The organism is Chryseobacterium sp. HNCC26DJ238, from assembly GCF_057180465.1.
Genome location: NZ_JBXUGI010000013.1, coordinates 1 through 57671 on the forward strand (window position 1 = coordinate 1; position 57671 = coordinate 57671).

At 35.7% G+C, this 57671-nt stretch carries 54 protein-coding genes, 3 tRNA genes and 1 pseudogene (1 of these 58 running past the window's edge); 45 read left to right on the forward strand and 13 right to left on the reverse strand.

Annotation, left to right across the window (positions count from 1 at the left end; translation table 11 throughout):
• Positions 1-4: 4 nt before the first annotated feature.
• From porW to AC2A07_RS12970, 4 genes are all read right to left on the reverse strand, one after another.
• Positions 5-2614, reverse strand: a complete 2610-nt coding sequence (porW, locus tag AC2A07_RS12955; protein ID WP_484050767.1) for a type IX secretion system periplasmic lipoprotein PorW/SprE — start codon at positions 2612-2614, stop codon at positions 5-7.
• A gap of 87 nt (positions 2615-2701) precedes the next feature.
• Positions 2702-3256 (reverse strand): Maf family protein, encoded by a 555-nt coding sequence (locus AC2A07_RS12960; RefSeq protein WP_484050768.1) that lies wholly within the window; start codon positions 3254-3256, stop codon positions 2702-2704.
• A 9-nt stretch (positions 3257-3265) separates the two neighbouring features.
• Positions 3266-3784: a KdsC family phosphatase gene (locus AC2A07_RS12965; protein ID WP_314494514.1), complete on the reverse strand. Its 519-nt coding sequence runs from the start codon at positions 3782-3784 to the stop codon at positions 3266-3268.
• Entirely contained in the window at positions 3774-4523 is a 750-nt protein-coding gene (locus AC2A07_RS12970; RefSeq protein ID WP_484050769.1) for a Rossmann-like and DUF2520 domain-containing protein, read from the reverse strand. The genes AC2A07_RS12965 and AC2A07_RS12970 overlap by 11 nt, the downstream gene beginning before the upstream one ends.
• 286 nt (positions 4524-4809) lie before the next feature.
• On the opposite strand from AC2A07_RS12970, the gene AC2A07_RS12975 reads away from it, so the two are divergent.
• The 5 genes from AC2A07_RS12975 (at position 4810) to AC2A07_RS12995 (ending at position 8908) form a co-directional block, all read left to right on the forward strand.
• Entirely contained in the window at positions 4810-5361 is a 552-nt protein-coding gene (locus tag AC2A07_RS12975; protein WP_484050770.1) for an RNA polymerase sigma factor, read from the forward strand.
• A 3-nt stretch (positions 5362-5364) separates the two neighbouring features.
• A complete protein-coding gene (locus AC2A07_RS12980; protein ID WP_484050771.1) occupies positions 5365-6105 on the forward strand; it encodes a hypothetical protein in 741 nt (246 codons plus the stop codon).
• A gap of 6 nt (positions 6106-6111) precedes the next feature.
• The gene (locus AC2A07_RS12985; RefSeq protein ID WP_314494520.1) at positions 6112-6624 is read left to right on the forward strand and encodes a hypothetical protein; all 513 of its coding nucleotides are present in this window, start codon (positions 6112-6114) and stop codon (positions 6622-6624) included.
• A gap of 121 nt (positions 6625-6745) precedes the next feature.
• Positions 6746-7777, forward strand: coding sequence for a hypothetical protein (locus AC2A07_RS12990; RefSeq protein ID WP_484050772.1), 1032 nt, complete (start codon positions 6746-6748; stop codon positions 7775-7777).
• A 132-nt stretch (positions 7778-7909) separates the two neighbouring features.
• Positions 7910-8908 carry a hypothetical protein gene (locus AC2A07_RS12995; protein ID WP_484050773.1) on the forward strand — a complete coding sequence of 333 codons (999 nt, stop codon included), beginning with the start codon at positions 7910-7912 and terminating at the stop codon, positions 8906-8908.
• 157 nt (positions 8909-9065) lie between these two features.
• On the opposite strand, the gene AC2A07_RS13000 is transcribed toward AC2A07_RS12995, so the two are convergent.
• Entirely contained in the window at positions 9066-11354 is a 2289-nt protein-coding gene (locus AC2A07_RS13000; protein WP_484050774.1) for a GH92 family glycosyl hydrolase, read from the reverse strand.
• A gap of 444 nt (positions 11355-11798) precedes the next feature.
• On the opposite strand from AC2A07_RS13000, the gene lepA reads away from it, so the two are divergent.
• Entirely contained in the window at positions 11799-13595 is a 1797-nt protein-coding gene (gene lepA, locus AC2A07_RS13005; protein ID WP_314494526.1) for a translation elongation factor 4, read from the forward strand.
• A 315-nt stretch (positions 13596-13910) separates the two neighbouring features.
• Here the strand turns inward: lepA and AC2A07_RS13010 are convergent, their stop codons facing one another.
• Positions 13911-14549 carry a DUF1579 domain-containing protein gene (locus AC2A07_RS13010; RefSeq protein WP_484050775.1) on the reverse strand — a complete coding sequence of 213 codons (639 nt, stop codon included), beginning with the start codon at positions 14547-14549 and terminating at the stop codon, positions 13911-13913.
• Positions 14550-14672: 123 nt separating this feature from the next.
• Between AC2A07_RS13010 and AC2A07_RS13015 the strand changes: the two genes are divergently transcribed.
• From AC2A07_RS13015 to AC2A07_RS13065, 11 genes are all read left to right on the forward strand, one after another.
• The gene (locus AC2A07_RS13015) at positions 14673-15368 is read left to right on the forward strand and encodes an NUDIX hydrolase (protein WP_484050776.1); all 696 of its coding nucleotides are present in this window, start codon (positions 14673-14675) and stop codon (positions 15366-15368) included.
• Between the two features lie 427 nt (positions 15369-15795).
• The gene (locus AC2A07_RS13020; RefSeq protein ID WP_484050777.1) at positions 15796-16767 is read left to right on the forward strand and encodes an SPFH domain-containing protein; all 972 of its coding nucleotides are present in this window, start codon (positions 15796-15798) and stop codon (positions 16765-16767) included.
• Positions 16768-16826: 59 nt separating this feature from the next.
• On the forward strand, positions 16827-17735 hold the full coding sequence (locus tag AC2A07_RS13025) for an NAD(+)/NADH kinase (protein WP_484050778.1): 909 nt from the start codon (positions 16827-16829) through the stop codon (positions 17733-17735).
• Between the two features lie 9 nt (positions 17736-17744).
• Positions 17745-18164 carry an ADP-ribosylation/crystallin J1 gene (locus AC2A07_RS13030; RefSeq protein WP_484050779.1) on the forward strand — a complete coding sequence of 140 codons (420 nt, stop codon included), beginning with the start codon at positions 17745-17747 and terminating at the stop codon, positions 18162-18164.
• The gene (locus AC2A07_RS13035; protein WP_484050780.1) at positions 18154-18801 is read left to right on the forward strand and encodes a DUF4291 domain-containing protein; all 648 of its coding nucleotides are present in this window, start codon (positions 18154-18156) and stop codon (positions 18799-18801) included. The genes AC2A07_RS13030 and AC2A07_RS13035 overlap by 11 nt, the downstream gene beginning before the upstream one ends.
• Complete coding sequence (locus tag AC2A07_RS13040; RefSeq protein ID WP_484050781.1) at positions 18785-19306, forward strand: O-acetyl-ADP-ribose deacetylase; 522 nt, start codon at positions 18785-18787, stop codon at positions 19304-19306. The genes AC2A07_RS13035 and AC2A07_RS13040 overlap by 17 nt, the downstream gene beginning before the upstream one ends.
• Positions 19307-19410: 104 nt before the next feature.
• Positions 19411-20097: a Sir2 family NAD-dependent protein deacetylase gene (locus AC2A07_RS13045; RefSeq protein ID WP_484050782.1), complete on the forward strand. Its 687-nt coding sequence runs from the start codon at positions 19411-19413 to the stop codon at positions 20095-20097.
• Positions 20098-20131: 34 nt separating this feature from the next.
• Positions 20132-21004: an ADP-ribosylglycohydrolase family protein gene (locus AC2A07_RS13050; RefSeq protein ID WP_484050783.1), complete on the forward strand. Its 873-nt coding sequence runs from the start codon at positions 20132-20134 to the stop codon at positions 21002-21004.
• A gap of 32 nt (positions 21005-21036) precedes the next feature.
• Positions 21037-21579: an RNA 2'-phosphotransferase gene (locus tag AC2A07_RS13055; protein WP_484050784.1), complete on the forward strand. Its 543-nt coding sequence runs from the start codon at positions 21037-21039 to the stop codon at positions 21577-21579.
• 122 nt (positions 21580-21701) lie between these two features.
• Positions 21702-21899 (forward strand): hypothetical protein, encoded by a 198-nt coding sequence (locus AC2A07_RS13060; protein WP_484050785.1) that lies wholly within the window; start codon positions 21702-21704, stop codon positions 21897-21899.
• A 564-nt stretch (positions 21900-22463) separates the two neighbouring features.
• Positions 22464-24188 (forward strand): M14 family metallopeptidase, encoded by a 1725-nt coding sequence (locus tag AC2A07_RS13065; protein ID WP_484050786.1) that lies wholly within the window; start codon positions 22464-22466, stop codon positions 24186-24188.
• Between the two features lie 66 nt (positions 24189-24254).
• Here AC2A07_RS13065 and AC2A07_RS13070 read toward each other — a convergent pair whose 3' ends face one another.
• On the reverse strand, positions 24255-25139 hold the full coding sequence (locus AC2A07_RS13070; protein ID WP_314494568.1) for a cupin-like domain-containing protein: 885 nt from the start codon (positions 25137-25139) through the stop codon (positions 24255-24257).
• 481 nt (positions 25140-25620) lie between these two features.
• On the opposite strand from AC2A07_RS13070, the gene AC2A07_RS13075 reads away from it, so the two are divergent.
• Positions 25621-28311, forward strand: coding sequence for a hypothetical protein (locus AC2A07_RS13075; protein ID WP_484050787.1), 2691 nt, complete (start codon positions 25621-25623; stop codon positions 28309-28311).
• 48 nt (positions 28312-28359) lie between these two features.
• Here AC2A07_RS13075 and AC2A07_RS13080 read toward each other — a convergent pair whose 3' ends face one another.
• Positions 28360-28857, reverse strand: a complete 498-nt coding sequence (locus AC2A07_RS13080) for a DinB family protein (protein ID WP_484050788.1) — start codon at positions 28855-28857, stop codon at positions 28360-28362.
• A gap of 123 nt (positions 28858-28980) precedes the next feature.
• Here AC2A07_RS13080 and AC2A07_RS13085 point away from each other — a divergent pair, with 123 nt between their 5' ends.
• The 6 genes from AC2A07_RS13085 to AC2A07_RS13110 all read left to right on the forward strand — a co-directional run bounded on the left by AC2A07_RS13085 (position 28981) and on the right by AC2A07_RS13110 (position 36460).
• Positions 28981-29898, forward strand: a complete 918-nt coding sequence (locus AC2A07_RS13085) for a GLPGLI family protein (protein WP_484050789.1) — start codon at positions 28981-28983, stop codon at positions 29896-29898.
• Between the two features lie 204 nt (positions 29899-30102).
• The gene (locus tag AC2A07_RS13090) at positions 30103-30357 is read left to right on the forward strand and encodes a FeoA domain-containing protein (protein WP_314494578.1); all 255 of its coding nucleotides are present in this window, start codon (positions 30103-30105) and stop codon (positions 30355-30357) included.
• Positions 30357-32390 (forward strand): ferrous iron transport protein B, encoded by a 2034-nt coding sequence (gene feoB / locus AC2A07_RS13095; protein WP_484050790.1) that lies wholly within the window; start codon positions 30357-30359, stop codon positions 32388-32390. The genes AC2A07_RS13090 and feoB overlap by 1 nt, the downstream gene beginning before the upstream one ends.
• 231 nt (positions 32391-32621) lie before the next feature.
• On the forward strand, positions 32622-33461 hold the full coding sequence (gene dinD, locus AC2A07_RS13100; RefSeq protein WP_484050791.1) for a DNA damage-inducible protein D: 840 nt from the start codon (positions 32622-32624) through the stop codon (positions 33459-33461).
• Position 33462: 1 nt separating this feature from the next.
• Complete coding sequence (gene glmM, locus AC2A07_RS13105; RefSeq protein ID WP_484050792.1) at positions 33463-34845, forward strand: phosphoglucosamine mutase; 1383 nt, start codon at positions 33463-33465, stop codon at positions 34843-34845.
• 235 nt (positions 34846-35080) lie between these two features.
• Entirely contained in the window at positions 35081-36460 is a 1380-nt protein-coding gene (locus tag AC2A07_RS13110) for a tetratricopeptide repeat protein (protein ID WP_484050793.1), read from the forward strand.
• A 146-nt stretch (positions 36461-36606) separates the two neighbouring features.
• On the opposite strand, the gene AC2A07_RS13115 is transcribed toward AC2A07_RS13110, so the two are convergent.
• From AC2A07_RS13115 to AC2A07_RS13125, 3 genes are read right to left on the reverse strand one after another with little or no spacing between them, the layout of a single operon-like run.
• On the reverse strand, positions 36607-37491 hold the full coding sequence (locus tag AC2A07_RS13115) for a DMT family transporter (protein ID WP_484050794.1): 885 nt from the start codon (positions 37489-37491) through the stop codon (positions 36607-36609).
• Positions 37481-38131 carry a leucyl/phenylalanyl-tRNA--protein transferase gene (aat, locus tag AC2A07_RS13120; protein ID WP_484050795.1) on the reverse strand — a complete coding sequence of 217 codons (651 nt, stop codon included), beginning with the start codon at positions 38129-38131 and terminating at the stop codon, positions 37481-37483. The genes AC2A07_RS13115 and aat overlap by 11 nt, the downstream gene beginning before the upstream one ends.
• Before the next feature lie 54 nt (positions 38132-38185).
• Positions 38186-38569 (reverse strand): DUF3127 domain-containing protein, encoded by a 384-nt coding sequence (locus AC2A07_RS13125; RefSeq protein ID WP_484050796.1) that lies wholly within the window; start codon positions 38567-38569, stop codon positions 38186-38188.
• Between the two features lie 176 nt (positions 38570-38745).
• On the opposite strand from AC2A07_RS13125, the gene AC2A07_RS13130 reads away from it, so the two are divergent.
• The 4 genes from AC2A07_RS13130 to AC2A07_RS13145 all read left to right on the forward strand — a co-directional run bounded on the left by AC2A07_RS13130 (position 38746) and on the right by AC2A07_RS13145 (position 40091).
• Positions 38746-38827, forward strand: a tRNA-Leu gene (locus tag AC2A07_RS13130).
• An 8-nt stretch (positions 38828-38835) separates the two neighbouring features.
• Positions 38836-38911: transfer RNA gene (locus tag AC2A07_RS13135), tRNA-Gly, on the forward strand.
• 6 nt (positions 38912-38917) lie between these two features.
• A tRNA-Leu gene (locus AC2A07_RS13140) sits at positions 38918-39001 on the forward strand.
• A 733-nt stretch (positions 39002-39734) separates the two neighbouring features.
• Positions 39735-40091: a hypothetical protein gene (locus AC2A07_RS13145; RefSeq protein ID WP_484050797.1), complete on the forward strand. Its 357-nt coding sequence runs from the start codon at positions 39735-39737 to the stop codon at positions 40089-40091.
• 598 nt (positions 40092-40689) lie between these two features.
• Here the strand turns inward: AC2A07_RS13145 and AC2A07_RS13150 are convergent.
• Positions 40690-40980 (reverse strand): helix-turn-helix transcriptional regulator, encoded by a 291-nt coding sequence (locus AC2A07_RS13150; protein ID WP_484050798.1) that lies wholly within the window; start codon positions 40978-40980, stop codon positions 40690-40692.
• A gap of 149 nt (positions 40981-41129) precedes the next feature.
• On the opposite strand from AC2A07_RS13150, the gene AC2A07_RS13155 reads away from it, so the two are divergent.
• From AC2A07_RS13155 to AC2A07_RS13205, 11 genes are all read left to right on the forward strand, one after another.
• Complete coding sequence (locus tag AC2A07_RS13155) at positions 41130-41342, forward strand: bacteriocin-like protein (protein ID WP_484050882.1); 213 nt, start codon at positions 41130-41132, stop codon at positions 41340-41342.
• Between the two features lie 368 nt (positions 41343-41710).
• A complete protein-coding gene (locus AC2A07_RS13160) occupies positions 41711-42559 on the forward strand; it encodes a GLPGLI family protein (RefSeq protein WP_484050799.1) in 849 nt (282 codons plus the stop codon).
• Positions 42560-42737: 178 nt separating this feature from the next.
• On the forward strand, positions 42738-42896 hold the full coding sequence (locus tag AC2A07_RS13165; RefSeq protein WP_314494639.1) for a hypothetical protein: 159 nt from the start codon (positions 42738-42740) through the stop codon (positions 42894-42896).
• A 147-nt stretch (positions 42897-43043) separates the two neighbouring features.
• Positions 43044-43304: a cysteine peptidase family C39 domain-containing protein gene (locus AC2A07_RS13170; protein ID WP_484050800.1), complete on the forward strand. Its 261-nt coding sequence runs from the start codon at positions 43044-43046 to the stop codon at positions 43302-43304.
• A gap of 141 nt (positions 43305-43445) precedes the next feature.
• Entirely contained in the window at positions 43446-43859 is a 414-nt protein-coding gene (locus AC2A07_RS13175) for an ABC transporter transmembrane domain-containing protein (RefSeq protein WP_484050883.1), read from the forward strand.
• Between the two features lie 5 nt (positions 43860-43864).
• Positions 43865-44014: a hypothetical protein gene (locus tag AC2A07_RS13180; RefSeq protein WP_484050801.1), complete on the forward strand. Its 150-nt coding sequence runs from the start codon at positions 43865-43867 to the stop codon at positions 44012-44014.
• Between the two features lie 1175 nt (positions 44015-45189).
• On the forward strand, positions 45190-48951 hold the full coding sequence (locus AC2A07_RS13185) for a hypothetical protein (protein WP_484050802.1): 3762 nt from the start codon (positions 45190-45192) through the stop codon (positions 48949-48951).
• Positions 48952-49044: 93 nt separating this feature from the next.
• Positions 49045-51483 carry a hypothetical protein gene (locus tag AC2A07_RS13190; protein ID WP_484050803.1) on the forward strand — a complete coding sequence of 813 codons (2439 nt, stop codon included), beginning with the start codon at positions 49045-49047 and terminating at the stop codon, positions 51481-51483.
• 2 nt (positions 51484-51485) lie between these two features.
• A complete protein-coding gene (locus AC2A07_RS13195) occupies positions 51486-51710 on the forward strand; it encodes a hypothetical protein (protein WP_314494652.1) in 225 nt (74 codons plus the stop codon).
• A 73-nt stretch (positions 51711-51783) separates the two neighbouring features.
• Positions 51784-51951 carry a hypothetical protein gene (locus AC2A07_RS13200; RefSeq protein WP_484050804.1) on the forward strand — a complete coding sequence of 56 codons (168 nt, stop codon included), beginning with the start codon at positions 51784-51786 and terminating at the stop codon, positions 51949-51951.
• A 48-nt stretch (positions 51952-51999) separates the two neighbouring features.
• Positions 52000-52413 carry a hypothetical protein gene (locus tag AC2A07_RS13205; RefSeq protein WP_484050805.1) on the forward strand — a complete coding sequence of 138 codons (414 nt, stop codon included), beginning with the start codon at positions 52000-52002 and terminating at the stop codon, positions 52411-52413.
• Positions 52414-52875: 462 nt separating this feature from the next.
• Here the strand turns inward: AC2A07_RS13205 and AC2A07_RS13210 are convergent.
• A pseudogene (locus AC2A07_RS13210) lies at positions 52876-53282 on the reverse strand (XRE family transcriptional regulator).
• A gap of 298 nt (positions 53283-53580) precedes the next feature.
• On the opposite strand from AC2A07_RS13210, the gene AC2A07_RS13215 reads away from it, so the two are divergent.
• The 6 genes from AC2A07_RS13215 to AC2A07_RS13240 form a co-directional block, all read left to right on the forward strand.
• A complete protein-coding gene (locus AC2A07_RS13215) occupies positions 53581-54123 on the forward strand; it encodes a hypothetical protein (protein ID WP_484050806.1) in 543 nt (180 codons plus the stop codon).
• Positions 54124-54136: 13 nt separating this feature from the next.
• The gene (locus AC2A07_RS13220) at positions 54137-54790 is read left to right on the forward strand and encodes a hypothetical protein (RefSeq protein WP_484050807.1); all 654 of its coding nucleotides are present in this window, start codon (positions 54137-54139) and stop codon (positions 54788-54790) included.
• Positions 54791-54793: 3 nt separating this feature from the next.
• On the forward strand, positions 54794-55564 hold the full coding sequence (locus AC2A07_RS13225) for a sensor histidine kinase (RefSeq protein WP_484050808.1): 771 nt from the start codon (positions 54794-54796) through the stop codon (positions 55562-55564).
• The gene (locus tag AC2A07_RS13230; RefSeq protein ID WP_314494670.1) at positions 55561-56205 is read left to right on the forward strand and encodes a response regulator; all 645 of its coding nucleotides are present in this window, start codon (positions 55561-55563) and stop codon (positions 56203-56205) included. Before AC2A07_RS13225 ends, AC2A07_RS13230 begins: the two co-directional genes overlap by 4 nt.
• Before the next feature lie 236 nt (positions 56206-56441).
• The gene (locus tag AC2A07_RS13235; RefSeq protein WP_484050809.1) at positions 56442-57287 is read left to right on the forward strand and encodes a caspase family protein; all 846 of its coding nucleotides are present in this window, start codon (positions 56442-56444) and stop codon (positions 57285-57287) included.
• A gap of 68 nt (positions 57288-57355) precedes the next feature.
• Positions 57356-57671: the 5' end (the start) of a trypsin-like serine peptidase gene (locus AC2A07_RS13240; protein ID WP_484050810.1), read on the forward strand. The gene runs 692 nt beyond the window's last position; 316 of the gene's 1008 nt are visible here — the first part of the coding sequence; its start codon is at positions 57356-57358; the stop codon falls past the right edge of the window.

The following is a 57671-nucleotide window of genomic DNA, read 5'->3' on the forward strand; positions in this document are numbered from 1 at the left end:
CTGTTTATTGCTTTTGTGCCGGAACTGATGTTGTCGGTTGTATCTGCTGAGTATTGTTATTCATCCCCGGTTTTTTCGGAATACCGCTCTGAATGGCATTATTGACCGGCTGAGAACTGTTCATCATCGGATTATTCTGATTTCCTGGAGCTGTGATATTCTGTGACTGTTGCTGCATATTATTTTGCATTGGCTGTCCAAAATTAGCTGGATTCTGAGGAGCATTTGTAGGGCTTTGCGAAACAATATTTCCTTTGTTATCCGTTGACTGAAATGCAATTTCACTTTTCATGTAATTAAGCATTTCCTTTGCTTTTTCACCTTCAGGCGTTTTTCCGTAATTGAGAACAATCTGTTCCAACTGTAAAATCATTACCTCTTTCCCACTCGATTTTCCTGCATTGAAAGCGTTGAGAAGATAAAGTTTCGGAACCAGCGCATCTTTTGGATTTTTTTTGATAGACTGATCCAGTAAATTCTGACTTTCTGTAAATTTCTCAGATTCAAATAAAGCATACGCCGTTTTATAATTATTTTCCATCTCGGGAGATGACTTTACAAAAGTATTATTTTTTGGGTTTCTGGCAAACTCTGCATATGAACTGTAAGGATAGTCCGTCAGTAGGATTTGTTTTGCCCTTGCAGAAGCCTGAGGGTTTTTTGCATGATTCATTGCAAATATTTCATATAATGCCTGCAGCATCACTTTTTCTTCCGGTTTTACATCCACGAGATCATACAGGGTCTTTGTGGCTAAAGGAGTATTCGTAAAATAATTCTGATACATTATCCCCAGACCTAAAGAGGCTGTATCCCTGTCTTTTTTCAGCTGTGATAACTTTCCTGCATCATTCGGAATCTGTTCAATATAATAAGCTGGTTCAAAACGTCTTGGATTGGGTGCAGTTCCCACACCCAAAGCTTCGTTCTTCATATCTTCAATCGATGCCATTTTTTTAGAGTAACGCCAGTTATCTACAAGTGCTCTGTCTCCCCAGACCTGTTTAAAGGTAGACGTCCCTTTGCTTACAGTTCCGGTATTTCCATAATAAAATCCTTTCGTTACAGTTCCGAAATCTTCAAAAGAATTTGAACTGTTGGCAAAAAGTGAATTGGCATTGTAATCACCGGTATCGAATCCTTTGCTTCTTTCTTCACGGCGTCTTTCCAGTTCCTCTTTGGCTTCTTTAGCTTTAAGTTTTTCTATATGCTTTGCAAAATAATCAGTTTTCTGAGGTTCAGACATCCTTGCAATAGCAAGAATACTGTCATTTTTTCTGATCAGGTAATAGTTTTTAGAAATTTTCTTGATATTCTGAGACTGATCTTTTAAAAGAACCTTGGAAGGTTCATAGGTCATCACCGCCAATGCAGAGTCGTAATAAGCACCTACTCCTATATAATCATTTTTATCTAAGTATCTTCTCCCTATCTCATAATAGGTCAAACCACGCACCTGCGGATCTGAAACCTTCTCTAAAAGAGATTTTCTGAAAAACTCCTGACCTTCATCAGGTTTTCCCGCTTTGTTGGCCATCAAACCCAGAGCATAGTAAAATTCGTTTTTTCTTGAACCGTAGGTTCCTTTTTTACTGATGTCTTCCAGATATTTTCTTGCACCGGCATAGTCACCGTTTCCGTTGAATGTTTTTGCAATTTCTATCTGGGATTTCACTTCAAACTCAAAATCATTGGCATATTTATAAGCTGCTGCGAAGCTTTCACGGGCCGGTTCATTTCTTCCTAATTCTGATAAAACCTGACCTCTTAGAAATGCGATTCTGCTTTTGAGCTTTCTGTCACCGTTAAGTTCAAAAGCACGGTCTAATTCTTTTACCGCCTCCTCTTTTTTTCCTGCATCCAGAAGAGATTCTGAATGATAAATACTTAAAAGCTTTTCATAGTTTTTACTGATTCCGTCACTTTTCAGCTTGTTGAAAATCTGATCAGATTTATAATAGTCCTTAAGCTGAGCGTAGGCCAAACCTTCATAAACTTTTGCTAAAGGAAGCCTTTTATCTTCCTTCATGTGGGTGTAAACGTAGTTGAGTGCATCTAGTGCCTGACGTGATTTCCCCTGATAAATACGGGACTGTATAAGAATGATGTAAGCATCGAAAATGGCTTTATTCTGCTCTTCACCCTTTCTGATCACCGAATATTTTCCAATCGCTTTTAATGCTTTTGCCTCTGCAATTTCCAGTGAGGTTGCTCCTTTGGTTTCCTGTTGGTTAGGATCCTGAGGCATTCCCGGTATTTTCCCGGGAATATTCGGAAGCATTCCCGGTGCGCTTCTTCCATTAGACGCAGGCTGTCTGTTGACCTCTGCCATTTTCATTGAATTTTCCGCAAACGCTGAAGACTGGCCGAGATCACTCCCGATTGGCTGTTCTTCATACGTTAAAATCGGGATGTGTGGCGCATAAAAATTATCTTTATGAGCTTTGTCTCTGTCTGTAAATTCACTGTTCAATGCGTCTTTTGCATTAAAAAGTGTATTGTAATATGTTGTAAATCCTTTTAAAAACTTTGATCGGGCTTCCGGTTTCTTCACTTTGGTGCCACAGGAAACAACGAGGATCGCCATTAAAAGGAATATAATTTTCTTTTTCATTATTTTATATAACTCGCTAATCTGCTTTTTATTATCAAAGCAGTTTCATGATTCTGTAAAAATAATAAAATTTTAGCGGTAAATTATTTATATTTCTCTTAAAATTTTGTAAACCAAATGGGTAGGTAACCCCATAATGGTGTAAAAACTGCCGTTCATTTTTTTTATTTTTGACATTCCGAGCCATTCCTGGATGCCATAACTTCCTGCTTTGTCGAAAGGCTTATAGTTTTTTACATAAAAATCGATTTCCTCTTCTGAAATTTCATCAAATTCAACATCAGCAACATCGGTTTCTGTAATGGTTTTATTCAGGTTTTTGAACGTGATTCCGGTGTAAACCTGATGTGTTTTACCCGAAAGTGTCCGCAGCATCTTTTTTGCATTATTTTCATCTTTTGGTTTGCCCAGGATTTGGTTTTCAATGGCAACAACGGTATCTGCTGTAAGCAAAACTTCATCAGTTAATAATTCCCGGAAAGCACTGGCTTTCAGTTCAGATAAATATGCAGCAGCCTTTTCAATTTCAATATTTTCCGGTAAGATTTCTTCACAGTCAATTTTTACGACTTCAAAATCAAAACCTAAGCTGCTGAGCAATTCTTTTCTGCGCGGAGATTGGGAGGCTAAAAGTATTTTCATTGTTATGTGTTAAACAGATTGGGTATTGTCATCATGCCATTTTCCCTGAACCTTCATGACCTGTTCGATCACATCGCGTACGGCTCCGCTCCCACCCTGCTTTTCTGAAATATAGTCTGCAATATCTTTTATTTCAGGAACCGCATTTTCAGGACAGGTTGAAATCGCTGAATGTTGCATCATGTGAAGATCCGGTAAGTCATCACCCATCGTCAGGATATCTTCGTTTTTAAGATTGTATTTCTTTTTAAAATCTTCATAGTCCACCATTTTATCGTGGGACTTTGCGTAGTAATCCTCAATTCCAAGATAATTGATTCGGTGTCTGACCATTTCATCATTTCCACCTGTAATTACTCCGATTAAATAATTGTTTTTCAAAGCTTTGACCACTGCATAACCATCCAGCACATTCATTACTCTGCTCATATTTCCACCCGGCATCAGATAAACACTTCCGTCTGTGAAAACCCCGTCTACATCAAATACAAAGGCTTTGATATCTTTTAATTTCTCCTTATAACTCATACATTTTTTTAATAGAATGGTTCATTGTTTTATAAATTTCAAGACTTTCATCTTTTAAAAGCTTTTCATGTAATTCAAGAATTCTGGTATCATTTCTTACCGCCGGTCCTGTTTGTGCTGATTTAGGATCAATCTCATGAATTTTCTTAACCGTTTCATCAATTAGCGGTAAAAAGTATTCAAATGGAATTTCTTGGTCATCCGAGATCTCTTTTGCCTTTGAAAAAAGGTGATTCACAAAATTACAGGCAAAAACAGCGGTCAGATGAATATATTTTCTTTTCTCATAAGTACTCTCCATCACATTGTCTGAAATCTGGGCAGCCAGATCATAGAGTAATTTCTGATCTGCTTCATTTTCTGCTTCAATGAAGAACGGGATTTGAGAATAATCCAGTTTTTTGGATTTTGAAAAAGTCTGTAAAGGATAAAAGCTTGATTTTCTGTAATTTCCCATCAGAATTTCTTTGGGTAGGGAACCGGAAGTATGGGCAACTATGCAGTCCCTTTCAGGAATCAGACGTGAAACATCCTGCACTGACTGATCGCTGACACAGAGTATATATAGATCTGCATCTTCAAGCTGATCAGTGGAAAAAGGAATGTTTAATTCTTCAGATATTTTCTCCAAATTTTCTTTATTTCTCCCAAATATCTGAGTCAAAGAAATATTATTCTGAATAAAAGCTGTTGCGAGATGATACGCTACATTTCCGGAACCTATAATTACAATTTGCATAAAACAAAGATAATATTTTTGAAAAGGAAAGTCTATATATCAATCTAGAAGTATATTTAAATTCAGAATTGATATTTACTGACGCTAATTACACAAAGGATCTTCTGCTAAGCAGCAAAATGAAAATTCCTATTCTGTTTAAATACATTTCAATAATATACATCAGAGTTATGTTTGTGTGCCAAAAGCCAATCCAAAAACTGAATTATTAAACATTTGGACTCAAAATTGAATAAGTAATTTAACTTTTAAATACTTTTGTAATCCAAAACAATGAAAGCATCTTATGAAGATTAAAGACGCAGAGATTATTGCACTTATGCAAAACCCACGAACCCAGGAGAAAGGAGTTCGCGTCATGATGGATGCTTATCAGAGTAGATTGTATTGGCACATCAGAAGAATTATTGTTGACGGGGATCTTGCTCAGGACACTTTGCAGGAGACTTTTATCAAAGCATATCAGAATTTTCATCAGTTCAAGAATGACAGTCAGTTATATACATGGCTGTACAGAATAGCTACCAATGAAGCTCTGCAGCAGATCAATAAACTGAAGAGGATGCAGAAAACAGATGAGGATCCTGAATATTATATGCAGAATCTTGTTGCTGACAATACAGACAGTGATGCGGAAGAAATACAGATCTTTTTGCAGAGAGCCATACAAAGCCTGCCTGAAAAGCAGAAACTGGTGTTTATGATGCGGTATTATGATGATTTACCTTACGAAGAAATATCTAAAATTGTAGATATGTCCGTAGGAACTCTGAAAACAAATTATCACTATGCCAAGCAGAAAATAGAAGAATTTATCAAAGAAAATTACGAAAGATAATTTTTGACCTACAACGACATGAAAGATTTTGATCTGGAAAAATTAGAACGGAAAAATATTTACAAAGTTCCTGAGAATATGTTTGAAGATATTCAGCAAAAGGTGTTGAGTGATATGGATGGTTTTGATCTGGAAAAATTAGAACGCAAAAATATTTACAAAATTCCTGAAAATATGTTCGAAAATATTCAGGAAAAGGTGTTAAGCGGTATGAATAGTTTTGATCTGGAAAAATTAGAACGTAAAAATATCTACAAAATCCCTGTAAGGATGTTTGAAAATATACAGGATAATGTATTAAAAGAAATAATAGCGGATAAAAAAGCTCCTGTTTTTAAACTGAACTGGGGATATGCAGCAGCAGCTTCGCTGGCATTGATTTTCGGGTCTGCGTTTCTGTATAATTCTGCTTCAGATCCTTCTGAAGATCAGGAAGTATCAGGAGTATATGCAAATCATGCTGCACCCGTTAAGGAGAGTGAAATAGCCTATGAAACTTTGAAATCAGATTTAACATCTGTGGAAAATAATAATCAAACAAATAACAGTCAGCATATCAGTCATCAGGTAAAAACGGTAGCATATGTTCCGCAAAGTACAGAGATAAAGGCAAAGGCCGTAAAACAGGTTTCAAAGAAAACTGAAGCTCAGATGTCAGAATATCTGGATTCATTTTCAAATTCAGAAATTGCAGAGTTAGCCAATAACTCGACACAGGATGTTTACCTGGATTTATATAATTAAAAAGAGATGAAGAAAATATTATTTACACTTCTTGTTATTTATGGTTTTGGACTTAATGCCCAAAAAACGGATTATGATTGGAAAAAAATGGACCCTAAACAAAGAAAAGAAGTTATAAATAATCTTTCTCCTGAAGAAAGAAAAATATTGCTTACTCAGTTTAGAAATAACATGGTTTTGGATAATCTTGATGTAGACCCCAAAGATAAAAGTGAGTTTACAGCTATGTATAATGAATACCTGGATAATCAGAAGAAAATCAAAAGTCAGTTCGATTCTAATTTTAATCCGGAAACTTTGTCAGAAGATGAAGCAAAGGTAAAATTGCAGCAGAGTTTTGAAGTAGGACAGAAGTTATTAGATAACAGAAAAAAATATGCGGAAAAGATGCAGACCGTCATTCCGTGCCAGAAAGTTTTGAAGTTGTTTCAATCAGAGGGAATGATGAGAGATAAAATGAATGAAAGGAAACCTCACAATGGGAATAATAAGGGCTCAGGCGCCCGGCAAAACCCATAATAGTTTATTTTTTTAATGTTGGACGACCCTTGCAATTTATTGTAAGGGTCGTTTAATTTGGAATTATCGGTAAATATGTTATTTATACGGCACTAATCTTTATTTTTGTGAAAATTTCATCATGAAAAAAATAGTATTTTTTCTTTTAGTTTCAGTCTTTATTACTGCTCAGAAAACAGAGACGGTTAATCTTTCGAAATCCATTAAGGACAGTAAAAATTCATACAGTAATTTTTCAGTGATTGACCAGAGAGCGTCTCAGGAAATCGGAGCAGTACAGTTTCATAAGGATCAGGTCAGTATTGTGTTTGAGAATAATGCCGCAGACAGTTTCAGAGATTGGTTTACGAAGTACAATAAAATGAGTAGTGGCGAAAAGCTTGTACTTTTATTAGAAAAAATCAGTATTTCAGAAGAGAAAAAAGAGAAATTCCAAATCGGAAAACTTGAATTTCGAGCCAGTACTTTCATCAAAAAAGAAGATGGTTATCATTTTCTTTACAGGCAAGATACGGTAACCACAGTTTCATCCCGCGAAACTCCCTATATGGCGCAGAGTTTAGCTAAGAAAATTACACTGATTGCTGCAGATTTGTTTAAAAATTCTTATAAGAAATCGCCTTGGGCGTTTAGCCTCTCAGAAGGCGAACTTGCCGATTATCCATCTCTGCTGAAAGATAAACTTGATATTTTAAAAACCGAAACGCTGAAAGAAGGAGTCTATAAAGATGCATACAGTTTTTTCACTCATGTACCGGAGCCAGACTTTATTATTCAGACCAACAATAAAGGGATCGTCACAAAAGCAGTAAAAGGAGAGGAGAAAATGCCGATCAGAAACTTCTATGCGTTTGTGTATAACGGAATCCCTTATAAAGTAATTCCTGTGGGATATGTTGAAATTTTCAGGGACGAGACTGGACTTTTTATTGAAGTTAAAAAAGAGGAACTCTTTCCTGAACCCAGTTCTGCTGGAATTATAGTCGGGGGTGGTCTGGCGGGTGCAGTGGGAAGTATAGTAGGAAATCTGGCGATCATGGCAATCGAAAAAAATGCAGCCAACAAAAGAAGAGGAATGGCTGGAACAGAAGTTTCACTTGATCCTTTAACAGGAAATTATATTTTGCCGGAAAATTTTGGAAAATCTAAATAAAATAAAATGAGAGATTTTTTATCTGCTTTAATTTCAGCTGATTCTGGAAATGAATGACTTCTTTGTTAAACAGTAGGTAACATTCCTGGGTCTCTACAACTTAAATTACTTCTTATTTTTGAGAAAAATTATATGAAAAAAATTCTTCTTTTTATCTTCCTTTCTGTTTCACTGACTGCTCAGAAAATCGAAATCATTCATTTAAAACAAAATATTAAAGATAAATCTTTAAAGACAAAATCATTGACTTTAGTTGATGCCAGAACTGATAAGTCTTTGGGAACATTAACTTATAAAGGAGAGGCTGTGCAGATTAAATTTGCCGATAACGATTTAAAAAACTATGTTGAAACCTGGTTTGCAGATGATAATAAAACCAAAGGGAATAATGATATCACAGTACTGCTGGAAGAGATCAAAATCAGTAATTTTCAAAATACAGGTTTAGCGAAAGCAAGAATAAAAATCAGCAGTTTTATTAATCGGAACGGCAGGTATTATTTTATTAACCGATATAACAGCACGCTTGATTTTAATGCTAAAACGACTCCTAATATTCCTAGAGAAGTTGCATCAGCCATTTCAGTAATTTTTTCAACATTGATTAATGATTCTTATGCTCATATTGCTTTGAGTACACTCATTCCGGAAACTGAACTGAACAATTATGAGGCAGTAGTAACGAAGAATTTTGCGTTTATTAAAACACCGGAACTTGTCAATGGTGTATATAAAGATTTCAGGTCTTTTTCCCTTCAGAAACCGGAGTATGAATATCATGTATCTAAAAACAAAAATGGAACAGTGACGGGTATAAAAAACAGGGAAGATCTTCTGGTTTCCAACGAATTATTCGGTTATGTTGACGAAGGAAAAATGTACAGAATCACTCCAATCGGCTTTCTTGAAGTGATGAAGGATGACAAGGGGTTTTATGTGATCTCATCAAGGACGGAATTATTTCCGCCTCAAAGTGGAAATGGAGCTATGATTGGCGGAATGACAGGTGGGTTTGTAGGAGCTCTTATCGGTGCAGCAATTGATTCCGGTAAGTCAGGAAGAAGAGTAGATAATGCCAATCTTTCTACAGTATATATTGATCCGCTGACGGGATCCTATATTTTTCAATAATCGCTGTTAAATGAAAAAAATCCCTGCAGTTGTTGAGCAGGGATCAATTCTATTTAAATATTTTTTGTCTGAAAAAATGAAATCAGCTTAGGAAAGAATCAATTCTGCCTGATACGTTGATGTTTAATATTTTCTCGCTGAAATTGAACTCTCAGCTTTATTTTTTGTCGGTTGAATAAGAGTAGGGAAAATCTTTTTCATCTGCTCCCCTCGCTTTGTTTGGTTGGGAACTCATATCAAATTTCAACGTTGCTCCCTTCATCAGTTCCTGGTGGCTGAGCCAGTTCTTAGAATATTTTTTTCCGTTCAATCGCACAGAATTGACATAGCGGTTCTGTTCACTGTTTTTGTCTGCATTAATTTCAATTGACTTTCCGTTTTTGAGATGAAGGACTGCTTTCCTAAACAGAGGAGCACCGAAGACATACTGATCCGTCGCCGGAGTTACGGGATAAAAGCCAAGTGCGGAGAAAACATACCATGCAGAAGTCTGTCCGTTATCTTCATCACCGCAGTACCCATCAGGAGTAGGCTGGTAAAGACGGTTCATTGTTTCCCGGACCCAGTATTGTGTTTTCCATGGTTCCCCCGAATAATTGTACAGATAGATAATATGCTGGGCGGGCTGATTTCCGTGGGCATACTGACCCATATCGGCATTGACCATTTCCTGAATTTCGTGAATGGTAGAACCGTAATAAGAATCATCAAAAACAGGAGGCATTTCAAATACCTGATCCAGTTTTTTTGAAAACTCTTTTTTTCCGCCCATCAGTTTTGCAAGCCCGTTAATATCCTGAAAAACTGACCAGGTGTAATGCCACGAATTTCCTTCTGTGAAGGCATCACCCCATTTAAAGGGATTGAAGGGTATCTGAAAACTTCCATCCTGATTTCTTCCGCGTGCCATTCTGGTTTCCGGATCAATGATTTTGTGAAAATTCTGTGAGCGTCTGTAGTATTCTTTCCATTCAGATTCGGGTTTTCCCAAAGCTTTTCCCAACTGGGCAATAGTAAAATCATCGTACGCATATTCTAAGGTTCGTGCCGCATTTTCATTGATTTTAACATCATAAGGAACATAGCCCAGTTTCTTGTAATATTCGATGCCCAGTCTTCCGGTTGCCTGCAGACCTTCATTATTTGCCCCATGGAGCAACGCCTGATACAGTGTTTCAATGTCATATCCCCGCAAGCCTTTGATGTAGGCATCGGCGACTACAGATGCAGAATTGTTGCCAATCATAATATCAGAATAAGAAGGGCTCGACCATTCCGGCAGCCATCCGCCTTCTCTGTAATCACTGATCAGTCCTTTCTGCATTTCAATATTAATATCAGGATAAACAAAATTCAGAAAAGGGTAGAGCGCCCTGAACGTATCCCAGAAACCTGTTCCTGCAAACCGGTAACCCGGTTCTGTCTTTCCGGAATATGGACTGTAGTGCACAATTTCTCCGGACCTGCTGATTTCGTACATTTTGTGCGGAAAGCAAAGCATTCTGTACAGTGAAGAATAAAAAGTCCTCATCTGGTCAACTGTTCCGCCCGCAACTTCAACTCTTCTTAATTTTTCATTCCATGCTGTTTTTGCTTTGGCTAGTGTGATATCGAATGAATCCTGTGCCAATTCCCTTTGTAAGTTTAATTCTGCCTGCTCAGGGCTGATGAATGAAGAGGCAATTCTCAGGTTTACTTTTTCCCCTTTTTTTGTGCTAAAGCCGACCACCGCACCGCAGTGATCTCCGTTAATATCCAGTGCATCTTTCACAAAATCTTTGTCTTTCCATGCAGTATATTTCGTAAAAGGTTTATCAGCGTATATGACAAAATAATTTTTAAAACCGACCAGTTTTCCCCGGGAATATTTTGTGGAGTAACCCACAATTTTATTTTCTGAGGGAATAATCGTGATGCCAGATCCCTTATCAAACGCATCTACTACAAACCATGATTCTTCAGAGTCAGGATAGGTAAGACGCATCTGTGCAGCTCTTTCTGTGGGAGTGAGCTCTGCAGTTACATTGTGGTCAGCCAGATATACACGGTAATAGTAAGGTTTAGAAACTTCAGATTTATGAGAGAACCAGCTTGCTCTTTCCTCTTCGCTGAAGCGCATTTTTCCTGTAACGGGCATAATGGAAAACATCCCGTAATCATTCATCCACGGCGAGGGCTGGTGGGTCTGTTTTATTCCTCGGATTTTATCTGCATCGTACGTGTACTGCCATCCATTTCCGTTTTTTCCGGTTTGGGGCGTCCAGAGATTCATTCCGTGGGGGACAGCCACAGCAGGATAGGTATTTCCGTTGGAGAGCGATGGTTTTGAAAGGGTTCCGATCAATGGATTGACAAATTCCTCAGGATATTCCGGTGCTTTTTCGATCCACTGCGATTTGAATGGTACAAAAGGTATCATTAAAATAAGTAAAAGAGCTTTTTTCATTAAAAATAAGTTTAAACTTTGGGTGTGGTTTTTGAGTTGAAAAGGTAAAGATTTTAGGTCAGATGATTCTAAGATTATCCGCAAACTTTATCTTGCAAAACGACTTTTTTCAGCGAATTAAATTTTTATGTGTAATAGTTTTTTAATTGAGTCATTTTGCGGCCTCTCTGTCATCTCGCAGATGTTCCGGCTTTCGGAATGATAAAACTGCTGTCATATTTTCCATTTACAGACATAAAATTAAAAAGCAGACTGTTGCCCAGCCCTGATCGGAGCATTTGTCTGAGCTCATTTTATTTATAAAAGAAAATAGCGAGTGCGGAGAGCGGGAATAAGCTCATGAAAAGATCACAGTATCTCTTCAAAATTTATTTCCGCTGTACATCATTAAGAATGAGGAATTATCCTGCATTTTATTATCTTTGCAAATTACATAGTTCTTAAATGAAAAACATACGAAATTTTTGCATAATCGCCCATATTGACCATGGTAAGAGTACTTTGGCAGACCGTCTTCTGGAATATACCAACACGGTAACCCAGAGAGAATTGCAGTCTCAGACCCTTGATGATATGGATTTGGAAAAAGAACGTGGGATTACGATAAAATCTCACGCTATCCAGATGGATTATGAGCTGAATGGCGAAAAATATATTTTAAATCTTATTGATACTCCGGGACACGTAGATTTTTCTTACGAAGTTTCCCGTTCTATTGCTGCATGCGAAGGGGCTCTTCTGATTGTTGATGCTGCACAGAGTATTCAGGCACAGACGATCAGTAATCTGTATCTGGCTTTGGAAAATGATCTTGAAATTATTCCTATCCTGAATAAAATTGACCTTCCGTCAGCCAATCCTGAAGAAGTTACCGATGAGATTATGGGACTGATTGGATGTAAGTATGAGGATGTTCTTCGTGTTTCGGGAAAAACCGGAGAAGGGGTGCGTGATTTGTTAGAGCAGATTGTTGCAAGAATTCCTGCTCCAGTCGGAGATCCTGAAGCCCCGCTTCAGGCATTGATTTTTGACTCAGTTTATAATCCGTTCAGAGGAATTGAGGCTTATTTCAAAGTGGTGAACGGAAGTATTTCTAAAAACGAAAAAATCAAATTTTTTGCAACAGGAAAGGAATACGGTGCCGACGAGGTAGGAACCTTAAAGTTAAAGCAGGTTCCGAAGAAAACAATTGAGTGTGGTGATGTAGGATATATTATTTCCGGGATCAAAGATGCCCGTGAGGTTAAAGTAGGGGACACCATTACTTCTTTTGTTAATCCGGCAGCTGCCGCTATTGACGGTTTTGAAGAAGTAAAGCCAATGGTTTTTGCAGGAATTTACCCGATCGAGTCTGAAGATTTTGAAGAGTTGAGATTCTCATTGGAAAAATTAAGGCTGAATGATGCTTCTCTGGTTTTCGAACCTGAAAGTTCTGCAGCTCTTGGTTTCGGTTTCCGTTGCGGATTCTTAGGAATGCTTCACATGGAAATCGTCCAGGAACGTCTGGAAAGAGAATTTGATATGAACGTGATCACGACCGTTCCCAACGTGTCTTACCATGGATATTCTAAAAAAGACCCTGAGACTACAATTTTGATTAACAATCCGTCTGAAATGATTGATCCCAATCTTCTAGACCGGGTTGAAGAGCCTTTTATCAAAGCTTCTATCATTACGAAATCTGATTTCGTAGGTGCGGTAATGACGCTTTGTATTGAAAAGAGAGGGGAGATCGTTAATCAAAGTTATCTGACAGCAGACAGAGTGGAACTGACGTTTAATATGCCGTTAGCTGAGGTTGTTTTCGACTTTTATGACCGTTTGAAATCTATTTCTAAAGGATATGCTTCATTTGACTATTCTCCTATTGGAATGCGTTCTTCGAAGTTGGTAAAAATGGATATCCTGATCAACGGAGATATGGTAGATGCTTTATCTTCATTAATTCACGATTCCAATGCTTACTACATCGGGAAAAAGATGTGTGAAAAACTTCGTGAGCTAATCCCAAGACAGCAGTTTGATATTGCAGTTCAGGCAGCTTTGGGAGCGAAAGTTATTGCAAGGGAAACCATTAAGGCATTGAGAAAAGACGTTACTGCAAAATGTTACGGGGGAGATATCTCAAGAAAAAGAAAGCTTCTTGAAAAGCAGAAAGAAGGGAAGAAGAAGATGAAACAGATTGGTAGGGTAGAAGTACCGCAATCGGCATTTATGGCTGTTTTAAAGCTGAATGATTAAAAAAAGAGCCATACAGAAAGGCAAAAAATACAAAACGAAATCCGTAGAAATTTTCTGCGGATTTTTTTATTTTACTTCAAAATAATTCCTTTTGTTTTTTTTAATCTGGCTACTATAAATTCATCTGACCTATTAAACTTTTGAAATGCCATCTTTTCATCATGGGGAAAACTCAAAACAATATCATCGGCAAAAGTTTTTTTCACTTGACAGCCGATGATTAAAGAGGTTAAGTTAAAAAAAATCGTTTCATTCAAATATTTTCTAAGAATTTTGAATGTAAAAAAAACCGTTTCAGGTGAAACGGTCTGCTCCTTATTTTTTGATATATTTTATTTCCATAGTCTTAAACTCTTTGCCTGTTTTAGAATCAGGACCAAACATTTCCAAAGTCTGATGGGTGTCATCCACAAAAGTGTAGACTTCCCTCACGTCGCAGTCTTTATCAGGTCTTGCTGGATCGGTCATTTTTCCTTTAAATTCGATTGATTTTTTTGAAGCGTTCCAGTCGCCTTCCATATTCATAAAACCTGTGCCCATATTATCAATCCATATGCTTACAAATTTCTTTTTAGAATTGTTGTAACCCGTAATGCTCATTCCTTCGAAAGGCATTCCCATAAAATCTCCTTTGTGTTCGCTGGTTTGATAGCGTCCGTCAAAAATCATTTTATTGGTTGTGGTTGACTTACTTGTCATGGGTTTTCCGCCGTTTTCCATCCACATGGTGGTTTCTCCTATCCATGTTCCGTCAGATTTTGCCAGCATTTTTTGCATATCTCCCGGTGTGGCGTATTCCATCCATGCTTTGGTGGCAGTTGCGGAATCTACTGGTTTCCATTCTTTTTTTTCTGTAGATTCGGTTGCGTCTGAATCTGTTTTTACGTCCATTTTCACTTTATCACAAGCGATAAACAGAAATGCAGAGCAAATTGCAAAAATTAATTTTTTCATAATTGTTTAATTTTAAGTTGATTATAAATTTAATAAAAAAGATAATTCAAAAAAATATTATTTTAATTTAGAAATTAAGGTTTGTAATGGTTAATTTCGTGTACTCGTAACGCAAATTAATTTATGGATTCTCCAAAAAAACTTCAGGATATAAAAGTTGCTGTTGATGCCGTTATTTTCGGCTATTTTGATAAGAAAGATCTTCAGCTTCTTTTGATCAAAAGGAATATTGAGCCTTTCAAAGGGGGTTGGGCACTTCCGGGAGGCCTTGTTTTGGATAATGAAAATTTAGATGATGCCGTAAAAAGGGAACTGCAGGAAGAAGCAGGCATAAAGCCTGATTTTTTAGAGCAATTGTATACTTTTGGCAACGTTGGTCGGGATCCGAGAAATCGGGTGGTTTCTGTGGCTTATTTGGGTTTGGTCAATCCATCTTATCACGAATTAAGTGCCGATTCTGATGCAGATGATGCGCAATGGTTCGGTGTCAATCAACTTCCGAAACTCGCGTTTGACCATCAAAAAATTATTGATATAGCATTAAAAAGACTTCGTAATAAAATTCAGTATCAGCCTGTTGGTTTTAATCTTTTGAATGATGAATTTGTTTTTTCTGAACTGGAAAACCTTTATACAACCATTATAGGAAAAGAAATCGACAGGCGAAATTTCAGAAAAAAAATAATGAGCTACGGGCTTCTCAGCGAAACTTCTCAGTTTAAAAAAGAAGGCAGCGGAAGACCGGGAAAATTATTCACTTTTAATCAGGAAAAGTATAAAGAGCTTGAAGAAGAGGGTTTTTATTTTGAAATTAAATAGTACCTGCCGGGGATTTTGAATTTATTATTTCGAAAATAAGGCACACGGGTTCTTTAGATTTATTCATTGTTTTCTCACAAAATTGCTTTAGATTCCTACATTTTTATCGCCGGAAAATACCCGGTTTTATAATCATTGCTTTTAAGATGAGAGATGATACCTCATTGGCTAAAAACTAGATTACCTATCATTAGTAAAAAAAATAACTCTGATAATCAGCATTTTAATTACATTAGCGTAAAAATTACACAAATGCATTTGGAGGATAAAAACAATCGCATTATATTTGTGTAATAATAACGCAATTTAAAATTGTTTGCAAGAATTTAAGATTTTTATGCCGTTTTCAATTAGCATAAATATAACACAAATATTAATTTAAAAACGTAAAGCTATGTTTGGATTTAAGCACATCAAATTTGATTCAATGACGTACGTTCTTCATTTTAAAAACGGAGAAATCGTGAAAGAAGGTAGAGGGTTGTCGTTCTTTTATTTCGCTCCCAACTCCTCTATCTCTGCCATTCCCATGGGAAGTAATGATCTTCCGTTTATTTTTAATGAAAATACTTTTGACTATCAAACGGTTAGGATTCAGGGGCAGATCAGCTATAAAATCACTGACCCGAAAGCACTTTCAGAAACTTTAGATTTTACCGTTAATGAATCAGGTATATATAAGAAAAATGATATCGAAAAACTGAATCAGAGAATCATTAACCTGGCGCAGACTTCGACGTCATCCTTTATCCACGAATTAAGTTTAAAGGATGCCATCCGTTCTGCAAAGAAAATAGAAGGAAATATCCTGGAAGGATTAAAATCTTCTGCAGCCATTCTTAGCATGGGAATTGAAATTTCAGGAGTTAATATTCTTGCCGTGCAGACGACTCCCGAAATGGCAAGGGCTTTAGAAACCGAAACAAGAGAAAAACTGCAGCAGCAGGCAGATGAAGCAATTTATGAAAGAAGAAACTTTGCCGTAGAACAGGAAAGAAAAATCAAAGAATCTGAACTGAATACTGAAATTGCAGTCGAAGAAAAACAAAAACAGATCGAAGAAAAAAGAATGGAAACTGAAGTGCAACAGGAAGAGAACAACAGAATTTTAAGAGAGATGAAATTGAATGCTGATATTTCGGTTGAAAATCAAAGAAAGCAGCTGATCGAACAGAAAACTGAAAATGACAGAAAAGAAGCAGAAACTCAGGGATATGTTCTGGAATCATCGCTGAAACCTTATAAAGAAATGGACTGGAAAGTATTGACCGCTCTCAACGGAAAGCAGGATGCAGCATCAAACATTGCTTTAGCATTTAGAGAACTGTCTGAAAATGCGGGTAAAATCGGAAATCTGAATATCAGTCCTGATCTTTTAGAAACGATTTTGAAACATTAGTACGCGGAAACCGGCAATAATGAAACCGGAATAGTTTATATATTTATCTACTCGACATCATGAAAATAGAATACGCCATCATTATCAAAAATAAAACAAGGCTGGAGTCTTTGATTGAAAGGTTCAATACTAAGGCCCAGGCCCGGTTTTATATTGAAAGTTCCGGAGGAAATTTTCCGGAATATGTGGATGAACATGAGAAATTCTATCAGTCATTTCTTTCAGTCCAGACGACGCTTTCAAAAATTATAAAAAATAAGGTGATCGAAAAAGAATTTGTTCCGTCTTATATTTTCTCTGAGAATAATATAATTATTGTGATCGGACAGGATGGACTGGTAGCGAACGTTGCGAAATACTCGAGAAATATTCCTATTGTAGCCATAAATCCTGATGCTGAAAGATATAATGGGGTGCTTCTTCCTTTCAATGTTAATAACTTCTTCAAGGGAGTACAATCTGTGATAAACGATAACTTTAGTTCAAGGCAGATGAGGTTCGCAGAAGTCGTGTTGAATGACGGTCAAAAGTTACTTGCTGTAAATGATTTGTTCATAGGGATCTCTTCTCACAGCTCAGCACGGTACAAAGTTGTACTGAACGGAAAAGAAGAAACCCACTCATCCAGCGGTATTATAGTTTCTACAAAAACGGGAAGTACTGGCTGGCTGAGTTCCATTTTTAATATGGCTTACGGAATCTCAGGTTCAAAAGAACCCGGATATCCAGAAATGAATGATGATGATTTATATTTTGCAGTGAGAGAGCCCTATAAAAGTTTGATAACCCAGACGGAAATCTGCTGTGGAGCGATAAAAAAAGGGAATAAACTGACGATAGAATCATTAATGCCGAATGATGGTTTTATTTTCAGTGACGGCATTGAGCAGGATTTCCTGCAGTTCAACAGTGGTGCTACTGCGGAGATCAGGTTGTCTGATGAGGTGGCTGTGTTGGTGACAGAATAAAATATCATTATGAAAACAAAAACACTATACAGACCCGTCGGGGAAAAAGAAATGGTTTTAATTATCGAAAACGATTTCAAAAAATTTCCTCCAAGACTGGAATGGCAACCAATTTTCTACCCTGTTTTAGATGAAGATTATCCTTCCGAAATTGCAGAAAAATGGAATACCAGAGATGAAGCAGGAAATTTTCTCGGTTTTGTGACTATGTTTGAAGTATGGGCAGATGAATTAAACAAATATCCAACCCAAAATGTTGGAGCAAAAAATCATAATGAATTGTGGATTCCGTCTGAAGATTTAGAAATATTTAATCAGGCGATTGTTGGTAATATTGAAGTGATCAGAGTATTTGTTGGTGAGGATTTTAAAAATGCTGCCTATGCAGATATTGAACACTTGATTTTAAAATTAAAAAATGAAAATTAAATTAAAGAAATATAAGGTACAACTGGAGGAGTGGCCTCCGGACGGACATCATATCATGGCGCAGTATGATGATGAAAAAATCATCGTATATCAGTCTTACCGAAAAGAAATTGGTGAATTTGCAGTTCAGAATCAGTATTTTGGAGGAGCATTCAGTTTAGAAAGAATGACGTGGATAAAACCCAATTTTCTCTGGATGATGTACAGAAATGGCTGGGGAACAAAACAGGGACAGGAATATGTTTTAGCGATTCATTTAAAAATTGATTCATTTAAAAGATATATAGAAAATGCTGTATATTCATCTTACAGCAGCAGTTCTGGATTATCTAAAGAAGAATGGCAGAGTCAGGTAAAAGAATCTTCTGTCAGGTTACAGTGGGATCCGGATCATGATCCATTCGGGAAAAAGGTGGATCGAAGAGCTATTCAAATTGGTTTGAGAAATGATTTTATTAGATCTTTTGCTCAGAATGATATTCTTTTAATTGAAAATATTTCAGATTATGTGAAGGAGCAGAGGCAGTTTATTGTAAATAATGATTTAGAGAATCTGACGCTTCCTGAAGAGAAACCTTTTTTATTTGATAACGAAAATTTAAACCAAAAACTAAAACTCAATGAAACCAGCAATTGAATTAATCAAAGGCGACATTACCGGAATATACACAGACGTCATCGTCAATGCGGCCAACTCATCTTTATTAGTCGGGGGTGGTGTTGATGGAGCGATTCACCGTGCCGGAGGATCTGAAATCCTGGAAGAATGTAAGGCAATCAGAAACCGACAGGGAAAATGTAAAACAGGAGAGGCGGTGGTAACAACAGCGGGAAATCTTCCTGCAAAATATGTGATTCATACCGTGGGTCCGGTTTGGAATAATGATGAAGAAACATGTTCAAAACTTTTGGCAAATTGCTATAGAAATTCTTTAAAATTGGCTGAAAGTTTAGACGTAAAAACAATTTCTTTTCCAAATATCAGTACAGGGGTTTACCGGTTTCCAAAAGAACTTGCCGCAAAAATTGCCATTCGGGAAGTAAAGAATTTTGAATCAGATATCATTAAGGAGGTTATTTTTGTCTTTTTTGATGATGAAAATGAAAAAATTTACAGAGAATTATTAAGAACAGAGGATTAACAATTCATTCTTTGTCTCGGAGCAAATGAAATTTTCTGAACCTTAAAAAGGGAGTTGAAAAAAAATTATTTTGCGGACAGATTAATAAATTAACTTAAAAAAAAATGAAAAAACTCACGATACTGAGCGGTGCCGGAATCAGTGCCGAAAGCGGAATAAAAACTTTCAGAGAAGGAGATGGTCTTTGGGAAAATCATCATGTAACTGATGTTGCAAGCCCGGAGGGCTGGATGAGAGATAAGGAGTTGGTTCTGGAATTTTATAACCAAAGACGCCGCCAGCTCCGTGAAGTTAAACCTAATGACGCACACAGGCTCATCGCAGAATTAGAGGAATATTTTGATGTTCAGATCATCACTCAGAACATCGATGATCTGCATGAAAGAGCGGGTTCAAACCATATTATACACATTCACGGAGAATTGTTTAAATCCTGCTCGTATAATAATAAAAGTCTGATTTACGATCAGAAAGAGGATATCAAAATTGGTGACCAGGCAGAAGACGGAGCACAGTTACGGCCTTTTATCGTCTGGTTCGGGGAAGAAGTTCCACTGATGAAAGAAGCAACGGAAAAAGCAAGAGAGGCTGATATTTTCCTCGTTATCGGAACTTCATTACAGGTATATCCTGCAGCAGGATTAATTCATGAGATTAAGGACGACTGTTTGCTGATTGTGATCAATCCTAATGAGACCGGTTTTGGATATGGACAGAGAGCGGTTGTCATGAAAGAAACCGCAACGCAGGGAATGAGATTATTGTTTGATAAACTTGTCAATTTAGCCTGATGAAAGATGTCGTAAAAGCCGGAATTTTCGGAGTTTGCATTGGGGATGCTTGGGTGTTCCGGTAGAATTTAATAAAAGAAAAACCTTAAAAATATTTCCTGTTGAAAATATGCGGGAATATGGATCTTGGAATCAGCCGAAGGGAACCTGGAGTGATGACAGCTCGTTAACGCTCTGTCTTGCCGAAGAATTAACCAAAGGCTATGATTTGGAAAAGATCGGACAAAGCTTTGTAAAATGGAATAAATATGGACATTGGACTGCTCATGGAAGGCTTTTCGATATTGGCGGAACTACAAGACACTCCATTGCAAGGTTGATGAAAGGGGAAAGTGCCGGATTTTCGGGAAATATTTTTGAAGAAGATAACGGGAATGGTTCTTTAATGAGAATTCTTCCTTTGGTATTTTACCTGAAAAATGAAGAAGATATTGAAAAATTATACAAAACGGTAAAAGAGGTATCGTCCATTACTCACGGACATTTCCGTTCTGTTTTTGCATGTTTTATTTATGTGATTTTTGGCATTGAATTAATAACAGGGCAAGATAAGATGGAAGCATATAGTCATACTCAGGAAATAGTTTTGAAGTTTGCTGAAATTCAAGGTTTTAACCCAAAAGAGGTTCAGCTATTTGATAAGATTTTAAAGAATAATATTTCAAAATATTCTGAAGATGAAATTAAAAGCAGCGGATACGTTCTTCACACTTTAGAAGCATCTTTATGGTGTTTTCTAAATTCAAAAAGTTATTCAGAAGCAGTTTTAAAAGCTGTCAATTTAGGAGAGGACACCGATACAACCGGAGCCATCACGGGTGGACTCGCCGGAATTTATTATGGTTTTGAAAATATTCCCAAAGAATGGATTGAGGAGCTGGTGAAAAAAGAGGATATTGAAAATTAGTGTGAAAAATTTGAAACCCAATTTATGAAATAATGAATGATCAGGAAAAGAAAAAAACCAGCAAATTTCTGAGTTATATTCTTAGGCATCATCCCGAATCGATCGATTTGAATTTGGACGAAAACGGTTGGGCAGATGTTCATGAACTGATTTCAAAATCAACAAAAGATTCTCAAGGATTTACTTTTGAAGAATTGGATGAAATTGTGCAAACCAATGATAAGAAGCGTTTTATTTTTAATGAAGATAAAACCAGAATCAGAGCTAATCAGGGGCATTCAGTTGATATAGATTTAGCCTTAAAACTACAGCAGCCTCCAGAGTTCCTGTATCATGGAACGGCTGAGAGTAACGTCGATTCCATTGTGGAAAAGGGAATCGAAAAAAGAAGTCGGCAACATGTTCATTTAAGCATAGATAAAGAAACGGCAGCAAAAGTCGGAATGCGTCACGGAAAACCAGTAATTCTGATCATTGATTCAGGAAAGATGTTTGAAGACGGAGTTTTATTTTATCTTTCTGAAAACGGAGTTTGGCTGACGGATTTTGTGGAAGCAAAATATATTTCAAAATGAAAAGATAAATGTAAATTTTTTATCATGTAAAGATTTTTGTAATTTATATTTATTTCTTATATTAGTGATAAAAATCGTGGTATCCGAAAAACGCATAGAGTAGGAAAATTAAACAAATCATTATGAAAAAATTAAACAAAATTTCAAGAGAAAATTTAAAATCTATTAAAGGAGGAATTACGCCAGAATGTGCCTCTTGGTGGGGTTCCGGTCGTCCGTACTACAGTAATGAGGCAACCTGCCTTCAGGCTGCGGCTACCGCAAATCCTGAATTTGAACCATTCTGTGTTAATAAATGTGGACGTTGGTATGCTTTTTAATTAAGAAGTAAAGAAAGAATACCCCTATAAGTATCAAACTTTTAGGGGTTTTTTATGTAAAATCAAATTTGAAATTTTGTGAAATAAAAAATTGCTTTGATCCTTGAGAAGAGATAGCCATTTTATTTTTTTTGGTAAACCTTTTTTAGCATAATTAGTTTTTTCAACTGCTTTTTTCTCATTCAAAATCAGACACCGGATTCTTAAATAACCTGAGTTCGGGATAAACAATTTTTAAATAATTGATTTTCAAAATAATGCTATTTTATCGCAAAGAAAAACAGAGAAATTCTACTTTTTGAAACGTTTTTAAGTTAAACAATGCCACTTCGTTTATCAAGCTATACAAGAATTTTGTATTACCTTGATAAGTTTCACGCCTTTGTCTATCCGAAATCTTAGAAAATCACGTAATTACTATTTTTGTTTAGCTTTGCGTTTTATAGAGCCTTATCCCGAACTGAGGTTAAATAATACTTTGATCTGCTAATCAAATGTCAGAATAAAACAACCCCTTTGTTTTTCCAAACTTTCAGTAATTTTAAAGTTCGAAATATCACTTCAATGAAACTGAAATATCTTCTGCTTTTTCTAAGTACATCTTTGTTTTTTTCCCAGACTCCTTTCCAGACTCCTTTTGAAAAAGGAAATGGTAATCAGACGTCTACCTACCGGGAAATGAATGATTTTTATGAAAACCTGGCAGAAAATTTCAGTACCATCCAATACCTCCGCAAAGGCGAGGATGATAATGGAAAACCGATCTATGTGGTTATCTACAATCCCTTCGTAGAGAAAGATCCGGAGAAATTAAGAAAGGAAAAAGCCATTTTATTCATTAACAACGGAATTCATCCCGGAGAGCCGGATGGAATTGATGCCACTATGATGCTGATGCGGGATTTGGCAACTAAAAAGATCAAAACACCTGAGAATTTTATCGTTGCTGCTATTTCAGCCTATAATGTAAGCGGAATGCTGAACCGTGGTTCGTTTTCGAGAGCCAATCAAAATGGTCCTGAAGAATATGGTTTCAGAGGAAATGCGAAAAACTATGACCTCAACAGAGATTTTATCAAAGCAGACTCTAAAAATGCCAGAAGTTTTCAGGAGATTTATCAGTGGCTTAAACCAGACGTCTTTATTGATAATCATGTCAGTAACGGAGCAGATTACCAGTACACGTTTACTTATATTTCGACTTTTAAAGAACGGTTAGGAAATCGTCTGGGCGAATATTTTTATAATGATTTCCAGCCTGAAAATCTCAAGGACCTCAGGAAAAAAGGATACGACAGTACGCCATATGTCAATATTCACGGAGATGTTCCGGAGATTGGTTTTGCGGCTTTTGAAGACTCACCGAGATATTCTACAGGATATGCTTCTTTATTTAATGCTTTGGCGACCATGCCTGAAACCCATATGTTGAAACCTTATGATAAAAGAGTGGATGCAACCTATCAGTACATCCTGGTTAACCTGAATAATTTAGATAAAGATTATAAAAAAATAAAGCAGTTGCGGCATGAAAATCTAGTTCAGTATCAGGCTGGAAAACAATATGGAATAAGATGGAAAATAGATTCCACAAAATATTCTATGATGGATTTTAAAGGTTTTGAAGGAAAATATAAACCAAGCGAAATTTCCGGAAAGCCCCGGTTGTATTACGACAGGAAAAAACCGTTTACAAAGAAAATCAAACTTTTTACCACTGCAGTCTCTACAAGCCAAATCACGATTCCAAGATACTATATAGTGCCGAAGTCTCAGTATAAGATAATTGAAGAACTGAGAAGAAACGGAATCAGATTAGAACCGATTACCGAAAATACTCCTGCTTCCGTTCAGTATTACATCATTAATGATTTTAAAACTGTCAAAAGCCCTTATGAAGGTCATTATCTTCATTATGAAACCAAATTAACAAAGCTCAATGGGAATGTTGAATTCTCTCAGGGAGATTTCAGGGTGCCCACCGATCAGGACGGTGTAAAATATATTATTGAAACTTTAGAACCTGAAGCGGCAGACTCTTTCTTCAACTGGAATTTCTTTGACAGCATACTGTCTCAGAAGGAATATTATTCAGCATATATTTTCGAAGATACTGCTGCTGAATTATTAAAAGAAGATCATGATCTTAAGAAAAAATTTGAAAAAATGAAGGCTTCTGATAAGGAATTTGCAGACGACGGAATTGCTCAGCTGGATTGGATTTACAGGCACTCTCCTTGTTTTGAACAGAAGACCTACAGAGTTTACCCGATTTATAAAATACTGTAAATTTTAAGATCAGAAAATCACGAAGTAAAACAAAAAATACGCTCCAATTTTTGAAGCGTATTTTTATTATTTTCTAGGTAAACCTTTTTTCAAAGCATAATTGGCTCTTTCAACAGCTTTTTTCTCCTTCCAGTCCATATATTTCTTTTTGAACTGACCTTTCATGATATTGTCAAAATTTCTTTGAACAGTAAGGTTCCATAAAGAATTTGCTTTTACAGCCCAGGACTTATCCCATGCACGGAGTGAAAGTGAAAAACTGCCGTCGAGGTATTTCATCCAGTGCCACCATCCTGTTGGCATAAATAAAGTATCGCCATGTTCCAGAAAACATTCAATTCCCTCAATGCCGTCCAGTGCAGGGAATTTTTCAAAATCAGGATTCGAAATATCAAAATCTTCTAAAGAATATGTGGCATAAGGAAGCTTGTAAAGTCTGTCTCTCCATTTTTGTTCAAAAAGAAGAACGTGTTTTCTTCCGTTAAAATGGGTGTGAAAAATATGTGCTAAATCAATATCATAATGTAAAAACGTCACAGAACCTTTTCCTCCAAAAAACATTGACGGGTATTTATCTAGAAAGCCACCCATCAGTTCTGAAGGAGAAATGTAATCTTCCAACAGCTTGTTGGCCCTTTTTATGGGATCAAAGAAGAAAATTCTCAGATCAGTCGGTTCTCTTTGGATGAGATCAATATAATCTGCAAACTTCATTTCTGTAGTAGGCGTATTGATAGGAGCGGAAGGATCGGCTTTGGCACTGTCATAAAGGGGAACGGTAACGTCACCTACCACTTCTTTCACATAATCCATTGTCCATTTTTGATAGGCCGGCCATTTTCTGGCCATATTTTTGATCACAACCGGTTTTCTCGGTATCAGATATTTCTCGCGGAACTCTTCCTGAGTGATATCATCTACAATATCTATAGGTTTTAGAATAACCCCCATTTTTATAAATTTTATGTTACAAAATTATTAAATATATATATACCAAAATTGAAATACTGTTCTTTTTAATCTATGATGTTCATCATTTATTTAGAGGACCATTATTTTATCACGAAAAAAGAATTAATATAAACTGTAGGATCTGAAAATCTAAAGGGTTTGTAATTATTTCAGAAACAGTCCCTAATTTTTTTAGTTACTGTTATATCAAAATATATGCTTAAAATAATTTTATGGATATCTGTACTCACAGGTTACAGTGTACTGATATTGCCTGTATCTTAGGTTTGGTCATTGGTTTCAAAATTTAGGCTTATTTTTTTTAGTTAAAATACACACGTTAGAAAATAAAAATCAATCTTAATAAAAATATCACTATTTTTGTAGTTATAAAATGAATTTAACATTTGACACAAAATTATATCTCTATAATTTGTAACAAAAAACCATAACAAATAACTAATCATTCAAATAATAAATTATGAACAGAAAAATCTCCTTATTTCTCATGGTGTTTTTTTCTATAATTGCTTTCGCACAGAAAACAGTTTCCGGAAAAATTACAGATGAAGACGGTGTGGCGATCCCAAGTGCCAGTGTAACAGTTGAAGAACCTGGCAAAGATGCTATCCTTGCCTATGGAATTACCAATTCCAAAGGAGAATATAAAGTAACATTCACAACAGCACAGTCATTTGTTGATTTGAAGGTTAAGGCTTTTAATCAGAAGCCATTGACTAAACAGATCAGTAACATTGATCAGACGATGACTTTTCAAATGCAGTCTGAAGCTACAGAAATTAAGGAAGTCCAGCTGAAAACCAAAATGATTACCTCAAGAGGAGATACGATTGCATATGACCTCAAAGCATTTGACAGCAAAAATGACCGTACCCTGGCAGATGTTATGAAAAAAATACCGGGAATTGAAGTGAATGCAGATGGTTCCATCCTTTATCAGGGAAATGCCATCAATAAATTCTATGTGAACGGAAAAGATTTAATGGAAGGCGGTTACGGAACAATCAATAACTCGCTTCCGAAAGATGCTGTTCAGAAAGTTGAGGTTCTTGAAAACCATCAACCCGTTAAAATGCTTCAGGGAAAAATACCGTCTGACGCAGCGGCTATCAATATTAAGCTTAAAAATTCTGTGACAATGACAGGAAGAGGTGAAGTGGGAACCGGTTTCGGGGATCCATGGCTTTGGAATGTAAAGTTGACACCCATGTTCTTCGGACAGAAAAGCCAGTGGGTGGTCAATTATAAAACAAACAATGTTGGGGAGCAGGTAGAAAACGAAGGAAATATTTTAGGATTTGGAAGTAGATATGAAGGGAGAAGGATAAACGCTTCCCAAAATGACTGGCTAAATGTTGAAAATGCACTGACTCCAAATTTGCCTGTCAGAAGATATTTATTTAATAATGTACATTATCTATCCGCAAACTATCTTACCAATATTGATAAGAAAAAAGAGTGGGAACTGAAAGCAAGTGCAAATTATACCAATAATGCAGTTGAAAGAGAAGCTTACAGTCAGACAGATTTTTTTGCTACCGATGAAATTCCTGCCTATAGAGTAACAACCAATATTTTAAACAATTTCTATACAGATAAAGCAAAAGGGGAATTGGTTTTTACAAAAAACGCAAAAAAAGGCTTTTTCAAAAACACGACCAGTTTTTCACAATTCTGGAATGCTGACCGGGGTATAGTAGACCGAACAGACGGTTCTTTCAGCAGAACCGGAAATCAGGCCATCCAGTCTCCGACTTCTTCTTTTCAAAACTCATTGAGTACAATTATTCCATGGAAAGAAAAGATGGTGAATGTACTGTCATTCATCAATTATCAAAATGACAGTCAGAAACTTGACGTTACTCCTGCATCTTATCTTCGGATTCCTGGCTTTAATCCCGGAGGAGCTGCGGAATCAGTAAGGCAAAATCTACAGCTGAAAACCTTTGAAGCAAATCATTCTGCAAATATTGGTTTTTCAGCTAAGGGCTGGACTTTCACTCCTGAATTAGGTTTTAATTATAAAATGACTGATTTACGATCAGCACTTACCAACTATCAGGAAGGTCAGCCTTACGGTTATGGGATTGCTTTTGATAACGATTTGAAATATACTACTGCAACACCTTATGCAAGTGTTGGTATTAATTTCAAAAATGATTCTTGGATGCTTTATGCAAACGTTCCTGTGAATTCAAATAATATCTCAGCAGAAGATCCTTTAAGGAATGTTTCAAGATCTGTAAATAAAGTGACTTTTGAGCCCAATGTTTTTGCTCAGTATAATTTCGCTTCTTTTTTCAAAGCGTCTCTGAACGGAAATATCAGTAATAATTTCGGTGAAGTAAACACCGCTTATTCAGGATTTCTGATGACTTCGCCGACTGCTTTAAATGCTATGGATGCTTCAAATCCTATTCCTGAAAACAACAATAAATCTGCAGGACTGAGATTGGAATATAGAAACCCTCTGAACAATTTGTTCTTTAATGTCAATTACAGACTCTCTGATGCGAAGAGAAACCTGATTTCAAATCCTACAATCATTGGAGGATATACAGTTATGCAGTATATCGAACAGGACAATAATATAGTGAATAGTGGGTATAGTGCTGAAATCGGGAAGTACTTCCCAAAATTTAAAACCAATGCATCATTAAGTTACAGCAACAATACATCAAAATCCGATGCTTTTTTAAATAACGCATCATTTACAAACAAAAATAACAGTCAGTCATTCGGACTTAAATTTAACAATACATACTTCAGCTGGATGAGTGTAGATTATAATGCCAGTATCACAAGAACAAACCAGACAAGTACAGGAAGAGTAAATTCCAGTGCAGCCAGAAACGGATTTACACACAATCTCGGACTCTTTTTCTATCCTATCGAAAATCATACTGTAGGGTTCAGCTGGGATCAGGTAAATACGAGTGCTGTTAATGAAGATTACCGAAATGGATTCTACGATCTTTCTTACCAGTTTACGTGGTCAAAAAAGAAAATTGATTTCGAAGTGAAGTGGATGAATATAGCCAACAAAAAAGTGTTTGAAACTTATGACATTAATACAACAAATATTACATACACCAGAGTTTTACTCCGACCAAGCCAAGTCATGTTTACGGTAAAATTCAATTTTAAATAAAAAAGGAAAAACCAATCTCTCTGAGGTTGGTTTTTTTTATGCTTAAAATCAAAAGTCCTGTATATCTGCTGTCGGACCATAGCTTCCAGGCAGCTGAATATCATTAAGCCTGTAATAGATTCCCAATTGTGCACGGTGATGGGTAATTTGATTCAGACTGTGACGGATAGCTCCATACTTGGTCCATGAAGAAAGTGTTTGTCCATCATTCTTCAAAGACCAGTCTGGAAGAAGGTCTTCCTCTTTTGCTTTTTCTAAAGCCTGCTTACTCGATCTGTAATTATTTTCAAAAGTTTTCAGCAAATCTTCTCTGGTGGTGATTAATTGAGGCTGCATACCGCTTTTGGATAAATCTACTTCAGAACTGCTGAGCATAAAGCCCATCCAGCCAAAGATTTCCGCAATATGGGTGGCAAGGTGCGCCATCTTCATACTTTTGGGATGCGGACTGTAATCATTTTTATCATCAGGATAAATTTCAAAAAACTGTAAAGTTGTCTGGTATTCGGCTACAAGTTCTTCTCTGAGTTGTTTTAAGGTGTCCATACATATCTATTTTCGGATTTATTTAAAATTAAAAAATGTAAATAAATAAAGAAATAAATTTTAATAAAATATTATGTAACAAAATTGTACAACTGTTCACTAATTATATAAATGTTATTAAAAATGAAAAATTTATTCTCAATAGTATTGATCGCAGTTTGCACCATTGCACATGCACAGGAAACTGCCAACCGTTTTTTTTATGAACTGACTTTTAAGCCGAAGCAGGATTCAACAAAAATTGATAAGGTAATCACCCTTCTGGATATCACAGGTAAAAAATCAATCTATCAGGATTATACCGTACCGGCTCAGGATTCAATCATCAAAGGAGCTGTTGAGGAAATGGAAAAAACTAAGTCATTTAAAGATATGTCTAAGTTTATTAAAATGCCAAAATTCTCATATAAGATTATAAAAATATATCCTGAAATGAAAGAGCAGTATGTGGATAGAATCAGTATGAATCTATTTAGCTACGAAGATGATATTAAATTTAAATGGAATATTCTTCCTGAAAAAGAAAAAGTGGGGGAATATAACACTCAAAAAGCAACTACTGATTTTGCAGGAAGAAAATGGACAGCATGGTTCAGTACAGATATTCCTTTTCAGGACGGACCTTATAAATTTTATGGCTTACCAGGACTGATTGTTAAGATCGAAGATTCTGAAAAGCATTACTCATGGAAGCTGAGCGGGAATAAGAAAATTGATAATTACGAAGAACTTTCTTACTCTGAAAAAGTGAATGCGAAATATGGGATGTCAAATACAGTAACCCCTACAACGAAAGAAAAATTTGAAAAAGCTTATGCGACATTTAAAAAAGATCCAATGGGTGAATTTCGTCAGAGAATAACTCCGGAAATGTCTAATATGAAAATGCCAGGGTCTGACATTACTATTGGTGAAATGATGAAAAAACAGGAAAAAATGGCAAAAGATTTTTTTAATTCTAATGACAACCCAATTGAAAAATCTCCGACAGTCAATGTAGGAAACCTGGAAAAAGTAGGTAAAGAAAAAGATAAAAAATAACATTCATATTTAACTCAACTATATTGAAATAAACCCAAATACAGTCATGTATTTGGGTTTATTGTTATCCGGATAAAGCAGATGAAAAAAAGTTTTCTGAAATTGGAAATTTCAGTTTGTGTTGTTAACGGATTATTCCCTTATGGAAGCGTTATTTAGATTAAATTTAAATAACGTATATTTGCATGTACAAAAACATAGATATTGAAAGATAACTATTCACAAACTTTAAGCAGCTTTCCTAAAAATAAACTTGGGAAAATTTTGGGCTATGACAATGATCACCTTAAAATGCCTAATAAAATCATAGAAATGGGGCTCTTGCCTGAAACTGTTTTCAGAATTCTGTATCAGGCTCCTTTCAACGGTCCCTTGTATGTGGAGTTCGGCGAAGAAAAAAGCCGGATTGCACTTCGTAAAGAAGAAGGAGAGTTTATCATCGTAGAAGATTGGAATTAATGCAGGAAAAAAACAAAAAACAGGTACTTTTAGTAGGAAATCCGAATGTAGGAAAATCAACGGTTTTTAACGCACTCTGCAATACAAAGCAAAAAACAGGAAACTATGCAGGGGTTACTGTTTCAAGCCATTCAGGCAGTTATACGTATAAAAATGAGGAAGTTGAAATTATCGATCTTCCCGGGTCATACAGTATCTATCCCAGTTCAGAAGATGAAGCTATTTTTTCTAAATTCCTTTTGGAGGGTCAAAAAGATTTTGCAGGAGTTATATACATTCTGGAGGCTCTCAGTTTAAAAAGAGGACTTCTTTTATTTCAGCAGATCCAGGATCTGGGTGTTCCGATGATCCTGGTGGTGAATCAGATGGATCAGGCAGAAAGAAGAGGGGTCAATATAGATATCAAAAAGTTTTCTGAGGCTTTGAATATCAAAATTATCCAGACCAATGCAAAAGAACAGTTAGGAATTGAAGCCATTCAGGAAGCTGTTCTGAACAATGATTTTAAGGAAACTGAGGATCCTTCATTCGAAATTCCCTCCGGGCATAAAGATTTTTTAAAAAAAGTTTCGGGACATCATCAATTTGAAAACCATTACAAAGCATGGATGAGCCTGTCATTAGCGACAGATGTCAATGCATTGAATTCAGCAACGGACTTAATTAGCGATCCAGAAGCTAAAAGCCTGGTTCCGAAACGGCTGCAGGTTCAGGAAGTAGTCAGGAGATATCAGAATATTGATAAAATATTATCGGATGTCATTTCCAAAAAACCGCAGTTCAAGGAATTGCTGACAGAAAAACTGGATAAGGTGCTCGTTCATCCTTTTTGGGGATACATTGTATTTTTAATGATACTGCTCATTATTTTTCAGAGCGTTTTTTTCATTGCAGAATATCCGATGAACTGGATCGACGAATTTTTTGCATGGCTTTCAGCATTCAGTGGAGAGCATTTGCCGGAAGGCCCGATCAATTCACTGATTTCAAACGGAATTGTTCCGGGATTGGGCGGCATCATTATTTTCGCACCGCAAATCGGTATTTTACTGTACTTTCTGTATCTTCTGGAAGATTCAGGATATATGGCGAGGGTTATTTTCTTAATGGACAGATTCTTAAGGCCGTTCGGATTAAACGGAAAAAGTATCGTGCCTCTGGTCTCCGGAACGGCATGTGCCATTCCTGCGGTCATATCAACAAGAAACATTGAAAATTTCAGAGAAAGATTGCTGACCATACTGGTGACGCCATTTATGACATGCTCGGCAAGGCTTCCGGTATACAGCATTATCATTGGCTTGATTATCTCGGATAAAACTATTTTTGGGATTCAGTATAAGGCTCTGGTTCTTCTGGGAATGTATCTTCTTGGATTTTTCGTAGCACTGCTTTCTGCTGCAATCTTAAAAGGATTTATTAAAAATAAAGGAAAAACATATCTGGTGATGGATCTTCCAACGTATAAAAAACCACTCTTCGGCTATGACCTGAAAATGGTTTTGGGGAAAGTATGGGACTTTATTACCGGAGCGGGAAAGATTATTTTTATTGTCAGTATCATCATCTGGTTTCTGAGTTATTTCGGACCGAAACAGAGTCCGGATCAGATAGTAGCAACAGATGTTAAACTGGATCACTCTTATCTGGCTAAAATGGGGAAAGCTATCGAGCCTGCTATTGCACCTTTGGGATATGACTGGAAAATGGGAGTGGGAATACTGACAAGCTTTGTTGCAAGAGAAGTATTCGTAGGTACTATGTCAACTTTATATAGTCTGGATGATGATGCTCCTGAAGGAAAAGTGATCGATAAAATGAGACAGGATGTAAAACCAAATGGTGAAAAAGTATTCAGCTTTGCCACAGGTATTTCGATACTTTTATTCTATGCATTTGCAATGCAGTGTATTTCTACGGTTGCAGTGGTTTACAGGGAAACAAAAAGCTGGAAATGGACAGGTTTTCAGATGGTCATGATGACAGGTTTGGCATATTTTGTGTCCATGATCGTATATCAAATTTTAAAATAAAATGGATTCTTCCTTAATTTTTCAATATGTAATTATTGCTCTTCTGGTTGTTTTTGCCTGCTATTCTTTATACAGGCTGATCAGGAAAAACTTTGCGCCAAAGAAATTTGATTCTAAAAGGTCAGGCTGTGACAAGGATTGCGGGTGTTCTTAGAAATATAACATTCCTGTGGAAAACTAAAAATACTTAAGATTCAAATTTTACTTATTTTTGTAGTTTGAAACACAATCATGAAATTAGAAAAAGTAAAATCCCTAACTAATTCATTTGAAGATTTTTCTCATGAAACAGATGATGGAATAGAATTTTGGTTTGCGCGTGATTTACAGCAATTACTAGGATATTCAGAATGGAGAAATTTCGCTAATGTTATTGTTAAAGCTAAAACGTCGTGTGAAGTTAGCGAAAATAATATTTCAGACCATTTTGTTGACGTTAACAAAATGGTTACATTAGGCTCTGGCTCACAAAGAGAAATAGAAGATGTTATGCTTACGAGATATGCATGTTATCTTATTGCTCAGAATGGAGATCCTCAAAAAGAACCTATTGCATTTGCTCAAAGTTATTTTGCGGTACAAACAAGAAAGTTTGAAGAAATTCAGAAAAGGATAAAAGAGTGTGAAAGACTTCAGGCAAGGCAAAAATTTAGTCTGTCAGAGAGAGAACTTTCAGGTCTTATTTATGAAAAAACGGGAAATGACAGGGATTTTGGAATAATAAGAAGCAAGGGGGATTTTGCATTGTTTGGTAAAACAACACAGCAAATGAAAGACATTTTAAATATTCCTAAAAATAGACCTCTTGCTGACTTTCTTCCAACAATAACAATTAAAGCTAAAGATTTCGCAACTGAAATCACAATATTTAATACAAAAGAGAAAGATTTAAAAACTGAAAATTCAATTTCTTCAGAACATATAATTAATAATAAATCTGTTAGAAAAATTTTGTTGGAGAGAGGAATTGTTCCGGAAAAGCTTCCTTCTGAAGAAGATATCAAAAAACTTGAAAGAAGAGTAAATTCAGAAAGTAAAAAAATAGAGAAGAACCCAAAGAAATTAAAATAGTATGTCATTAATAAAAAGTATCTCAGGAATCAGAGGAACGATTGGCGGAAAAGTAAATGATAATCTGACACCGCTTGATGTCGTTAAATTTGCTTCTGCTTTCGGAACCTGGCTTCAGAATAATAAAAATAAAAAAGATTTAACTTTAATTATCGGTCGTGATGCCAGAATTTCAGGTTCAATGGTCAATTCTCTGGTTACCGCCACTTTACAGGGGTTGGGAATCAATGTAGTTGATTTAGGGCTTTCTACTACACCCACTGTTGAGATCATGGTTCCTGAGCTGAAGGCAGACGGAGGAATTATCCTTACTGCTTCACATAATCCAAAACAGTGGAATGCACTGAAACTATTGAATGAAAAGGGAGAATTTATTACCGGAGAGAATGGTGCCGAGGTTTTAGCATTGGCCGAAAATGAAGATTTCGATTACGCTCAGGTTGATGATCTGGGAAAATATGAAACAAGAGATGATGCTTTTGATATTCACATCCAGCAGATTCTGGATCTGCCGATGGTCGATGTTGAAGCTGTTAAAGCTAAAAAATATAAGATTGTTCTGGACGCTGTGAATTCTACGGGAGGAATTGCTATTCCGATGCTGCTTGATAAATTAGGCTGCGAAACGGTAAAACTGTACTGCGAACCCAACGGAAATTTCCCGCACAATCCTGAGCCGCTGAAAGAACATTTGGGAGATATCTGCGAATTGGTAATCAAAGAAAATGCAGATTTAGGCGTTGTTGTAGATCCGGATGTAGACAGATTGGCTTTGGTGGACGAAAAAGGAGAAATGTTCGGGGAAGAATATACTCTGGTTGCTGTTGCTGATTATCTGCTGAAAAACAAAAAAGGAGCTGCGATATCCAACCTCTCTTCCAGCCGTGCATTGAGAGATGTCGCAAAGACACACGATTCTGAATATTTTGCCAGTGCAGTAGGTGAAGTCAACGTGGTGAACCTGATGAAAGAAAAAAATGCGGTAATCGGAGGAGAAGGAAACGGAGGAATTATCTATCCTGATCTTCATTACGGTAGAGATTCCTTAGTAGGTGTTGCTCTGTTTCTGACCCATCTCGCTAAAGAAGGCAAAACCGTTTCAGAATTAAGATCAGGTTACCCGGGTTATTTCATGGGGAAAAAGAAGATTGAACTGACTCCTGAAATAAATGTAGATGATCTTTTAACTAAAATAGAAAAAGAATATCAAAATGAAGAGGTTTCTACGGTAGACGGCGTAAAGATCGATTTTGAAAAGAACTGGGTACACCTTCGTAAGTCGAATACGGAACCCATTATCAGAATTTATACAGAAGCTTTCTCGCAACAGGAAGCTGATGATCTGGGAGACCGAATGATTGAGAAGATCAAAAGTCTGATTTAATTCAGAATTTTGTATATTTAATGATGAAATGCTTATCTAATTTGTAATTTCTAAAGATTGAAAAATCTTAATAAAAACAGTTTTAAAAGATGATTGAGTCAATAAGAAAACTTAATAAAATTATCTGTTTTAAAACCGGCAAAGTCCTGATAACAGGAAAAATTTAATTTAAAAAAAGTTTTTTCGAAGTTTATAAAACAATTTTGAACTTTGAAAATAACGGCGAGATACTATATTGGAAGAATATTTTGGAAATGAACTTGTAAAAAAGTTCGAGGAAATGATGGAAAACAATGATGAATTCTACTTCGACACAGAAGAGTTGGATGATATCATTGTTTATTACCTGGAGTTGGGAGATTTTAATTACGCTGATATGGCAGTAACGTACGGTCTCAAACTTCATCCCAATTCTTTGGATATCAAGATCAAAAAGCTTGAAGTACTCTTAGAATGGGAAGATTATAATACAGCGAAAGACATGATCGATGAGTTAAAAGGTTCTTCTATGGAGAATACAGACTTCCTCGTTTGCTACGCAAAGTATTATTCGAATTTGGGAAATCCGAGAAAATCTATTGACATCTGCAAAAAAGCTTTGGAATTAAATGAAGAAGAAAACTTCCTGAATAATTTTATTGCTGATGAATATGTCAATCTGGGAGATCCTTTTAACGCTCTTAAACATTATCAGCAGGCACTCAAAGAAGATCCGACGGATGAATATTCGCTGGAAAACGCAATGATCTGTTTCAGTGACCTGAATAAGAGCGAGGAAGCGATTGCTTTTCTGAATGACTATCTTGATAATTTTGCGTACTCTGAAGTGGCGTGGAGCGAATACGGACAGTTTTATTTCAATAGGAAAAATTACGAAGAAGCTATCAGGGGGTTTGATTATATGCTCGCTATTAATTCCAGCGCTGTTGGAGTATATGCGAGTAAAGCAGCCTGTTATGAAGCTTTGAATCAATACAAAAAAGCAGTTGAAGTATATGAAGAAATGCTCGAGCTGGAATATACAAAGGCATTTACCTTTTATAAAATAGGTTTGTGCTATAAAGCGTTGAAGCAGCCCACTGTAGCATTGAATTATTTTCAGAAATCACTGAGAGAAGATCCTCAGTTTTACCTGTCTATGATGGAGCAGTCTTATCTTTACGAAGAAATGGGCGGAATGCCTGAAGCTCTTCACTTCGCCAGGGAAGCGACTTTACTGAATGACGGAAACCTTGATTATCAGAAAAGGCTGGCGTTTTTATTTATTGATTCAGGAAAATTTGAAGAAAGTCTTTCGTGTCTCAAAAAGCTGGTTGATGCCGAACCTTCAAGATTTTATAACTGGTATGCCTATACCGAAGTATTGATGCTTGTGGGAGAGTATGAAGAAGCGGTTACCGTCCTGATTGCAGCTTTGGAACATCATAACCGTGCCGAACTGTATTACCAGCTCAGTAACTGTTATTTCAATTTAAAGGATGAAAATAAAGGCAGTGATGCTTTGGAAAAAGCACTTGAATTAGACCCGACCTTGATTACCGATATGCAGAAAAAATATCCATATATCAAAGATGAGGTAAAAAAGGTGAAGGCTAAAGTGAAGAAAAAGAATTAATGAACCTGAAAGCGGAAGCTTAAAAATGATGCTTTTTCAACAGTCAGAATGAGTAATCAACTTTTGGTGTTTTGCTTTTAGTTATAAGCATTAAAGCAGATCATCAAGATCAATGTAAATACAATAATCCTGCAGTAATGCGGGATTTATTTTTGTATAGCAGTTTTAGCTCTTAAAAAGATCAGACCGGCAATAATGACACTTGCCCCTATAAACTGAAAGATCGTCAGTTTTTCGCCATCCAGAATACCCCAGATAATGGCTACGACCGGCATGAGCAAAGTAACGGTTGATGCAAACAGCGGAGTCGAAACTTTAAGCAGCCGGTAGTTCATCATCATCGCCAACCCCGTTCCGAATACTGAAAGCAGACTTACAAACATCAGCCCTGTCATATTTTCCTTTGAAAAACTGAAGGTTGAAACGAAACCTGTAGAGATCAGTGCAAAAAGAGAAGGTATAAATAAAACGAACGAAAACACAAAAGCCGAAAGAACCGTTGACGATACATCCATGAGTTTGGATTTTACTGTTGTTGTACTGACTGCATAGCACAGTGTGGCCATAAGCAACAGCAAAATAGGAAAAATCTTAAACTGAGAACCGTCTCCGCCTCCGAACGCAAGCATGCAGACTCCCGTGAAGCTTATCAGAATTCCCGTCATCTGTCTTTTGGTTGTTTCAAACTTCCAGAATAATGTGCCAACAATGATCACAAATATGGGCATCATCGAATTGATGATTCCGGCAATACTGCTGCTGATCTGCGTTTCAGCGATAGGAAACAGGAACATCGGGATGAAATTTCCTGTAAAAGCAGCTAATATCAGCCACTTCAGATGTTTTTTAGGGAAAAGTTTATATTTAGAAATTGCGACCGGCATCAGGATAATTCCTGCGATCAGAACTCTCAGTGCTCCGACCTGGTAAGGGGAGAAGTGCTCCAGTGATTTTTTGATGAGAATAAATGATGATCCCCAGATAATACTCAGGATGATCAGGAGAATCCATTTTTCTTTATCAGCGTTCATTGTTTTTGTGTAGTGTTTTTAGAAATTCCTGTTTGGGAATCATGGTGGCGCCTAAGCTTTCAAGATGTTCGGTATGAGACTGGCAGTCGATCAGTACCAGTTCATCCTGATATTTTTCCACAAAATAAATAAAGCCTGCTTTAGAAGCATTGCTTACCTTGGCGAACATACTTTCCCCGCAAAATACTTTGCCAACCTGAAGGCCATAAAACCCACCTACAAGACGGTCATCCTGCCAGACCTCAATGCTTTTGGCAAAGCCATAATCGTGAAGCCGGATAAAAGATTCCATCAGTTCGTCTGAAAGCCAGGTTCCGTCCTGTCCTTTTCGGGTGACTTCCCGGCAGTTTCTGATCACTTCCCTGAAATTCTGATTTTCCGTGAAGGTAAAAGTTTCATTTTTCAGTATTTTCCGCATCGATTTCGAGACTTTCAGATTTTGGGGAAAGAGTACAAATCTGGGATCCGGGCACCACCAGAGAATTTCTTCTCCCGGATTAAACCAGGGGAAGATACCGTTCTGATAGGCAAACCATATTCTTTCCATAGACAGGTCGCCGCCGTAGGCGATAATACCTTCGTGACAGTCGTAATGCTGCGGATTGGGAAATGAGATTTCGTTTGGGTCCAGTCGGATCATAGGTGAAAAAAATCCCACTTAAAAAGCGGGATTGTATTTGATTATATGCTTAGATTAAAAAGGCAGATCATCATCATCGTCTCCGGCGAAAGGATTTTCATTAGAAACCGGTGCTGCTGATTGTTGTGAAGATGCCTGAGTTGGCTCTGCACCTGTACCGTTATCCATTACTTTTTCTACTCTCCATCCTGTGATAGAATTGAAGTATTTTGTTTCTCCCTGCGGCGAAACCCATTCTCTTCCTCTGATGTTGATTCCTACTTTTACATTTTCTCCTTCTTTCAAGGCATCCAATAAATTTATTTTATCCTGTAAAAATTCGATGTTGATAGGCTGTGGATATTGTTCTTGTGTAAGAATAACCATTTCTCTCTTTTGGAAACCACTTGCAAATGTTTGAACATCAGTGATTTTCTTTACCGTTCCTTGTAATTCCATATCGTAAATATTAACTTTGTAAAAGTAGTAAATTGAAATGTAATAAAGCAACCCGGAAATAAAATTTGTAAAAAAAATAAAATTTTTTGTGAAAAGACTTGCAAATACAAATTATTGCCCTATATTTGCACTCACAAAAACGAAACAAGTTCTTTAAAATAGCTCAAAATAATAATGCGGATGTGGTGTAATTGGTAGCCACGCCAGACTTAGGATCTGGTGCCGTGAGGCGTGGGGGTTCGAGTCCCTTCATCCGCACAAATTATGCGAAAATAGCTCAGCTGGTAGAGCACAACCTTGCCAAGGTTGGGGTCGCGGGTTCGAGTCCCGTTTTTCGCTCCACACCATGCCCTGGTGGTGGAACTGGTAGACACGCAGGACTTAAAATCCTGTGTCCGCAAGGACGTACGGGTTCAAGTCCCGTCTGGGGTACTTAAAACTCTCTGTAACTAAGGTTAGCAGAGAGTTTTTTATTTTAAAGGAGAAAACAATAGGGGAAGATTCAACTTTACTCATTTTCTACTAATTTAATTCCACTTGAACATTTTATTTTCGTACTTGAGACTTCACTCATCTCATCATTTCGCATTCATGTTAAGACAGAATATCTTAGGTAAATGTTTTTACACTCATAAATTACAACTAAATTTCTCTCTTATATTATTTGTTACTGATCAATATATGTACTTCACAAAGTTTTACTAGTGTCCTATTTGTTTGCAATGGAAATTTCTTGCATGAAAATTGAATAATTAATCAATCTTTTTTTGACACATAGTTTATGTATCTACCGTGCAAATATTGCTGAAGACAATATTCTATCGTTAAAAGATCAATAGAATGTTTAACCTTATACAATATCCTATCTAAGTCGTTCCAAAACAAATACAACTGCTAGAATAGTCTTCGACCTTTTCAAAGGTGAGATCCCGACTGATATTCTGGGAAGTTTGAATAATATGATTCCGTCAACCTTTTCTGAAAACAAAGTAGAGTATTGGCAGGGAACAAAATCACGAAGAAACTTTAAAAGAAACATTCCGATTCCTGTAAAATACATCGGCAAAATGAGATATGATTCTGAACAAAAGCGTTTTGCTTCAATATGTTTGCGATTCAGGTTAAGACTTATTTAGGGAAGGCCTTCTCTGATAAAAGATTGATCATGGAACGTATTTTAAGAGATGAGATAAAACTTTGCACATCTCAGATCCAGCTGAAAGACGGAAAAATTTTTTGGCTTACAGTATTTGAATTTGAAAATGAAGAACACGCTTTAAAAGCCAAAATTGCAGAAGCTTCCTTGTCATTAGAACATCCTATTGTTGTAAAAGCCAATAATGTACGAATCAATATTGGCTCTAAAGAGTTTTTATACCGCAGGCTTGCAATACAGGCAAGTCAGAAAAGATTCATTCTAGCATTACTTGGGCTCATTACGGAAATGGAGCCAAGCGGAAACAAAAGCACGGTATTGAACAGTAAGCTATCGACTTCATTTTTACAGCAAGAAGCTTATTGATTTCTGCATCCAGCAATAAACGGGCATCCTTATTCTTAAAAATTAGAAAGACAAAATTGGTATTGCAAAAGAACAGGAATTTGTGCTCAATAACTGGAGTATTACGACCTGCAGACCAAAATAAAATATAAAGCTGAAAAGGGCAGAATCGAATTGATCATCGGCTAGCTTAAAAAAAATGAGGTTGCTTGTAAACCCGCAGGCTGAGGTCTTGAACAGTGACTAAATACATACTAAATGTATATACAAAGGCGTGGGCTCTTTTTTTGATCCAAATAGAGGTAAGGAACACAGAACTTACTAATGGTGAAGAGAAGAGATAGTATAAAACAAATCTATTAATTCTTTTGGACGCTTTCTATCATTTGTTAAAACAATAAATAAATATTATCTAGATCACTTGAAACACATTTTGCATATACTTATGATAAAGCTTCAGTTGTAACTTCGCCTTTATTATTACATCTTGTTTATGTAGGAAATTTTAAGTGGAGATTTTATGAAAACAAAGACGTCAATTTGAGTCATTGAAAATTGTAATTTATCACTTATTTGTGTAAATTGTTCGTTCTTAATAAATTATCATTTGCCAAAATATCTAAATGTGTGTTTTTGCTAATTTTGTCTCCAATATTATAAGTCGTTTTTTAATAGAATCGATTTCATCTTTTAAGCTTCTCTGATCTGCAATTTCTTGATGTTCTTCAAATATATCTTCGATAGGCACATTTAAAAGTTTTGCAATTTTCTTCCACTCATCAAACATTATTTTAATTTTACCTGCTTCTCTTTTCTGGTATTGAGTTTGACTAATTTTTAGGTAAGTTGCAATATCGGTCTGTGAAATATTTCTTGATTTTCGAGATATTATAAGTTTACTTTTTATCATTTTAATTTTTGGTGTGGTGGTAAAAATAATAATAATTCCGCAAATGCAGAAATACAGGCTGTAAAAAAGCAATAATTTTCACTTTTGTATGACAAAAAAATTCTCTAGTTTTGAATCTGTCACTAATGACAAAATTAAAGAATAATAATATGAAAAATCTTAAAAAGCTCTCGAGAGGAGAATTACGTTCACTTAAAGGTGGTGATCGTGGTATACAATCAACTTGTCCGGCCGCTCCAGGTTGTGCACATGGTGGCATTTGGAATGACTTTGGCGGACCTGGGCATTGGAATTGTTGTTCAGCACCTACTACACCAGCTCCATGCGGGCCATGCAATGCAGATCCAAGTATAGAGCCATAGTATTTTCAAAAAAACTATATCTTTACTAGATTTCTATTAAACTGTATAATGCTGTCAAAGTTTATTTTGATGGCTTTTTTTATTAAATCAAAAAAAATCTGGTAACGTTAATTTATGTATCTTATTTTAAAATTATTATTCTTAACCAAAATATAAAGTTCTTTTTGAATACATTGGCAACTCATCCTAAAGAAAATTTTATGCATTAGCATTGAATAATTGATCAAAATTACACCAATTTTTCACCAAACATTCTTCACTGGCATTGTTGCATTTCTATTCAAAAAAGGCTTAATTAATAAATTTATTTAAAAATGGATTTAATTGTGAAAATTATAGTCTTTTAATAATAAATCAAATACCACTCAATGAAGAAACTTACTTATCTTGTCTTATTCCTTTTACCTTTTTTCTGTTATTCACAAACTCATCGATTTATATATTCATATAAATTTGTTCCTGATTCAACAAAAATAGATAGTTTGCTATATGAAGAGACTAGGTTAGAAGTTTTTGATAACCATACTGAATTTGTTAGTGATAATGGAGCAAAGAGAGATTCAGCTATTGCAAAAGCTATTAAAAATAATGAAAGTCCAGCTAACGTAAAAATCTCTAAAGGTCTATTTATTAATAATGTTTTTAAAAGTGAAAAAAGTACCTATTCCATTGATTATATTGGTATTCAACCGTTTAAAGTTATACAGCAGCCGTTAACAAATTGGAAGCTTACAAAAGAAAAAAAAATAATACAAAACTACAATTGCCAAAAAGCTGAAATCAATTATGGTGCACGTACATGGGAAGCTTGGTTTACACAAGACATTTTAATACATGATGGTCCATATGTTTTTGCAAACCTGCCTGGCTTAATAGTTAAAATAAATGATTTACAAAACCAGCATTCCTTTTTATTAATAGCAAATTATAAAGTTGCACACGCAGTAACAAATTTTATTTATAAACAGTATTTGTTACCTGTTCAAATAAATAAATTTGAATTTAATAAAATTTGGAATAATTTTAAAAGAAATCCAATGGGTGCAACCGAACAATTTATGAATATAAATCCAGGTTTATTAAATGGTAAAAGTTTTGATAATAATGGGAATGAAATAGATTTTACACAAAAGAAAAGAGAAGAAAAAAAGTATATCCAAACACAAATGCTAAAAAACAACAATTATATTGACTTACAATTATATAAAATAAATTAAAATACTGCATAAAGTGAACTTAGAAAATATTAAAAAATGGTTGAAACTAAGTAAACAAGAATTCCATTTCTAATTAGAATCTCACCCCAATTATCCATTTATATTAGCATTTAGCGATACGCTTAATTTAAACTTCATCAAAAAAATTCCGAATTTTGAAAACACATATTTAGTAGAATTGGAGGCAATTGCAAATGAAAATTTTGAAAAAGAATTTACTTTTACGCCAAATATCCTCCTCAATGTTTACAAATTTCCAGATGCATATGATAGAGAAGATATTCATTATTTCGTAGATGATTTACTAAAAGATGATGAAATTATAAATGAAATTTAAAATTTCCCCTTTCGATAAACAACCCAATTCCAAAGACTGCTGTTCCACATGTCTCAGTATAATTAGCAAGTACTACGGAAAAGTATTTCGTTACAGCAGATCCGTAACCTTCAGAAATGACAAGGGAAAGAAAGCAGTCTGCTTGGAGTGAGTGATGCTGCTGAAGATTTAGGCTTCCGTTCTCTGGGAGTACAGATTGATTTTAATACATTGGATGAAGAAGTCCGTTCCCGTGTATTGTACACTAGAACAAAAAATCACTTTGTAGTCGTTTACAAAATCAATAAAAACAACGTTGTCTATATTTCAGATCCGAGTTACGATTTGATTACTTATACGCAAGAAGAATTTATCAAAGATGGATTGGCGAAAAAGCCAACGAAAATACCGAAGAAGGCATTGCTTTGATTCTCGAAACTATTCCCGCATTTTTTCAGACAGAATTTGACGACCAGGAAAGTAGAGCGAGTTTTTCATTTCTATCAAAATATTTGTTGAAATACAAATCGTTGATCGTTCAATTGGCGATTGTTGTTAGCGGAAAGTTTATTGTCACTTATCCTGCCTTTCCTTACTCGAAGCATTGTAGATGAAGGAATTCAGAATCAAGATTTGAATTTCATTTATTTTGATTTACTTACTCAGTTTATACTATTTCTTGGCAGAATTGGAATAGAGGTTATCCGGAGATGGATCTTACTTCACCTTTCTGCCAGAATCAATATTTCAATTATCTCCAATTTCTTTATTAAATTGATGAAACTTCCGATCAGTTTCTTTTATATGAGAATGACGAGAGATATCATGCATAGAATCAACGACCATCTTAGAATTGAGCAATTTTTGAACAATTCTTCTTTAAACACATTGTTTTCATTACTTAATCTGATCACTTTCAGTATCGTTTTACTGTTTTACGATTACAGATTATTTGTAGTTTATCTGGTTGGAACTATTTTATAAATAGGATGGATCACTATCTTGGAAAGCGAAGAGAACTCGATTATAAAAGATTTTCACATGTTTCCCAAGAACAAAGCGAGGGGGTCATTGAGCTGATCAATGGAGTGCAGGAAATCAAAATGCACAACGCCGAAAAACAAAAACGTTTGGATTGAGAGTTTTTGTAGGTAAAATTGTTTAAACTGAGAATAAAATCATTTTTATTAGAACAATGGCAGTCTGTCGGAGGAAATTTCATTAATCAGATGAAAGATATTTTGGTGAGTTTTCTTTCTGACAAATTGGTTTTGGAGGGAAAACTCATGACACTCTCCCACGAAGTGTGTAAAGTAAAATGTAAGGCTTGGATTGTATAATCTGAGCCTTTTTATATAGAAACTCTTATCTTAGTTTTTAAATATAAAAACACTTTTTAAAACAGTTTTAATCCGGTATTTTAGAACTATTAAGAGGAAAAAAACATTAAGAACTGAAAATTTAGATAAAAATAAATCTTTTACTAATGGATCTGCCAGAAACAGCGGCTTCGCTCAAATCACGGTAATAAAATAGAGTATTTTTGTAATTAAATTCCCTGTCCAATTTCTTTTGAGCCTCTTTTATCTTTTCTTCTTTAGTGGAGAGCTGTAGTGAGTCAAGGATTCTTTTTGTTTTTATGTTTAAACCAATCAGGTTATAAATTTCACAAAGCATTATTGTTTATCAAGATTTTTTTCTACATCTTCCATTTCATAAATTAAATCAAAATTAGAAGTAGCCAAAATGTAGCTTTTGGTGAATCTATTTACCATGTTCGTGATCATTACCCATTATATGCGAATTTGGAATTGTGAAAATATAAATTGTTAATTAGTGCGTAATGCTTTCGGGGCAATCAATTGAATAAACATTACTGTTCATTTTTAATTAACAAATTTTAAAAATAATTCATTCTAACTAATCATTTTACTTCTTTCTAAAGATGAGTCTTTTCATATATTATTTCTAAAGTTGTTTCGACATTAAATGACCTTCTGTATATTCCTACTGCATGATTTAAATTGAAATCCAATTTAGATTCAATTTTAATAGAGATAATAGCATCCAAAAAAATTTTTGGGTTGTGACATAATTTTTTCTAATTACAATTTTTTGCGACGAGTTCTGTCGTTATGACCGCTGATCTTTGCTGTAAGAAAAAACGACAGAAAATGAAGCTTGCTATCAAGAATTACGGTGGATATTTTTAGCCTTAAACCACCTAAAAAAATAAGGCTAAAAAATGAAGTATCTCTACTAAAAAGAAGCTTCAAATCTTAACCTTTATAAAATCAAACAAATCTACAAAAAAATGTCAACAGATAACAAAGCTGTCATGAATGACAATATTACAAACAATACTTCACAGACTCTTTTTAGATTCATAAGCATGAGAAATCCTCAGCTTACGGAAACGAAGAAAGAAAATTTGGGATTTATTCACAGACCTATTCTGAACAATTCTTTTGATCAGGCTGTGAAAAACAGAGCAGGAATATCTAAACTAAAAGCTTTAGAAAACTTATGCAGATCATTTTCAGCGATACTTACAGAGCATGATCTGGAAAACAGTCAATACTTATCCCTCCTTAAAGTAGGGCGAAAAATAACAAAAAAACAAATTCTTTCAAATGAAGAGTTTGCCAAAACAAAAGAGCGCTATTCTTCCGGACAGGTTGAAATAGAAAAATTATGGGATAATTTGATTTATCAGGTGGTTACCCAAAAAGATTTTTATGCAAAAGAGGCTATTGTACATATTTTAAAAGCTTTGCATATAGGATATGTTCAAACTCTTTCGCCAACTCAAGAGCTTACAAAAATAAATGGCTCAGATCTATTAGCCAAAGCATTGGAAGCTAAGGTCGTAATGCCTAAAGAACTTTTTGTTGAAGAAGAAGTAATCAGTTCTACATTAGCCAACAGAACAGCAATGTCAGAAACCAGTCAGCTTTCAACAAAAGTTTTAGAAAGAATAAAAGTCAATGCAAAAACTGATTTAGTAGTCACCCAGGCTCTTCTTCAAAAAGAAAAGCTGGAAAGACTAAATACAGAACTGGAGAAAATTCAGAAATCGTATTATAATGCGAAGGCTAAAAACTATCAGTCTGCTTATGATGAATATATGGCTCGATATCAGTACCAGAGAGAAGAGTCTGCAAGGATCTTAGATGAGATTAACTATCTTATAGAACACAAAGCATCTGATGAAGAACTTAGAAAATTGTATGAGCAATTAAAAAAGTTTGAAGTTCCTCCGTTTGAATTTTCTTATCAAAATGAAATTGACATTTTAGAACTTCAAAAAAAACTATCTGCAGAATCATTTGAATTATTTATAAGCTTATGTGCTGCCCAGGAAACTAATGCTGAATTTTATTCTAAAGTTCCGGCAGGTGCAAAAATGGAGGTAGTCTCAGATTCAGAATTAAGAATAGGTACACAGGTTCTTCAAATTGATAACAGCTATCAGACTTTTGAGGATGTATTTAGTCAGATACAAAGTCATGCTGCTTCTGCCCTTCAGGCAGCTTTGGATAATACCGTACTGGAACAGACTCAATACGCCAACATTGGAGGAGCTCTTATTCCGGTTGGAGAATCTTTGACAAGAACCCATCTTGCCTATAACTTATTGGCGGTTTTCAGAAGATCTGCTTTTGTTCCTGATAATGGATTTATTAATTTCTCTTTTGAAGTGCAAGATAATTCATGGAATGTTGCCAATGCCAGAATTATATTGGAATCCAATACAGGATATCATGAGGAAGCATTAGGAAATGTTGATGTGCTGAATGGGATGGTTAGTTTCCCGGCGGTCATGGTTAATAAATTTTCATCTGTTTCCAGGATAAGAATAGATATTTATTTCAATAATGGAAGAGAAGCATATCTTGAATTATTGAAAATCCCTAACAATACAGCACAGGTTGGTCTGCTTACCTTAAAACCAGGAAAAGAAGGACCGAGAGAGGAAGAGCCAACAGAAGGAACACCGGTTGCAAGAAAACTGTTTGGATTGAAAAGATTGGGTATTGCAGAATATATGAAAGTAGTACAGAGTACTCATGCTTATGTTCCGGGAGATGTCACGCATATTGAAAATATTATGGCACGGGAATTTAAGCAGAAATCAACGAGAAGGCTCAGAAAAACCGAAATTCAGACGACAGCTTCCAAGTCAACAGAACGCGAAACCCTTACCGATACAACTTCCACGACGAGACACGATATGCAGTCTGAAGTTGCCAACGTAATCATGAAAGATACCACTGCGCAGGCTTATGCCAACTGGAGCAAAGATTCTGAAGTTTACGGAAGATTTGAAGTAGGAGGAAGTCTTGCCACCCATAATGCAAAGGAAAACAGTGTACGTCAGGCAATGACTCAATCACAGGAGATTACCAATAAAGCTACTGATAAGCTTCTTACGAAGATCTCTGAGGAAAGGATTGAAAAGATCATCGAAGAATATGAAGAAAACAATGCTCACGGTTTCGACAACAGAAACGGAGATAAGCACGTTGTAGGTGTGTATAGATGGGTAGATATGAAATATAAAAATCAGATCTATAACTATGGGAAGCGTACCATGTTTGAATTTATGATTCCTGAACCTGCAAGATTACACCGTTTGGCTACTGCAGTGGCAAAAGCAGATGTACTGACTGCACCGATTGATCCACGAAAAGCTCCTGCTCCTTACACAATGGCAAGTCCTAAAGAAGCAACGAGACAGCTTTTACAGTATTGGGCAGATATCTACGGAGTAACACTGACTGCAGAAATGCCTGGCAAAGAAGTTATTTTAAATGCCAACGGAAGTCCACAAACTGAAGGCGAAGGTGTTTTCTTTGATTCTAATCTGGAAATTCCGGATGGCTATAAAGCAACTTCAGCATCTATTGTGTGGGCTTATAACAAGCAAAGAAACAGATCAGGGTTCTTTCAGGGGAATTATATATTACCTGCCTATTTGTCTTTCGGTAACCTGAAAGGAGGAAGCTATTATAAAGAAACCCGAAACCAAACCCTGAATGGAACAGAAGGTGTAGGCGGATTGAATCTTACAGGAGTATTTAATTACAGAGTTTCCGGAAAGAATATTGGAGGATTTAATATCGCTTTAAAATTCCCTTGCGTTCCTAACGATGCCAATGTCATGGCTTGGCAGACTGAAAACTTCAATGCAATTATCGAAGCATATAAAGAAGCGTATGAAAAGTTTAAAGAAGAGCAGGCAAGAATAGATAAAGAGCAGAAAGAAAAAGAAGCCGAAGCTAAGGATAAAACAGGTAATTTCTATCGTTATATGGAGAATGATGTGTTGAAGCATAACTGTATTGCCTATTTGTTACAGGATTATCTGTCTCCAAATACCATCGGACAAAACTTTACAGATGGAGATAAAATGGAGAACTTTCAGGTATTCTTAAATGAAAACCTTGATCAGTATACTGCATTAGCCAAATTCATGGAACAGGCTTTCGAGTGGAATATTATGAGCTACAGCTTCTACCCTTACTATTGGGCAAATAGAAAACACTGGCAGGAAATGTACATCAGCGAAAGTGTAGATCCTTTGTTCAGAAGTTTCTTACAATCCGGTATGGCGAGAGTAATCGTTACGGTAAGACCAGGATTCGAGGATGCGATCCAGTTCTTCTTGAGTACAGGAAAGATCTGGAACGGTGAAGAAGTTCCTGTAATCGGCGATCCAATGTATATGAGTATTGTGGATGAAATGAGAGAACCTGTAGGATTGAAACAGGGTAAACCTTGGATTACAAAGCTTCCAACAACGCTTACAATTCTACAAGAAGATACTGCAGGGCTAAAAACAGCAACAGCATTACCATACAGTTATGAAAACCCTGAGGAGTTTGAGAACCCTGAAGATGTTGTTACCAAATCGGAGTTTATCATTACCGATGCACAGTTGAGCTCAGGAGCACATCGATTTGTAGAAAACATCGACATTAAGAATGGTAATCTGCAGCTTACTACAGATAGTGATCCTAGAAAAGTAATTGCACAGATCTCTATGCAGAGCATCAAAAATAATCTTCCATAAGAGTATTCAAGATCAATAATTATTAACCTGCTTAGGCAAGTGGCGGTCAGAAAAAGCTGACCGCCATGAGCCAAAAGCTAAAAGCAAAAAATTATGACTTACGAAGAATATTTAAATGAAATAGAAGATTTTGATGATATTACAAAGCAGGATCTTATCTCAGATTTTCAAAACCTTCTCCCGTTAGATAATCCCTCTATAATGCAACAAATGGGATATAATGGTTTTCAGAATTTTTTGAAAACTGAAAATAATGCAGGTGTCTTGCAACTTGGCGAAAGCTTTAGGGGAATGAATAATGTGAGCCCGCTGTTAGCAATGAAGTTTAAAAATCAAAAATCGAAAGAAATATCAGATAAATATTTTATTGATGCTTTTAAAGATCAATATGATGATTTTGATATTATAATTGATCCGGGGTGTACAGTAAATGAAGAATTTCTCAAACAAAATTTCACAAAGAAAACTTTTAACTACTTTATAGATGATGACGGTAAAAAGGGAGAAACAAGTGGAGATACTAAAGTTAACTTTATAATATTTATTACTAAAGACGAGAATAAGATTAAGGAAGCTTACCAATGTTTAAAACCGAGCAAAAATGAGATTATACTTTTTATTGAAGATAACACAGGAGATAATAACGGTCAGCTCATTTTAGCTAAAACAGATGAAAGTGTAAAAAAAGTTTTTAAGCAGGTAAACCAAAGAACGCTGAATGATTATAAGCCTTTTCATGATATGCAGGGAATCCTGAAGCTTGATTATAAAGACTGGATAGCTTTAATTTTGAATGGAAGACTGGAAGGAAAGCAACTTGCTGTTGAAGATATCATCGGAAGTTTATTGAATGTAATAAAGACATTTTTCTTGCCTTCTAAAGCATTAGGATGGATTTTAAACAAAATAGGTGACGGAATAGATTACCTAAAAATATCGGATACAATTTGGGATACACAATCTGATGACTATTTTTTTGAAAAAAAGAATATTACGAGTTTTTTCACAATTGATAATGCACCACTCGCACAATTGAAAAAAGCTATAGTAAACGATCAAACCAAAACAGAATGGAACGATTTGCTGCCTAACTTTATTTCTGATAATGCTGAAATATATATAGGTAAACTTGAGAATGTGATAGGCAACTACAATACGTATGTAACACGTCAGATAGAAGCAATCTATAGCTTTCAGGAACAGGCAGAACCCATAATAGATATTCTGAATATTAAAGAGTCGATAGCATTTTGGGTAGGAATGTGGAACGGATTGGTCGATTTTGTTTCTTCAATTTTCAAATTTGCGGGAATGATTTTAGAAGCGCCATTCGAAATTTTTGATAACTTTGACAAAGTTGTAGATGGAATAAGCCAACTGTTTTCTTCACTGAGTAATATTGATATTTCTGATGAATTGGTAAAAGCGTATGCCAATATAAAGAAATATCTCAGCGAGAAAGATTCGGGCGATGTAGATTGGATTAGGGTAGCTTATATTTCAGGATTTGGCTTAATGTTTATCTTAACATTTTTTATCCCTTATGCCAATGTTGCAAAGCTTGCAAGTATCGGCAAGTTTGGTAAATTGGGAGTAATTATTGCAGAGGTTTTAGAGGGAACGGGAAAAGTATTAGGTAAGGTAACACAGGCTGTAACCCGAGAAGCCAAAGAAATAGCAAAAGATATTTGGAAAGCACTGACTTCTTTAATGGAAATCCTTAAACGTGGTGGGGCTAAACTACAAGAGATTTTTGAGAAAGTTTCAAAAGCAATAATAGATTGGTTTTTAAATAATGGAGATAAATTTAGTAAAGTAAAAGAACTGCTAAATTTAGGGATAAGTAAAAATGTTATTGAAACACTTAATAAAGCTGGATTATCCATTCGGAAAAAAACTTCGATAGTTTTGGGTAGCACAGGAGGTCTACCTTCTAATATTTTTCATGTAATCCATAAGGATGTTAGCATTTTTAAAGGGACAGCAAAAGAAGTAGCAGAGTTAGCCAAAAAGCTCGAAAACATGAGTAAAGAAGCTGCAGAGAAATATTTGGATGATTTGTTAGAGAAATATTTAGATGATTATATTAATTCTCAAAATTTTGCATTTAGAAAATTAGGTTATATTTATAACCACACATTTAATATTGCCCAAGATGGAACTAAAGAGATTTATCATTATCTAATAATTAATGGTGAGAAAAAAGTGCAGGGGTTTTCTACTATTTCTAAAGATGGTGTTTTATTTAATGTTTTTGAAGTCACAGAACAACAAAAAGAAATTTCTACAGCAATGTATAAATTATTGGATAAAATAGGATTTGAAAAAGTAGAAGCAAGTTATGGTTCTGGTTCTTTAGGAACTAATTATAAAGAATTTATGAAAGTTTATAATATTTCTCACGATGCCGAAGCTGCCGCCTTTGCTACGCCGGCTGGCAAAGGATTAAATAAGGCTTTAAATAATAAATTTAAACCTGTTGATATAGTGATTACAACAGATAACGTGAAGATGTACTGGATAAAAAAATAAATATGAAACAAATAACAATTAAAAAAAATGAAAATGAAGGATTGAATATTTTAAAAGTATTATCTATCTTTCGTGATAAAAATTTAATATCTTCTTTAGAAGAAATGGCTCATTACATGGAAATGTATAAAAATGATGATAGGATTATTATAAAATCTGGTGAAAACAATCTGGATGATATTACTAGAGTTCTTAAAAATGAAAATGTCAATTTTGAAATTGAATAATCATTTTATAATAATCATAATACCAGTCGACAGTCGGAAGATTTTTCTTCCGACTTTTTTGTCATTTTTATACGTGAAACTAAAGAAGGTCACCTTACAAGGAAAGTCATTTACAAAATCTACCAATAATGGAAAAACTATTTTTGAAGTCAACAATAGTCCTATTCTAAAAATAGAAACTACTCCTACAACATTTCATATGTTTATAGATAAAGATTCTTTTATTGACTATGGAACTTAAAATGAAAGCAGTCTTTGGGTTGCTTTTTATTTTAAAAAAAGATTAATTATGAAATATTTTGGATTTGTAAAAGAGCATGACGATCATAATGCTTCTAAAAGTATACATGATTTAATTATAGATGGTAATTCTATAAATGACAAGAGGAAAGAAACTTTGGAGTATCTACAGAAGGGAGTTTTAGCAGTACCACAGAGGGGTTCTGTTGATGACGCAAAAGACCCTCTATTTGGAACAGATAATTATGATGATGATAATTTTATTGCCTATTATGCTTGTTACACAGATGGCATTTGGTTATGGCCACAATATATCATTGAATATATAAAGAAATATCCGCACATAAAGTTGGACTCTGATTTTGTAAAACACGTAATAAAAAATAAGGATAAAAAAATTACAGTTTCTGAAGAAGAATGTTCTAAAATTGAAAAAGAATATTACAAAAAGTTCTGGAAATAGTTTTATCAGGCTGTGATTTTAAAAGTAATATAACTCGGCAGAAATGGGAAAACTATTTTGAACCAAAATAGTCCTTCTGAAAATATAAAATCCTTTTAAGTCATTTTATATGTTTCTTTTCAAGAGTATGAAATTCACCAATTAAAGCAACCTTCGATGGGTTGCTTTTTTATATTCTAAATAGGAAAAAGTAATATAAGCTGTTTATAAATATCTTATAACGATATATACAAAACCTTAAAGTTTAAACACTAAGAAAAAAACAGATATTGCATTTTAAGGAATAAAATATCTGTCTATCATTGAAATAGCGATACACAAAAATTATCCTATTTTTTGGAAAAAGGTCAAATTCATAAAAACCACAAATCCAAGCCCAACTTATACATTAAAAAAAGCCCAGATTATAAAATCCAAGTCTTATTTTAGTATCGTGAGATAATTTATTACAAAATTTTAAAATTACTTGCCCTCTAAAAGAGTCTCCAGTCTTCCCATTATTGCATCTTTTTCCTTCAGCATTCGCTCATACAATTCTATTTTTTCTTCATGGAGCAAAACTAATTTTTCAATCGGATGAAAAGTGATTGTACCGTAATTAAAATTGCCGTAAGCGTTTTCACCAAAAGTATTTGAAATGATATTTACAGCCTGTTCCTCATCAAAGTTCTGAAACGCCTCTACAGGTATTTTTAGGACCTCAGAGATCTGATGAAGCGCGGATCAGCGATCACATCTTTCTGCTCAAGCAATGATACTTTCTTTTGATTCCAATCATCACCCAAGTCAAGCGCTAATGCTTCCTGTTTGATGCCCAGCATTTCTCTGAATCGTTTCAGGTTGCGTCCCTGGTGTACTTTGTATTCCATGTGTTTTTATTTATTGTTAAGGCAAAAAATCTGTCTTTGAGAGTCCGGAGAGTAAAGTTAATAATTTATCAGGTAAAATAATTAGTTTCAAATTTAAAATGTTTTAAAAACGATGTTTCGGAAATTTATTCCGATGGGCCAAAAGTGTCGGTGATAAAGGATTTTTAGGAATATTCTACGACTCAGGAATGTCCTTTAAATACTTTATCTCATGCTCAAATAAAAAACAGTGTTTTTCCTCTTTTGTATCTATCAGGAGTTAACTAATTTTGTTTCATAACCTTATAAATTTTTTCAGATGAAAACTCCTTTATTATGTAAGAATGTGAGTACATTGTTTGCTGTACTTATCCTGAGTATAATTGCGTTCGGCTTTATCCGTTGTACTCCACCTGCCACAGATAACAGTTACAGAAAGAAGCTCATCACCCATCAGGAAGCGAAAGTTCTTTTTGATGAATACACCAGAACCAATCACCGGGTGCTCACCGCATCCAGAAACGGGAATCCCGATTCCAGATGGTACTCATTTTCCATTGAAGAAATGGAAGGGTACATCAGGTATGTGAAGGAAAATGCTAAAAAACAAAACCTGAAAAATGTAGGGATCAAAATATACATGGGAAAATATCCCGCAGACTACCCGGTCAGTAAAATGGCAAAACCGGAATTTGCAGGTTATCAGACCGTATTTCTGATGCCAACTGCCAAAAGAGAGCGAACTGAAAAAAGAAGTCGGGGAACGGCAGACGAAAATGAAAAAATAGAGTCCATTCAGCCCATGAATATGACCAATCTTTCACCACCGCCCAACAGTGTATCAGCAAATTCCATGAACTGAAATTTGATCAACCATGGACTGGAACGCAGAATTAGGTAAACAGGTATCATTGGTCGTACTCGTCATCATGATGATTCTGATTGCTGCCCAATATCGGAAAATAGAAAAAGTCAACCTGTTTTTTTTCGCAGGATACTTCCTGCTGTCTTTAAACGATTTCTTTTTCTACTTCTTTTTTAAACTGACCAATCTGCCAACCGAGAAATACTACAGCATCTGTTTTGCAGTCGTTTTTCTGATGTACCTGGTCTACTATTATAAACTGCTGTATATCCCTTTGCTTAAGAAAATACAGATGATACTCCTGGGTTTGTTTTTTATAAATATTTTGGGAATGTCTCTGGTGGAGCATCAGTTTTTTCAGAATTTATCTTTTAATATGTTTTACATTAACATTCTGCTGCTGATATTTTCGGTTATTTTATTTCTTTACCAGACCTTCAATTCAGATAAAATATTTGAGATCAAAAATTATCTTCCTTTTTGGATTTCTGTCGGGTTGCTTATTTTTTACATCGATATTATTCCCATACTGTATTTCAGAACTACCGTATCGCAGGATATTTACTTTTTCTTTCTATTCCTGTTAAACCTCATTCACAACGGCGTCATTATCTTAGGGCTGTATTGGAATAAGCCGGATACCATTAAACCAATTGAATCATAAAACATGGATCAGAACAGATTGGTCATCATTTTTACGGTAACTCTCCTTATCATTGTTTTGACGATGATTTTCGTTTACGTGATTTTTATCCGGAAAAAAACCGTGCTTCTGATCGAGCGGAAAGAAAAAGATATGCGGTTTGAAAAAGAGCTCGCCATATCACAGATCGAGATGAAAGAGCAGACCCTCAACTATATCGGGCAGGAGCTGCATGATGATCTCGGACAGAAACTTTCTGTCGTTCGGTTGAGACATAATCAGCTGATGCCGAAACTTACCGGCGATGAAAAAGAAGAATTGAGAGAACTCAATGAGCTGTTAGGAGAATGCATTCAGGATATCAGGAATTTATCCAAAACGCTGATTACCGAACAGGTCTTTCACTTCGGTTTGACAGAGTCTATTGAAAGGGAAATTCAGAGAATCCAGAAATTACGGTTGCTGACCATTGTCTTTCACACTTCAAAGCACGATATTGAAATATCCCCAAAACACAGCCTGATTTTATTCAGGATCATCCAGGAAAGCATCAACAATATTTTAAAGCATTCACGAGCCAAAAATGTATCAATACAGCTGGATGACGGCCCGGATGAATTAAATATAACCATCACAGATAACGGAAGAGGTTTTGATACGGGTACTGCGAAGGACGGCTCAGGACTGAAGAATATGGAATTGAGGGCCAAACTGATCCACGCAGCATTTTCTATTCAGTCAAAACCTGAAGAGGGAACAAAAACATCCATAACCTATCATAAAAACGTATCATGAAAACAATCCCGATTGCTATTGTTGACGATCATACCTTAATGTCTAAAGCGTTAGAAAACATGATTGCAGAAAATCCCCGGTATAGGGTAGTGATGAATCATCCTGACGGCGAAAATTTCATTGCCGGTCTTGAAAATGTTTCCGTACTTCCCGCAGTAGTTTTGATGGACATTAATATGCCCTACAAAAACGGAATTGAGACTACTCAGTGGCTGACCGAAAATCATCCCGATATCAAAGTCATTGCACTGACGATGGAAGATGATGAGAAAGTACTGATCAAAATGCTGAAAGCCGGAGCGAAAGGATATCTGCTCAAAGATATGCAGCCTTCTGTACTTTTTCAGGCAATTGACACCGTATATGAAAAAGGGAGCTTCTACACCGATTTTGTTGCACAGAAACTTCTGAAAGTACAGACCGAGGATGCCAGGAATGCCTCTTTGCTCTCGGATCTGAAAGAAAGGGAAAAGGAGTTTATAAGATTGGCGTGCAGCGAGCTGACATATAAAGAAATTGCTGACAAAATGTGCCTCAGTCCCAAAACGATCGACGGATACAGAGACTCTGTTTTTGTAAAATTAGAAATAAAAAACAGGGTGGGGCTTGTGCTTTTTGCGTTAAAACATGATCTCTGCTGATCTTTAAAGATACTTATACATTTCTTCATAATATATTCAGTCCTCATCAATTTGTGATGGGGATTTTTTTATTTAATGCTGATTTCCAAATTTATTTAGGGTGCTTTTCCTGTGATAATTAAGGTTTTATCCTCTGTTTTTACATTAGGTAAATATCCAATTTTGTCATGTACAGTTAAGATACAGGCAGATCCCGAAAAGCCGGAACAGAGTAGGGGAATTTTAAAACAAATACAATGAAAAAAGCACTCATCGTAGGGATCAATGATTATGCTCCCATCGGATCAGGCGGACCGGATTTAAACGGATGCATCAATGACGCCCGTGACATGGCAAATACTTTGGTTATCTGTGGTTTCGCTCCTGCTCAGATCAGGATCCTCACCAATCAGAATGCCACCAGGGCCAATATTCTAAATTACCTGAAATCTCTGGTCAGCAGCAGTGTAAAAGGAGACTCTCTCGTGTTCTATTATTCAGGACACGGAACAAGAGTGGCCAACATCGGTGCAGATCTGGAAATTGACGGTTTGGACGAAGCAATCTGTCCGCACGACTATGCAGGAGCGGGAGTCATTAGGGATGATGATTTTAAAGCAGTCTTCAGCAAACTAAAAGCAGGAGTGAATCTTGAGGTTATTTTCGACTGCTGTCACTCCGGAACAGGAACAAGGAAAATGGATCTCGGACTGAGTATGGATTTTTCCTGTGAAGCTGCACGTTTCATTCCGCCTATGCTGGAAGACGAATTTTACATGACCTACGCCAAAGAAATTCCGTTATCAAAAAGTTCCAAAAAAGAATCGGTGCTGACCAAAGCTTTAGTACCTGTGGCAGGAATGAATCACACTTTATGGGCGGCCTCCAGAGATAACCAGGTTTCTATGGAAGGAAATATGAGCGGACAGGTCAGGGGATATTTTACCTACCATTTCTGCAAAATTTTACGGGCCACAAACGGTAATATTATCAGGAAGACGCTTGACAGTCAGATTGCTGTGGCATTAGCAGCGATGGGAGCGGAACAGCTCAACCAGACAGAAAGCGTAAGAGCAGAATTTTCGCAGAAAATATTTTCATAAAATAATAACCGGCGGAATCCGAAAAGCCGTTCAAAGAGTAGGAAAAACTGATTAAACACCAGATAATCATGTCTAATATTGAAAACAACAATCCAATGACTGCTGAAGAAGTTTTAAAACTTAAAACAATTAAAGCAAAATCAACTGAAAAACCAACGAACGAAAAAACAGTCGGCCAACAGCCTGAAATGGAAATCATTGACGGAAGATCTTACCCAAAGGGCATGAAGTCTTCAGGGATTACCATGAATGAAAAGTCTTCAGGAAGGGAAAACCTTGAAACCGATTATTTTTATCCGACTCACGCAGATTTCGAGTATCAGCCGAAACTGGAGCCAAAGAAAGACAGGAAACCCAAATTTATTGAGAGAGAAAATTTCCTGA

Coding starts and splice junctions, on each gene's coding strand:
- porW (WP_484050767.1), bottom strand. CDS start 2,614: ATGAAAAAGAAAATTATATTCCTTTTAATGGCGATCCTCGTTGTTTCC.
- AC2A07_RS12960 (WP_484050768.1), bottom strand. CDS start 3,256: ATGAAAATACTTTTAGCCTCCCAATCTCCGCGCAGAAAAGAATTGCTC.
- AC2A07_RS12965 (WP_314494514.1), bottom strand. CDS start 3,784: ATGAGTTATAAGGAGAAATTAAAAGATATCAAAGCCTTTGTATTTGAT.
- AC2A07_RS12970 (WP_484050769.1), bottom strand. CDS start 4,523: ATGCAAATTGTAATTATAGGTTCCGGAAATGTAGCGTATCATCTCGCA.
- AC2A07_RS12975 (WP_484050770.1), top strand. CDS start 4,810: ATGAAGATTAAAGACGCAGAGATTATTGCACTTATGCAAAACCCACGA.
- AC2A07_RS12985 (WP_314494520.1), top strand. CDS start 6,112: ATGAAGAAAATATTATTTACACTTCTTGTTATTTATGGTTTTGGACTT.
- AC2A07_RS12990 (WP_484050772.1), top strand. CDS start 6,746: ATGAAAAAAATAGTATTTTTTCTTTTAGTTTCAGTCTTTATTACTGCT.
- AC2A07_RS12995 (WP_484050773.1), top strand. CDS start 7,910: ATGAAAAAAATTCTTCTTTTTATCTTCCTTTCTGTTTCACTGACTGCT.
- AC2A07_RS13000 (WP_484050774.1), bottom strand. CDS start 11,354: ATGAAAAAAGCTCTTTTACTTATTTTAATGATACCTTTTGTACCATTC.
- lepA (WP_314494526.1), top strand. CDS start 11,799: ATGAAAAACATACGAAATTTTTGCATAATCGCCCATATTGACCATGGT.
- AC2A07_RS13010 (WP_484050775.1), bottom strand. CDS start 14,549: ATGAAAAAATTAATTTTTGCAATTTGCTCTGCATTTCTGTTTATCGCT.
- AC2A07_RS13015 (WP_484050776.1), top strand. CDS start 14,673: ATGGATTCTCCAAAAAAACTTCAGGATATAAAAGTTGCTGTTGATGCC.
- AC2A07_RS13020 (WP_484050777.1), top strand. CDS start 15,796: ATGACGTACGTTCTTCATTTTAAAAACGGAGAAATCGTGAAAGAAGGT.
- AC2A07_RS13025 (WP_484050778.1), top strand. CDS start 16,827: ATGAAAATAGAATACGCCATCATTATCAAAAATAAAACAAGGCTGGAG.
- AC2A07_RS13030 (WP_484050779.1), top strand. CDS start 17,745: ATGAAAACAAAAACACTATACAGACCCGTCGGGGAAAAAGAAATGGTT.
- AC2A07_RS13035 (WP_484050780.1), top strand. CDS start 18,154: ATGAAAATTAAATTAAAGAAATATAAGGTACAACTGGAGGAGTGGCCT.
- AC2A07_RS13040 (WP_484050781.1), top strand. CDS start 18,785: ATGAAACCAGCAATTGAATTAATCAAAGGCGACATTACCGGAATATAC.
- AC2A07_RS13045 (WP_484050782.1), top strand. CDS start 19,411: ATGAAAAAACTCACGATACTGAGCGGTGCCGGAATCAGTGCCGAAAGC.
- AC2A07_RS13055 (WP_484050784.1), top strand. CDS start 21,037: ATGAATGATCAGGAAAAGAAAAAAACCAGCAAATTTCTGAGTTATATT.
- AC2A07_RS13060 (WP_484050785.1), top strand. CDS start 21,702: ATGAAAAAATTAAACAAAATTTCAAGAGAAAATTTAAAATCTATTAAA.
- AC2A07_RS13065 (WP_484050786.1), top strand. CDS start 22,464: ATGAAACTGAAATATCTTCTGCTTTTTCTAAGTACATCTTTGTTTTTT.
- AC2A07_RS13070 (WP_314494568.1), bottom strand. CDS start 25,139: ATGGGGGTTATTCTAAAACCTATAGATATTGTAGATGATATCACTCAG.
- AC2A07_RS13075 (WP_484050787.1), top strand. CDS start 25,621: ATGAACAGAAAAATCTCCTTATTTCTCATGGTGTTTTTTTCTATAATT.
- AC2A07_RS13080 (WP_484050788.1), bottom strand. CDS start 28,857: ATGGACACCTTAAAACAACTCAGAGAAGAACTTGTAGCCGAATACCAG.
- AC2A07_RS13085 (WP_484050789.1), top strand. CDS start 28,981: ATGAAAAATTTATTCTCAATAGTATTGATCGCAGTTTGCACCATTGCA.
- feoB (WP_484050790.1), top strand. CDS start 30,357: ATGCAGGAAAAAAACAAAAAACAGGTACTTTTAGTAGGAAATCCGAAT.
- dinD (WP_484050791.1), top strand. CDS start 32,622: ATGAAATTAGAAAAAGTAAAATCCCTAACTAATTCATTTGAAGATTTT.
- glmM (WP_484050792.1), top strand. CDS start 33,463: ATGTCATTAATAAAAAGTATCTCAGGAATCAGAGGAACGATTGGCGGA.
- AC2A07_RS13115 (WP_484050794.1), bottom strand. CDS start 37,491: ATGAACGCTGATAAAGAAAAATGGATTCTCCTGATCATCCTGAGTATT.
- aat (WP_484050795.1), bottom strand. CDS start 38,131: ATGATCCGACTGGACCCAAACGAAATCTCATTTCCCAATCCGCAGCAT.
- AC2A07_RS13125 (WP_484050796.1), bottom strand. CDS start 38,569: ATGGAATTACAAGGAACGGTAAAGAAAATCACTGATGTTCAAACATTT.
- AC2A07_RS13145 (WP_484050797.1), top strand. CDS start 39,735: ATGGAACGTATTTTAAGAGATGAGATAAAACTTTGCACATCTCAGATC.
- AC2A07_RS13150 (WP_484050798.1), bottom strand. CDS start 40,980: ATGATAAAAAGTAAACTTATAATATCTCGAAAATCAAGAAATATTTCA.
- AC2A07_RS13155 (WP_484050882.1), top strand. CDS start 41,130: ATGAAAAATCTTAAAAAGCTCTCGAGAGGAGAATTACGTTCACTTAAA.
- AC2A07_RS13160 (WP_484050799.1), top strand. CDS start 41,711: ATGAAGAAACTTACTTATCTTGTCTTATTCCTTTTACCTTTTTTCTGT.
- AC2A07_RS13180 (WP_484050801.1), top strand. CDS start 43,865: ATGGATCACTATCTTGGAAAGCGAAGAGAACTCGATTATAAAAGATTT.
- AC2A07_RS13185 (WP_484050802.1), top strand. CDS start 45,190: ATGTCAACAGATAACAAAGCTGTCATGAATGACAATATTACAAACAAT.
- AC2A07_RS13190 (WP_484050803.1), top strand. CDS start 49,045: ATGACTTACGAAGAATATTTAAATGAAATAGAAGATTTTGATGATATT.
- AC2A07_RS13195 (WP_314494652.1), top strand. CDS start 51,486: ATGAAACAAATAACAATTAAAAAAAATGAAAATGAAGGATTGAATATT.
- AC2A07_RS13205 (WP_484050805.1), top strand. CDS start 52,000: ATGAAATATTTTGGATTTGTAAAAGAGCATGACGATCATAATGCTTCT.
- AC2A07_RS13215 (WP_484050806.1), top strand. CDS start 53,581: ATGAAAACTCCTTTATTATGTAAGAATGTGAGTACATTGTTTGCTGTA.
- AC2A07_RS13220 (WP_484050807.1), top strand. CDS start 54,137: ATGGACTGGAACGCAGAATTAGGTAAACAGGTATCATTGGTCGTACTC.
- AC2A07_RS13225 (WP_484050808.1), top strand. CDS start 54,794: ATGGATCAGAACAGATTGGTCATCATTTTTACGGTAACTCTCCTTATC.
- AC2A07_RS13230 (WP_314494670.1), top strand. CDS start 55,561: ATGAAAACAATCCCGATTGCTATTGTTGACGATCATACCTTAATGTCT.
- AC2A07_RS13235 (WP_484050809.1), top strand. CDS start 56,442: ATGAAAAAAGCACTCATCGTAGGGATCAATGATTATGCTCCCATCGGA.